The 51,791-nt window shown below is 66.6% G+C and carries 46 protein-coding genes and 1 rRNA gene (1 of these 47 running past the window's edge); 21 read left to right on the forward strand and 26 right to left on the reverse strand.

Annotated elements, in window-relative coordinates; translation table 11 throughout:
* Both ACLMAJ_RS28060 and ACLMAJ_RS28065 read left to right on the forward strand, forming a co-directional pair.
* Positions 1-1,553, forward strand: partial view of a DEAD/DEAH box helicase gene (locus ACLMAJ_RS28060; protein ID WP_412016843.1) — the 3' portion only. The gene continues 280 nt to the left of window position 1, outside the view; the window shows 1,553 of its 1,833 coding nt (coding positions 281-1,833); its start codon lies beyond the left edge, outside the window; the stop codon is at positions 1,551-1,553.
* Entirely contained in the window at positions 1,553-2,116 is a 564-nt protein-coding gene (locus ACLMAJ_RS28065) for a hypothetical protein (RefSeq protein ID WP_412016844.1), read from the forward strand. Before ACLMAJ_RS28060 ends, ACLMAJ_RS28065 begins: the two co-directional genes overlap by 1 nt.
* A 168-nt stretch (positions 2,117-2,284) precedes the next feature.
* On the opposite strand, the gene ACLMAJ_RS28070 is transcribed toward ACLMAJ_RS28065, so the two are convergent.
* Entirely contained in the window at positions 2,285-2,863 is a 579-nt protein-coding gene (locus ACLMAJ_RS28070; RefSeq protein WP_412016846.1) for a class I SAM-dependent methyltransferase, read from the reverse strand.
* A gap of 54 nt (positions 2,864-2,917) precedes the next feature.
* Here ACLMAJ_RS28070 and ACLMAJ_RS28075 point away from each other — a divergent pair, with 54 nt between their 5' ends.
* A complete protein-coding gene (locus tag ACLMAJ_RS28075) occupies positions 2,918-3,703 on the forward strand; it encodes an AraC family transcriptional regulator (RefSeq protein WP_412016847.1) in 786 nt (261 codons plus the stop codon).
* On the opposite strand, the gene ACLMAJ_RS28080 is transcribed toward ACLMAJ_RS28075, so the two are convergent.
* Positions 3,704-4,444, reverse strand: a complete 741-nt coding sequence (locus ACLMAJ_RS28080) for an SDR family NAD(P)-dependent oxidoreductase (protein ID WP_412016848.1) — start codon at positions 4,442-4,444, stop codon at positions 3,704-3,706.
* Between the two features lie 106 nt (positions 4,445-4,550).
* Between ACLMAJ_RS28080 and ACLMAJ_RS28085 the strand changes: the two genes are divergently transcribed.
* Positions 4,551-5,159, forward strand: coding sequence for a TetR/AcrR family transcriptional regulator (locus ACLMAJ_RS28085; protein ID WP_412016849.1), 609 nt, complete (start codon positions 4,551-4,553; stop codon positions 5,157-5,159).
* A gap of 18 nt (positions 5,160-5,177) precedes the next feature.
* Here the strand turns inward: ACLMAJ_RS28085 and ACLMAJ_RS28090 are convergent, their stop codons facing one another.
* Positions 5,178-5,423 (reverse strand): hypothetical protein, encoded by a 246-nt coding sequence (locus tag ACLMAJ_RS28090; RefSeq protein WP_412016850.1) that lies wholly within the window; start codon positions 5,421-5,423, stop codon positions 5,178-5,180.
* A 6-nt stretch (positions 5,424-5,429) separates the two neighbouring features.
* Positions 5,430-7,181, reverse strand: coding sequence for a DEAD/DEAH box helicase (locus tag ACLMAJ_RS28095; protein WP_412016898.1), 1,752 nt, complete (start codon positions 7,179-7,181; stop codon positions 5,430-5,432).
* Positions 7,182-7,506: 325 nt separating this feature from the next.
* Between ACLMAJ_RS28095 and ACLMAJ_RS28100 the strand changes: the two genes are divergently transcribed.
* Positions 7,507-8,586, forward strand: a complete 1,080-nt coding sequence (locus ACLMAJ_RS28100; protein ID WP_412016899.1) for a YihY/virulence factor BrkB family protein — start codon at positions 7,507-7,509, stop codon at positions 8,584-8,586.
* On the opposite strand, the gene ACLMAJ_RS28105 is transcribed toward ACLMAJ_RS28100, so the two are convergent.
* Complete coding sequence (locus tag ACLMAJ_RS28105) at positions 8,559-8,795, reverse strand: DUF3039 domain-containing protein (protein ID WP_412016851.1); 237 nt, start codon at positions 8,793-8,795, stop codon at positions 8,559-8,561. The genes ACLMAJ_RS28100 and ACLMAJ_RS28105 overlap by 28 nt on opposite strands.
* 107 nt (positions 8,796-8,902) lie before the next feature.
* Between ACLMAJ_RS28105 and ACLMAJ_RS28110 the strand changes: the two genes are divergently transcribed.
* Complete coding sequence (locus tag ACLMAJ_RS28110) at positions 8,903-9,319, forward strand: DUF3099 domain-containing protein (RefSeq protein ID WP_412016852.1); 417 nt, start codon at positions 8,903-8,905, stop codon at positions 9,317-9,319.
* Positions 9,320-9,339: 20 nt separating this feature from the next.
* Here the strand turns inward: ACLMAJ_RS28110 and ACLMAJ_RS28115 are convergent, their stop codons facing one another.
* Positions 9,340-10,641, reverse strand: a complete 1,302-nt coding sequence (locus tag ACLMAJ_RS28115) for an MFS transporter (protein ID WP_412016853.1) — start codon at positions 10,639-10,641, stop codon at positions 9,340-9,342.
* Positions 10,642-10,908: 267 nt separating this feature from the next.
* On the opposite strand from ACLMAJ_RS28115, the gene ACLMAJ_RS28120 reads away from it, so the two are divergent.
* From ACLMAJ_RS28120 to ACLMAJ_RS28130, 3 genes are all read left to right on the forward strand, one after another.
* Positions 10,909-11,649 (forward strand): VOC family protein, encoded by a 741-nt coding sequence (locus tag ACLMAJ_RS28120; RefSeq protein ID WP_412016854.1) that lies wholly within the window; start codon positions 10,909-10,911, stop codon positions 11,647-11,649.
* Positions 11,650-11,762: 113 nt separating this feature from the next.
* A complete protein-coding gene (locus tag ACLMAJ_RS28125; RefSeq protein WP_412016900.1) occupies positions 11,763-13,280 on the forward strand; it encodes a DUF7782 domain-containing protein in 1,518 nt (505 codons plus the stop codon).
* A gap of 192 nt (positions 13,281-13,472) precedes the next feature.
* A complete protein-coding gene (locus tag ACLMAJ_RS28130) occupies positions 13,473-14,438 on the forward strand; it encodes a sigma-70 family RNA polymerase sigma factor (RefSeq protein ID WP_412016855.1) in 966 nt (321 codons plus the stop codon).
* Between the two features lie 204 nt (positions 14,439-14,642).
* On the opposite strand, the gene ACLMAJ_RS28135 is transcribed toward ACLMAJ_RS28130, so the two are convergent.
* Entirely contained in the window at positions 14,643-17,408 is a 2,766-nt protein-coding gene (locus tag ACLMAJ_RS28135) for a bifunctional acetate--CoA ligase family protein/GNAT family N-acetyltransferase (RefSeq protein ID WP_412016856.1), read from the reverse strand.
* A complete protein-coding gene (locus ACLMAJ_RS28140; RefSeq protein WP_412016857.1) occupies positions 17,401-18,627 on the reverse strand; it encodes an acetoin utilization protein AcuC in 1,227 nt (408 codons plus the stop codon). The genes ACLMAJ_RS28135 and ACLMAJ_RS28140 overlap by 8 nt, the downstream gene beginning before the upstream one ends.
* A 285-nt stretch (positions 18,628-18,912) precedes the next feature.
* On the opposite strand from ACLMAJ_RS28140, the gene ACLMAJ_RS28145 reads away from it, so the two are divergent.
* Positions 18,913-19,599: an iron-dependent transcriptional repressor DtxR gene (locus ACLMAJ_RS28145; protein ID WP_412016858.1), complete on the forward strand. Its 687-nt coding sequence runs from the start codon at positions 18,913-18,915 to the stop codon at positions 19,597-19,599.
* 3 nt (positions 19,600-19,602) lie between these two features.
* Entirely contained in the window at positions 19,603-20,583 is a 981-nt protein-coding gene (galE, locus tag ACLMAJ_RS28150) for a UDP-glucose 4-epimerase GalE (protein ID WP_412016859.1), read from the forward strand.
* 56 nt (positions 20,584-20,639) lie between these two features.
* Here the strand turns inward: galE and ACLMAJ_RS28155 are convergent, their stop codons facing one another.
* Together ACLMAJ_RS28155 and ACLMAJ_RS28160 are read right to left on the reverse strand one after the other, a co-directional pair.
* Positions 20,640-21,842, reverse strand: coding sequence for a DUF4192 domain-containing protein (locus ACLMAJ_RS28155; RefSeq protein ID WP_412016860.1), 1,203 nt, complete (start codon positions 21,840-21,842; stop codon positions 20,640-20,642).
* A gap of 101 nt (positions 21,843-21,943) precedes the next feature.
* Positions 21,944-22,666: a DUF5642 family protein gene (locus ACLMAJ_RS28160; RefSeq protein WP_412016861.1), complete on the reverse strand. Its 723-nt coding sequence runs from the start codon at positions 22,664-22,666 to the stop codon at positions 21,944-21,946.
* A gap of 226 nt (positions 22,667-22,892) precedes the next feature.
* Here ACLMAJ_RS28160 and ACLMAJ_RS28165 point away from each other — a divergent pair, with 226 nt between their 5' ends.
* From ACLMAJ_RS28165 to speD, 4 genes are read left to right on the forward strand one after another with little or no spacing between them, the layout of a single operon-like run.
* The gene (locus tag ACLMAJ_RS28165; protein WP_412016862.1) at positions 22,893-23,846 is read left to right on the forward strand and encodes a PAC2 family protein; all 954 of its coding nucleotides are present in this window, start codon (positions 22,893-22,895) and stop codon (positions 23,844-23,846) included.
* A 60-nt stretch (positions 23,847-23,906) separates the two neighbouring features.
* Entirely contained in the window at positions 23,907-26,405 is a 2,499-nt protein-coding gene (locus tag ACLMAJ_RS28170) for a DEAD/DEAH box helicase (protein ID WP_412016863.1), read from the forward strand.
* A 28-nt stretch (positions 26,406-26,433) separates the two neighbouring features.
* Complete coding sequence (locus tag ACLMAJ_RS28175; RefSeq protein WP_412016864.1) at positions 26,434-27,534, forward strand: type III PLP-dependent enzyme; 1,101 nt, start codon at positions 26,434-26,436, stop codon at positions 27,532-27,534.
* Positions 27,535-27,542: 8 nt separating this feature from the next.
* Positions 27,543-28,751 carry an adenosylmethionine decarboxylase gene (gene speD, locus ACLMAJ_RS28180; protein WP_412016865.1) on the forward strand — a complete coding sequence of 403 codons (1,209 nt, stop codon included), beginning with the start codon at positions 27,543-27,545 and terminating at the stop codon, positions 28,749-28,751.
* Positions 28,752-28,785: 34 nt separating this feature from the next.
* Here the strand turns inward: speD and ACLMAJ_RS28185 are convergent, their stop codons facing one another.
* From ACLMAJ_RS28185 to ACLMAJ_RS28200, 4 genes are all read right to left on the reverse strand, one after another.
* A complete protein-coding gene (locus ACLMAJ_RS28185) occupies positions 28,786-28,989 on the reverse strand; it encodes a tautomerase family protein (RefSeq protein WP_412016866.1) in 204 nt (67 codons plus the stop codon).
* Complete coding sequence (locus tag ACLMAJ_RS28190; RefSeq protein ID WP_412016867.1) at positions 28,989-29,729, reverse strand: SDR family NAD(P)-dependent oxidoreductase; 741 nt, start codon at positions 29,727-29,729, stop codon at positions 28,989-28,991. The genes ACLMAJ_RS28185 and ACLMAJ_RS28190 overlap by 1 nt, the downstream gene beginning before the upstream one ends.
* An 83-nt stretch (positions 29,730-29,812) precedes the next feature.
* Positions 29,813-30,403 carry a TetR family transcriptional regulator C-terminal domain-containing protein gene (locus ACLMAJ_RS28195; protein WP_412016868.1) on the reverse strand — a complete coding sequence of 197 codons (591 nt, stop codon included), beginning with the start codon at positions 30,401-30,403 and terminating at the stop codon, positions 29,813-29,815.
* An 87-nt stretch (positions 30,404-30,490) separates the two neighbouring features.
* Complete coding sequence (locus tag ACLMAJ_RS28200; protein WP_412016869.1) at positions 30,491-31,399, reverse strand: hydrogen peroxide-inducible genes activator; 909 nt, start codon at positions 31,397-31,399, stop codon at positions 30,491-30,493.
* Positions 31,400-31,510: 111 nt separating this feature from the next.
* On the opposite strand from ACLMAJ_RS28200, the gene ACLMAJ_RS28205 reads away from it, so the two are divergent.
* From ACLMAJ_RS28205 to ACLMAJ_RS28215, 3 genes are all read left to right on the forward strand, one after another.
* Complete coding sequence (locus ACLMAJ_RS28205) at positions 31,511-32,098, forward strand: peroxiredoxin (RefSeq protein ID WP_412016870.1); 588 nt, start codon at positions 31,511-31,513, stop codon at positions 32,096-32,098.
* 67 nt (positions 32,099-32,165) lie between these two features.
* Positions 32,166-32,705 carry an alkylhydroperoxidase, AhpD family gene (gene ahpD, locus ACLMAJ_RS28210; RefSeq protein WP_412016871.1) on the forward strand — a complete coding sequence of 180 codons (540 nt, stop codon included), beginning with the start codon at positions 32,166-32,168 and terminating at the stop codon, positions 32,703-32,705.
* Between the two features lie 252 nt (positions 32,706-32,957).
* Complete coding sequence (locus ACLMAJ_RS28215) at positions 32,958-33,659, forward strand: PhzF family phenazine biosynthesis protein (RefSeq protein WP_412016872.1); 702 nt, start codon at positions 32,958-32,960, stop codon at positions 33,657-33,659.
* Between the two features lie 28 nt (positions 33,660-33,687).
* Here the strand turns inward: ACLMAJ_RS28215 and ACLMAJ_RS28220 are convergent, their stop codons facing one another.
* Entirely contained in the window at positions 33,688-34,383 is a 696-nt protein-coding gene (locus ACLMAJ_RS28220) for a DUF5134 domain-containing protein (RefSeq protein WP_412016873.1), read from the reverse strand.
* Positions 34,384-34,472: 89 nt separating this feature from the next.
* On the reverse strand, positions 34,473-35,510 hold the full coding sequence (locus tag ACLMAJ_RS28225; protein ID WP_412016874.1) for an AraC family transcriptional regulator: 1,038 nt from the start codon (positions 35,508-35,510) through the stop codon (positions 34,473-34,475).
* A gap of 225 nt (positions 35,511-35,735) precedes the next feature.
* On the opposite strand from ACLMAJ_RS28225, the gene ACLMAJ_RS28230 reads away from it, so the two are divergent.
* The gene (locus tag ACLMAJ_RS28230; protein WP_412016875.1) at positions 35,736-36,464 is read left to right on the forward strand and encodes an SDR family NAD(P)-dependent oxidoreductase; all 729 of its coding nucleotides are present in this window, start codon (positions 35,736-35,738) and stop codon (positions 36,462-36,464) included.
* Here ACLMAJ_RS28230 and ACLMAJ_RS28235 read toward each other — a convergent pair whose 3' ends face one another.
* The 4 genes from ACLMAJ_RS28235 to ACLMAJ_RS28250 form a co-directional block, all read right to left on the reverse strand.
* Positions 36,465-38,105 (reverse strand): acyl-CoA synthetase, encoded by a 1,641-nt coding sequence (locus ACLMAJ_RS28235; RefSeq protein WP_412016876.1) that lies wholly within the window; start codon positions 38,103-38,105, stop codon positions 36,465-36,467.
* 268 nt (positions 38,106-38,373) lie between these two features.
* The gene (locus tag ACLMAJ_RS28240) at positions 38,374-39,597 is read right to left on the reverse strand and encodes an aminotransferase family protein (RefSeq protein ID WP_412016877.1); all 1,224 of its coding nucleotides are present in this window, start codon (positions 39,595-39,597) and stop codon (positions 38,374-38,376) included.
* Positions 39,598-39,625: 28 nt separating this feature from the next.
* The gene (locus ACLMAJ_RS28245) at positions 39,626-40,255 is read right to left on the reverse strand and encodes a Pr6Pr family membrane protein (protein ID WP_412016878.1); all 630 of its coding nucleotides are present in this window, start codon (positions 40,253-40,255) and stop codon (positions 39,626-39,628) included.
* Between the two features lie 176 nt (positions 40,256-40,431).
* A complete protein-coding gene (locus tag ACLMAJ_RS28250) occupies positions 40,432-41,064 on the reverse strand; it encodes a Pr6Pr family membrane protein (protein WP_412016879.1) in 633 nt (210 codons plus the stop codon).
* Positions 41,065-41,223: 159 nt separating this feature from the next.
* On the opposite strand from ACLMAJ_RS28250, the gene hrpA reads away from it, so the two are divergent.
* Positions 41,224-45,603 carry an ATP-dependent RNA helicase HrpA gene (gene hrpA / locus ACLMAJ_RS28255; RefSeq protein WP_412016880.1) on the forward strand — a complete coding sequence of 1,460 codons (4,380 nt, stop codon included), beginning with the start codon at positions 41,224-41,226 and terminating at the stop codon, positions 45,601-45,603.
* Positions 45,604-45,652: 49 nt separating this feature from the next.
* On the opposite strand, the gene nrdR is transcribed toward hrpA, so the two are convergent.
* The 3 genes from nrdR to ACLMAJ_RS28270 form a co-directional block, all read right to left on the reverse strand.
* Positions 45,653-46,129, reverse strand: a complete 477-nt coding sequence (nrdR, locus tag ACLMAJ_RS28260) for a transcriptional regulator NrdR (protein WP_412016881.1) — start codon at positions 46,127-46,129, stop codon at positions 45,653-45,655.
* A gap of 150 nt (positions 46,130-46,279) precedes the next feature.
* On the reverse strand, positions 46,280-47,575 hold the full coding sequence (locus ACLMAJ_RS28265; protein ID WP_412016882.1) for a hypothetical protein: 1,296 nt from the start codon (positions 47,573-47,575) through the stop codon (positions 46,280-46,282).
* Positions 47,576-47,701: 126 nt separating this feature from the next.
* Entirely contained in the window at positions 47,702-48,175 is a 474-nt protein-coding gene (locus ACLMAJ_RS28270) for a hypothetical protein (protein ID WP_412016883.1), read from the reverse strand.
* 210 nt (positions 48,176-48,385) lie between these two features.
* Here ACLMAJ_RS28270 and lexA point away from each other — a divergent pair, with 210 nt between their 5' ends.
* On the forward strand, positions 48,386-49,096 hold the full coding sequence (gene lexA / locus ACLMAJ_RS28275; protein ID WP_412016885.1) for a transcriptional repressor LexA: 711 nt from the start codon (positions 48,386-48,388) through the stop codon (positions 49,094-49,096).
* A 152-nt stretch (positions 49,097-49,248) separates the two neighbouring features.
* Here lexA and ACLMAJ_RS28280 read toward each other — a convergent pair whose 3' ends face one another.
* From ACLMAJ_RS28280 to rrf, 3 genes are all read right to left on the reverse strand, one after another.
* Positions 49,249-50,832 (reverse strand): carboxylesterase/lipase family protein, encoded by a 1,584-nt coding sequence (locus ACLMAJ_RS28280; protein ID WP_412016901.1) that lies wholly within the window; start codon positions 50,830-50,832, stop codon positions 49,249-49,251.
* Positions 50,833-50,897: 65 nt separating this feature from the next.
* Complete coding sequence (locus tag ACLMAJ_RS28285; protein WP_412016886.1) at positions 50,898-51,563, reverse strand: class I SAM-dependent methyltransferase; 666 nt, start codon at positions 51,561-51,563, stop codon at positions 50,898-50,900.
* A 115-nt stretch (positions 51,564-51,678) separates the two neighbouring features.
* Positions 51,679-51,791, reverse strand: a 5S ribosomal RNA gene (rrf, locus tag ACLMAJ_RS28290); the annotation flags it as partial.

The raw sequence follows: 51,791 nt of genomic DNA on the forward strand, positions 1-51,791 counted from the left end.
CGAATACGGCTGCCGCCGAACAAGCACCGCGCACGCAACGGGTCGACCACCCGCTTCCCATTGCGGCGCATGCCGTTCCCGACGCAGTCGGTACGTCCGTCTACTCGGCCGAGCGCGCACAGCGAGTACTGCGCGAAACACGTGCCGTCGCCGCGGAATTGCGTTCCACACTGAAAGCCGATCTGCGCACGTATCAGGCACGCGGCGTCGGCTGGCTACACGAGACCGTCGCCGCGCACGGCGGCGCGGTGCTCGCCGACGAGATGGGCCTCGGCAAGACCGTGCAGACCATCGGCTTTCTGCTCGGACGCGCCGAGGCGGGACCGCAACTCGTCGTCTGCCCCACCTCTCTGGTCGGCAACTGGGCGCACGAGATCACCCGGTTCGCACCGGGGCTGCGTCCGCGCGTGTGGCGCGGTGGCGACCTCGCTGCCGAGGCGGGTGAGGTCGTCGTCACCGGATACCCGACGCTGCGGCTGCATGGCGGGGCACTGAACAACCGCTCCTGGGCGACAGCGGTTTTCGACGAGGCTCAGGCATTGAAGAATCCGCGCACGCAGATCGCCAAGGCCGCACGCGCGCTCACCGTCGACGCGCGGGTCGCGCTCACCGGTACCCCGGTGGAGAACCATCTGGAGGAATTGTTCGCGCTGCTGAACTTGGTCGCGCCGCGCCTGTTCGGGCACCGCACCCAGTTCCGACGCCGGTTCGTTCGGCCGATCCACGAGGGTTCGGCCGCCGCGGCGGCGCGGCTGCGCGATGCGATCGAGCCGGTGGTGTTGGCTCGCAAAAAGGCTCAGGTCGCGGCGTCACTGCCCGCGAAGATCCACAGTGACCTGCTGTGTGATCTCACCTCCGAACAGGAGACGCTCTACGACCAACTCCTCGATCGGGCGATAGACGACGGATTCGGCCGCGGCGTCCAGCGACAGAGCCGGGTGCTCGCCGCGCTGACCGCGCTCAAACAGCTCTGCAACCATCCAGGGCTGATCACCGGCGAGCTCGGCGAGCTGGCCGGCCGCTCCGGCAAGCTCGACCTGTGCACCGACATCGTGGCCAACAACCTCGAAACCGGTGATCCGACACTGATATTCACCCAGTACCGGCAGACCGGCGAGCTGCTCGTGCGCCATCTATCCGAGCAATTCGGGGTGAGCGCACCGTTCTTCCACGGCGGACTGAACCAGTCGGAGCGGGCCGCGATCGTGTCCGGGTTCCAGGCCGAGGACGGGCCACCCGTATTGGTGTTGAGCCTGCGTGCCGCGGGCACCGGTCTCACGCTGACCCGCGCCGCCGACGTCATCCACTTCGACCGCTGGTGGAACCCCGCGGTGGAGGCCCAGGCCTCAGACCGGGTGCACCGGATCGGCCAGACCAGGACCGTCACCATCACCACCCTGACCTCCGGCACCACCGTCGAGGAGCACATCGCGGGGATGCACGACCGCAAATCCGCGCTGTCGGACCTCGGCGATTCGGCGGGCATCGCGGCATTGGCCAAGCTCGACGACGACCAGTTGGTCGAGATCCTGCGCCGGAAGAGGGAGAACTGATGGCGGACAACGAGTTCGGCTATACCACTTGGGGCATGGACTGGGTCCGACTTGCCGAGCCGCTGCGCCGGACCCGCCCAGAGCCGCTGCTGCCCCGCGCCCGCAGCATCGCACGCAACAACGGCGTGCAAGCCACGATCGAGGGCCGCATCGTCCGCGGCGCCATCCACCGCGGCGGCCAGGCTTCGGTCACGCATGTCGAGGTGGCACCGCTGCCCCGCGCCGCAGTCACCGCGATCGCCGAGGTCATCGCCGACCCGACCGTCCTCACCGACGACATGCACCGTGCGCTCGCGATAGCGGGCATCAGCCCGGCACCCGCGCTCGCGAGCGTCGACTGCTCATGCTCGGCCCGTTCGGCACACTGCGTGCACGTTTATGCGGTGTTCTACGAAATCGCCCGCCGAGTCGACGAGGACCCTCGCCTGGCCCTCGAACTCCAGGGCTATTTCCAAGCGGCGCAGGATGATCCGGAGACCACAGTGGAGGCGCCGCGGTGGGTGCCGATCAACACCCTCGAGCCTGCCGACTATTTCGCGATCGCACCGGTGCCGATCCCCTGAATCGGGCGACCCGGCCACCACGCTCTCACCACACCGATCGCAAACTCCGCGCGCGGTATTGCCCTCGCGGCGTGTTCCGCCCATCCGGTGGTCGATGCGCCCTGCGTCAGCACCGGAAGCACTCCGGCGAACGGTCGGCCGAGAGCGCTGCCGGTCGTCGCAACCCACTCATCGGTGGGTGCCGGGCCGTTTCGCGCGGAATCGGAAACTCGCCGCGCCGGTATCGATCTCGATATCGGCGAAGCCGACGCGCGCGAGGCGCTCCGCGGCTTCTTCCGGAGGGATGGGCAGGCAGGTGTCGCCCAGGTGCATCAGTCGAAAGACACGGGTGTCCAGGCCGTCGCTGCCCGCGAACACGCCGCCCGGCCGCACTACCCGGAAGGCCTCGGCGAACAGTGCGTCCTGCTGTCGGACCGTCGGCACGTGATGCAGCATGGTGAAGCAGACGACGGTGTCGAATTCGAGGTCCGGCAGCGGCATTTCGGCGCCGTCGCCCTCGACCACGGTCATGAGGTCTCCGTGCCGATCACGCAGGCGTTCGACCAGGGCGGTATCGATCTCGACTCCCGTGAGGGCGCTGGTTCGGCCGAGCAGAGCACGCACGTTCGCGCCGTATCCGGGGCCGATCTCCAGTACGGAGGAACCGAGTTCGAGGCCGGACAGGGCCCACGAGACGATCTTCGTCGCGCTGGTTCGCTCCCACATCGCCGACCGACACAGGATCCGGTGGAAGTAATTCATCGCCATGACCTCACGTTAGGAGCGCGCAGGCGCGGCCACGACAGGCTACGGTGACAAACTGTGTCGCAGAACGGCCAACCTTCGGTCCCCGGCCGATCCGCTGTGCTCCCGGTCGTCACCGGAGACACCGCGATGGTCTTCGGTGCGGGCATACTGCCCGCGGGCCACTGGTTCGGCACCCACGAGCATCCGCAACATCAAATCGCCCGGGCCGCACGCGGAGTCATCGTGGTCGAGATCGGCGACGGCCACTGGGTGCTGCCACCGACGCGGGCGCTGTGGATTCCCGGCAACACCAGGCATCGGACCGGCAGCTCCGAGGGCGCGACGATGAGCGGCATCTTCGTGGCGCCGGACCGCTGCCCGGTCTCCTTCACCGCGCCGACCATGCTGCGGGTCACCCGGCTCCTGCACGAATTGTTCGACCACCTCACCGCGCCGGGCACTGCCCCCGCGCCGCGCCGACGCGCGGAGGCAGTGGTGTTCGATCTACTCGATCCGGTCGAGGTGATCCCGATCGGTGCGCGCCTGCCGACCGATGCTCGCGCCAGGCAGGTTGCCGAGGCGCTCGAGCGTGACCCCGCCGACGAGCGCACCCTCGGCCAGTTCGCCACCGATGTCGCGGCGGGACCGCGCACCCTGGCCAGGCTGTTCGTCGCGGAGACGGGAATGAGCTTCGGCCAGTGGCGAACTCAGATCCGGCTTGCCGCATCGCTGCCGCCGCTTGCCGCGGGGGTGCCGATCGCGCGGATTGCCGGGCGGGTCGGATACTCCACGCCCAGTGCGTATATCGCGGCGTTCCGGCGCTCGGTCGGCGTATCGCCTGGGCGATATTTCGCGCGCTGATCAGGAGTTCGTACCGCCGTCGACGGTGAAGAACGCGCCGGTGATGCTGCGGCCGGTCTCGCCGGCAAGGAAGGCCACCGTCTCGGCGATATCGTCGGCCGTGCCGAAGCGACCGAGCGCGGACAGTTCCCGCTGCTGCGCGGCATGGCCGCCGTCGGCCGGATTCATGTCGGTGTCGGTGGAGCCGGGCTGCACCAGGTTGACGGTGATATTGCGCGGACCGAGCTCGCGCGCAAGCGCTTTGGTGAAACCGTTCAGCGCGGACTTGCTGAGGTTGTACAGCGAAAGCCCGCCGAAGGGCGCGTGCTCGGACAGGTTGGTGCCGATGCTGATGATGCGGCCGCCGTCGGTCATGTGCGCCACCGCGGCCTGCGCGCCGAGGAAGGCGGCTCGGGCGTGGACAGCGAGCGCGTTGTCGACCTCGGCAACCGTGAACTCCTCGAACGGCTTGGCGGGGAAGATGCCCGCATTGTTCACCAGCACATCCAGCCCGCCGAGTTCGGCCGCGGTCCTGGCCACGGCGCCCTTCACGTCGTCGGCATCGGCACTGTCCGCTCGAATCGCGATGGCGCGACGACCGCGCGCCTCGATCTCCGCGACAACGGCCTTCGCCTTGACATCGGCGCTCTGGTAAGTCACCGCCACATCCGCGCCCGCGGCGGCCAGCCGCCGCGCGATCGCGGCACCGATCCCCCTGCTACCACCGGTCACCAGCGCCACTTTGCCCGTCAGATCCGACATCGTCGCTCCTCCATATTCTGTGTCGATCAGTACATAAATACCTAAGCGCATTCTCACCGCTGACGTCAAGGGGTATATTTAACGATCGACACAGAAAGGAGTCTCCATGGCAGAACGCGGACGTCCCCGCGCCTTCGACCGCACCGAAGCGTTGCGACGTGCCATGGAGGTGTTCTGGGAGCATGGCTACGAGGGCTCCTCGATGAGCGACCTCACCTCCGCCATGGGCATCAACTCACCGAGCCTGTACGCCGCCTTCGGCGGTAAGGAGGCGCTGTTTCGCGAGGCCATCTCGCTCTACGGGCAAACCGACGGCGGATACACCGCCCGCGCCCTACGTGAGCAACCCACGGCCAACGCCAGCATCGATGCGATGTTGCGCGACAACGCGATCGGATACACCGTCGAGGACAAGCCGCACGGCTGCATGGTCGTACTCGCGGGCTCCACCTACACCACCCGTAGCGAAAGTGTGCGTGACTTCCTTATCGAAAAACGGCGCGAGACAACCGGGGACATCCGCCGACGGCTGGATCGCGGTGTCGCAGAAGGCGATCTGTCCGCGGACACCGATACCGCCGCGCTGGCACACTTCTACACCACGGTGCTCTACGGCCTGTCCATCCAGGCCCGCGACGGCGCCACCCTCGCCGAGCTGTCACAGTCGATCGACTGCGCCATGGCGGCCTGGCCTACCGCGGTCGCGACGCCGTAGCAGGCGGGCGGGCCCGAACTAGAAGCGCGGATCGTGCATGAGCCGGAAGCTGTGCAACGCGGTCGAATCACCGACCGCGGTGAACTCCCGGCCGACCACCTCGCTCGAACCGATATCGCAGTCGTCGGCGATATCGTCGACCGACAGCCGCATCGGCCGATCGGCGCGATGCCACGGCGTCACCGCGTACGCTGCGTCCTCGACAGCAAGCATTACCCACAGCGGAATGCGGCCGTCGGGCAGAACTCGGTAGTTACGTGACACCGGTCGTTACTTTCTTCGTAGCGCCGCAATGCGCTCGACCAGCTGGTCGGCCGTCGCCAAAGCCGTTGGCGGGCCACCACATTCGCGGCGTAGCTCGCCATGAATAACGCCGTGCGGCTTGTTTGTGCGGTGATTGTGCATAGCCACGAGGCTGTTGAGCTCGCGGCGCAGCTCGCCGAGGCGGTCGGCCGTCGCGACCCGCTCGGCCGCGCTGGCGACCTGGGTGCCGGGGTCGGGATTGCTCGGCTCGCCGCGCTCGGCGATCTGGCGGGTCTGGCGATCGCGCAGCAGCGCGCGCATCTGGTCGGCGTCGAGCAGACCGGGGATGCCGAGGTAGTCGGCCTCCTCGGCGCTGCCCGCGATGGTGGACGTGCCGAACGAGGACCCCTCGTAGATCAGCTGATCGAGTTGGGCGTCGGCGGCGAGTGCGACGAAGGGGTTCTCGTCCTCGCCCGGCTCGTCCTTCTGCTTGTTCGCGTCGATCAGCAGCTCATCGTCGAGGCCGTCCTTCTCCCGATGCGCCTTGCCGATGACGTGATCGCGCTGCAACTCCAGCTGCGCGGCGAGGTCGAGCAGGACCGGCACCGAGGGCAGGAACACGCTCGCGGTCTCGCCCGGCTTACGCGCACGCACGAAACGACCGACGGCCTGGGCGAAGTACAGCGGGGTCGAGGCGCTCGTCGCGTACACCCCGACCGCGAGGCGCGGCACGTCGACGCCCTCGGACACCATCCGCACCGCGACCATCCACGGTTGGGTGTTGTTGCTGAACTCCGCGATCCGCTTGGAGGAGTCGGGATCGTCCGACAACACCACCGCGGGCTTCTCACCCGAGATGTGTTCCAGCAGTTCGGCGTAATCGCGCGCACGCTCCTGATCGGTCGCGATCACCAGCCCACCGGCGTCGGGCATGCCCTTGGCACGCTTCTGCTGCAAGCGGGTGTCGGCGGCGCGCAGTACCGCGGAGATCCAGTCGCCCGCCGGGTCGAGCGCGGTGCGCCAGGCGCGTGCGGTGTGCTCGGCGCTCAACGGCTCGCCGAGACGGGCGGAGTACTCCTCGCCCGCACTGTCGCGCCAGTGCGCCTCGCCGGAATACGCGAGGAACACCACCGGCCGCACCACGCCGTCGGCGAGCCCTTCGGCGTAACCGTAGGAATAGTCGGAGCGCGAACGCGGAAAACCACCCTCGTCGGGTTCGTAAGTGATGAAAGGGATCTGGCTGTCGTCGCTGCGGAACGGCGTTCCTGTCAACGCGAGCCTGCGGGTGGCGTCACCGTAGGCCTCCGCCGCGGCGTCACCCCAGGTCTTCGCATCGCCCGCATGGTGGATCTCATCGAGAATCACCAGGGTCTTACGGTTTTCGGTGCGCACCCGGTGCCGGGAGGGATGCGAGGCGACCTGGGCATAGGTGACGACGACGCCGTGATAGTCACCGGAAGTGCCGCCGGTCGCGTTGGAGAATCGCGAATCGAGCGCGATACCGACCCGGTTCGCGGCCTGGGACCACTGATGCTTGAGGTGCTCGGTCGGCGCGACCACGGTGATCTGGTCGACGGTGCGGTCGGCAAGCAACTCGGCGGCAACACGCAGCGCGAAGGTGGTCTTACCCGCGCCCGGTGTCGCGACGGCGAGGAAATCCCGCGGCTTCGTTGTCAGATATTTCGTCAATGCGCGACGCTGCCACGCACGTAGCGAACCCACCGGAACCGCGGCGCTCGATGCTTCCGAATCGCCCGGCGTTTGCGCTTCTCCCGCCACAGCGGCGCCCGACCCAGTCACGCAGAAGACCCTACTGGCCCGCCATGGCGTGTCGCCAAACCGACGCGGCCGAGGCGACCGGCATCACATGTCGGCCGGGAGTTTCCGCCTGGTGTTCACCCGCCGCACGCCGACGCGTCGTATGGGTGCGGCGGTGCTGAACCGAATTGTGCGCGATGCTGTAGTGACCATGACCGACGACAGTGCCCCATCGGGCGCCACCAGCGCGATCCACAGCGGCGGCGGCCCGGAGCGATCCAGGACGGCCCGCTGCGCCAGCAGCACGGCCGCCTGGGTGGCGCGCGCGGGCCATCAGAGCGGCAGGCTGGTCGCCCGCGTCGCGGTGAAGGCGTGGAACGACTCGATCTTCGCGAAGTCCGCGGCCGCGGCGTTCTGGCAGACGATGTCGCTCGCACCGCTGCTGCTCGGGGTGCTCGGCAGCCTCGGCTATGTCGGCGAGTGGTTCGGGCCGGACACCGTGGAGATCGTCCAGCAAAAGATCATCTCGTTCAGCAAGGATCTGTTCAGCACGACCGTGGTGTCGGATCTGATCGAGCCGACGGTCACCGATGTGCTCGGGCGTGGACGCGCGGCTTTCGTGTCGGTGGGATTCGTGCTGTCGCTGTGGGCGGGGTCCTCCGCGATGGCGACCTTCGTCGACTCCATCGTCGAGGCACACGGACAGCAGGATGCCCGGCATCCGGTGTGGCAGCGCATCTTCGCGTTGCTGCTGTATGTGCTGTTCCTGATCGCGGCGGTGTTCATTCTGCCGCTGATCGCGCTCGGGCCGGTCCTGATCGGACGGGCGCTACCGGACGCGTGGCGCGAACCAGGACTTCGCTTGATCGACTCGTTCTACTACCCGGGCGTCGGTCTGCTGCTGATCATCGGGCTCACCACGCTCTACAAGCTGGCACTACACCGGTCGCTGCCGTGGCACCGTCTGTTCGGCGGTGCGGTGGTCGCCGCGGTGTTCTTCATGACAGCCAGCGAGGTGTTGCGCCGATATCTGTCGTGGGTGACCCAGACCGGCGTCAGCTACGGCGCGCTCGCGACCCCGATCGCGTTCCTGCTGTTCACCTTTTTCCTCGGCTTCGCGGTGATCCTCGGCGCGGAATTCAATGCCGCGGTCCAGGAGTTCTGGCCGGCGAGCAGCACCCGCATCGATCAGGTGAAGGAGTGGCTGTCCAACCAGATCCTCGGCGATGACGAGTCCGAAGAGCACGCTCCCGATAGCGACCCGGCGTCGAGTCGATCGGCAACTACGCAACCGGTCGACCTGTCGAAGACAGCACAAAGCCCCGAGCCGGACTCGGGGCCGAAGGCACCATCGGACACCCGGACGACCGCAGCGCCGCCGGGTGGGTCGAGCTCGGCTCAATCGCCCTTGCGCAGCCCCTCGTAGACCTTCTTGCACTCCGGGCAGACCGGCGAGCCGGGCTTCGCGGAGCGGGTAACCGGGAAGACCTCGCCACATAGCGCCACTACATGGGTGCCCATGACGGCGCTCTCGGCGATCTTGTTCTTCTTCACGTAATGGAAGAACTTCGGAGTGTCGTCTTCCGTCGTCTCGTCGGTAGTCGCATCCGGGCGATCCAGAGTCTTGGTACTCACGGATTCCATGATGCCGCATCCGCGCGCGAGTGGCTGCACACGGTGCTGGCAAGAGTCGCTGACCAGGTCATGTGCGGTGGGCCGCCGACAGTGGAAGACTCAGGGGTATGCAGCAGTACGGCGATTCCTCTGACGCCGACGACATCGGCCGCGGTGATCGCCAAGACGTGACAGTGCCAACTCCCGAACGTCCTTCCGGCTACTTTCCCGGTAGCGATGACAAGCATCCGGTGTTGATCACCGAGGCCGCGCCTTCGCTGGAAGATCAGCACCGCGCCCGGGTCCGCAGGTACACGATCATCATGGCCTTCCGCATCCCATGCCTCGTGCTCGCCGCGTTCGCCTACAGCGCCTTCAGCAGCGCACTGATCTCGATCCTCATCATCGTCGCCTCGATACCGCTGCCCTGGATCGCGGTGCTGATCGCCAACGATCGCCCGCCACGCCGCAAGGACGAGCCGAGCCGCTGGGACGAACGCCGGCTGGCCATCGAAGCGAGCAAGCACAACGCCATCGACAGTTGAGACCGACCTGACGAAGGCGATTACGCGGGAACACGGCTGGTGCTTCGGCGAATTCCGGCCGAAAGCAAAGCCGCGATACCGCACAACCCACCCGCGATATACCAGGCCAGGTTGTAGCTGCCCTGCATATCGCGGATGACGCCCGCGCCGGTGGCGGCGATCGCGGACCCGATCTGGTGCGAGGCGAAGACCCAGCCGAAGGCGACGGGGCCGTCGGCGCCGAACAACTCGCGGCACAACATCACCGTCGGCGGCACGGTGGCGATCCAGTCGAGGCCGTAGAAGATGATGAACACCCACATGCTCGGCTGGGTGTGCGGCGAAAACAGCGACGGCAGGATGAGCAGCGACAAGCCGCGCAGGATGTAGTAGCCGACCAGCAGGTAGCGGGGGTCGATCCGGTCGGTGAGCCAGCCCGACGCGATGGTGCCCGCGACGTCGAAGAGGCCGACAAGCGCGAGCAGACTCGCCGCGGTGGTCGGCGGCATGCCGTGATCGTGTGCCGCACTGACGAAGTGTGTACCGACCAGACCGTTCGTCGACGCGCCGCAGATCGCGAATCCGCCTGCCAGCAGCCAGAATCCGGGCCTGCGCGCGATCGCAGCGAGCACGGTCAACGCGCGCATCGCGCCGCCGGTGGGGGGCGTACGAAGGCCGACCGTGCTGCCCTCTTCGGCGCCATAGGCGCGTACGCCCACGTCACTGGGGAAGTCGCGAATGAACAGCCACACCAGCGGCACCACGGCAAGCGCCGCGCCCGCGACGATCAGCGAAGGCACTCGCCAGCCGTGGGCATGCGCCACCGCCGACACCACCGGCAGGAAGACCAACTGCCCGGTCGCACCCGCGGCGGTGAGCACCCCGGTGACGAGTCCGCGCTGACGCACGAACCAGCGGCCGGTGATGGTCGCCACGAACGGCATCGACATGGAGCCGACCCCGATGCCGACCAGCAGACCCCAGGTCAGCACCAGATGCCATGGCTGCGTCATGAACACCGTCAGCCCACTGCCCGCCGCGACGAGCAGCAGCGCGCATGCCACCACCCTGCGAATACCGAAGCGGTCCATCAGCGCGGCGGCGAACGGCGAAATCAGGCCGTACAGAAGCATATTCAGTGAAACGGCGGCACCGATGGTGCCGTGCGACCACCCGAATTCCTCATGCAACGGATCCATCAGCACGCTCGGCACCGATCGGAAGCCCGCGGCACCGAGCAGCGCGACGAAACCCACACCCGCCACGATCCAGGCGGGATGCAGCCGCGGCCGCTTCACGGAATCGACAAGTTCCTGCGCCGGGGGCGTCTGCAGTTCGGTCACCCGCTGAGCGTGCCGGAATGTACCGAAGGGAACGAGTGGCCGGGATGCCATTAACCGTCAAGATCGTGCCAGTGCGACACGCGCCCGGCCGCCTCGACAGCGCACCGGCCCGACCCATAGTGTGTGGCGGGGGAATTCGACCGAACCCGCTTGTGGCGTGGCACACAGTCGCACGACATACCGCAGAAGGCACGCAGGAGGCACGGTGCCACACCGGTGTTCGCGCCGCCCGTCGGGGCGCACACCCCGCAGGACAGAGGAGACAACATGATTCGGTGGGCATGGGCTTTTCTCGATCGGCCCGCGCAGCGTTTCGACGACTGCGCGACGTTCTGGTCCGCCGTCACCGGCACCCAGCTCTCGCCACGCCGCGGCTCTGACGACGAATTCCTCACGCTGCTACCGGATCCCGCGCTGTTCGCGGCCGCGGGGGTCAAAATGCAGTCGGTCACCGGCCTCGGCGGTGTGCACCTGGACTTCGACGTCGACGACATCCCCGCGGCGGTCCGCATCGCACTCGATCTCGGCGCCGACCTGGTCGCCAACCACCCGGACTATGCCGTTCTGCGCTCACCGGCGGGCCAGTCTTTCTGCTTCACCCCCAGCGGCCGCGCCAAGGGCAAGCCCGCCCCCGCCTTCAGCGCACCGGACGGCACCCTGACGCGCTTGGATCAGGTATGCCTCGACATCGGCGCCGCCGATCACGAGGCCGAGTCACACTTCTGGGCCATCCTGACCGGATGGGAGCACCAGGAGGGCAGGCTGCCCGAATTCTCCCGGCTGCGAGCGAAGGAGCAGCTCCCTATTCAGCTGCTGTTGCAGCGCCTCGGCGAGGACCGCCCGACCAGCGCCCACATCGACCTGTCGGCCTCGGACATCGAAGCCACCGCCGCCTGGCACGAATCTCTCGGGGCGACCAGAACCGAAAGTCACCAACACTGGATGGTCATGGCCGATCCCGCCGACGCGGTCTACTGCATCACCTCTCGCGACCCCAACGGAGTCTGAGGGCTCGTCCGACGAACTCGGCCTCCGACGGCGAGCCGCATCTGTGACACGGCGGACACCTGGCGAGTGCTGCGCGGTTGCGGTGGCACAGTACTGCTGTGCCCAGTACCGATGTGCCTACGAACCAGACGACGACCGGATCGCTGCTCACCGCGTTGTGCCCCGATCTACGGACGGCGCTGACTCGTGTCCGCTATGACGCGGACACATTGGTCGAGGTGCTCGGGGCCGATGTACACGCGGCGCTCGGCCGGTCCGAGCCGGTGCCGGTGCGCCGCGCCGCGCGGGACGCGGGCGAACTCGGCACCCTGATCCGACTGCTGCTGCTCGGCGACGCGCTGCCGGAGCATGACGTGGCCGCGGCACTCGCGCCGGTGGGTATCGAACACGCCGTCGCGGCGGGTCTGCTGGCGCGCGACGGTGATCTGGTGCGAGCTGCGCTGGACCTGCGGCCGCTCGACGTCGGTGTCGGCACCCGCTGGATACTGTCCGACCTCGACGATTCGATGCACCGGCGCACGCTGACCGAAGAGCATGTACTCGGTGTCGGCCACGCCTCGTTGTCGCTGCTGCGCGCGACGCCGACCCGACGGGTCGGTTCGGTGCTCGATCTCGGCACCGGCTGCGGCGTGCAGGCGGTGCACGCCGCCTCCTACGCCGACCGAGTGACCGCCACCGATGTGAACCCGCGCGCACTGTGGCTCGCCGAGGCGACCGCCGCACTCAACGGCCTCGATATCGAATTGCTGGAAGGCTCCTGGTTCGAGCCGGTGGCCGGACGCCGCTTCGACCAGGTGGTGGCCAACCCACCCTTCGTGGTCGGCCCCGCCCGCATCGAGCACACCTACCGCGATTCCGGTCTCGCTCTCGATGGCGCGAGCGAATTGGTGATCTCCCGGGCACCGGGGCTGCTCGCCCCCGGTGGCACCGCGGCAATGCTCTCGGCGTGGGTGCATGTCGACGGCGAGGACTGGCGCCAGCGGGTGTCGTCCTGGCTACCAGCGCACGGCGTGGAGGCCTGGGTAGTGCAGCGCGATGTCGCCGACCCCGCCCTGTACGTGGGGACCTGGCTGCGCGACGCGGGGCTCGATCCGCGCGACCCGGCAGCGCAGGCGCGCGCCGAGCAATGGCTCGACGCCCTCACCTCGGCCGATGTCGAGGGCATCGGCTTCGGATTCGTCTATCTTCGCGCGATCGACGGCCCGACCGAGCTGCTGGCCGAGGACCTCACACACGGCTTCGATGATCCGCTCGGCGACGAGGCGACCGCGTATTTCGAGCGCTCGGCCTGGCTGCGCGCCGCGGCGCGTGATGAAAACCTGGCCTGGTCTTCACGTTTCGCGGTGGATCCCGCGACGGCGCTGGAGCGGGTCTACCTGCCCGGCGAGGACGGCTGGGCGCAGCAGGTCGCGCGACTGCACCGCGGTGATGGTCCGCGCTGGCAGCACGAGGTCGACGAATCCACCATCGCCCTGGTGGCGGGAATGCGCGCGGATGGTATGCCGTTGTACGAACTGATCGAACTGCTGGCGGTTGCCCACGGATCCGACGAGGTGACCAAGGAGTTCATGGCCGACGCGCTGTCGGTGGTAGCCGGATTGGTTCGCCACGGATTGGTGCGACCCGTCTAACCGGCGGCCGCATAAGTGGGTCGGCGGAGGCGCTCGGCAACGAGTGTTCCTATTCCGGGTGCTTCTCAGGAACTTCTCAGACGGAAGTGACGGAAACCGCAGCTCAGAACGGTTTATTCGGGCGGTGGCGGGGAACTTTCTCACTGTCGGGTCCGTTGTTCCGGATGAGACACCACCGACAGGAGGCAAGTCATGACAAGCCCCGCCACCACTCGCGTGCGCAGCGATATGGACCTCGACGCCCAGAGCCCCGCCGCCGACCTGGTACGCGTGTACCTCAACGGGATCGGTCGCACTGCATTGCTCACGGCCGCCGACGAGGTCGAGCTGGCCAAGCGCATCGAGGCGGGCCTCTTCGCCCAGCATTTGCTCGAGACCGGCAAACGGCTGTCGGCCACTCGCAAGCGCGATCTGGCCATCATCGTCCGCGAGGGCCAGACCGCCAGGTCGCATCTGCTCGAGGCCAACCTCCGCCTCGTTGTTTCGCTCGCCAAGCGCTACACCGGCCGCGGTATGCCGCTGCTGGACCTGATCCAAGAGGGCAACCTCGGCCTGATCAGGGCGATGGAGAAGTTCGACTACGCCAAGGGATTCAAGTTCTCCACTTACGCCACCTGGTGGATCCGGCAGGCCATTACCCGCGGTATGGCCGATCAGAGCCGCACCATCCGGCTGCCGGTGCATTTGGTCGAGCAGGTCAATAAGCTGGCCAGGATCAAGCGTGAGCTGCATCAGCAGCTCGGTCGCGAGGCCACCGACACCGAGCTGGCCAACGAGTCCGGCATTCCGGTCGAGAAGATCTCCGATCTGCTCGATCACAGCCGCGACCCGGTAAGCCTGGACATGCCGGTCGGCAACGACGAAGAGGCCCCGCTCGGCGATTTCATCGAGGACTCCGAGGCCACCTCGGCCGAGGCCGCCGTCATCGCCGGTCTGTTGCACACCGACGTCCGCAGTGTGCTCGCCACCCTGGACGAGCGCGAGCAGCAGGTCATCCGGCTGCGCTTCGGCCTCGACGACGGCCAGCCGCGCACCCTCGACCAGATCGGCAAGCTGTTCGGGCTCTCCCGCGAGCGGGTGCGTCAGATCGAGCGCGAGGTCATGTCGAAGCTGCGCAAGGGCGACAGGGCCGAGCGGCTGCGCGCCTACGCCAGCTGATCGCAAGATCATCCGTGCCGGTGACCCGGCACACGCCCTGGACGTCGAGCCTCGTTCGACGCTCGACTTGGTGACCGTTAGCGGTCACTTGAAACGCCGACCGGTGTCCGCGCGTCCCGCCCCCGCCGGGGTCACGCGAGCCGGTCGGCGATGCTCGTTCCCGGCCGACCTCACTCAGCCCGACCTCACTCAGCCCGAGCGGCCTCAGCCCAAGCGGCGCGGCCCCCCTTCGAAACGGCTGGGTTCCGGGCCGATTCGGGCTCGGGCGTAGAGAATCGAGGCCGAAGCCGCCGAGGCGAGGACCGGATCGAAGGACAGTTCACGCAGTTCCGGGATGTCGTCGAAAAGGGCCGAAATACGTTGGGCCAGTTCGGCCAATGCGGCCTTGTCGACACGTGGGCTGGCCGGAGTGCCCGAGAGCAATGGTGCCGCACGCGGAGCATCGATCAGTGCGACAGCCTCGTCCTCGGTCAGCGGGAGTGCGCGATAGGCGCGGTCGCCGAGGAGTTCGATGATCAGCCCGGAGAGGCCGAATTCGATCACCGAGCCGAACGAAGGGTCGTCCTGTACGCGAAGGACACAGCCGACGCCGGGGGGCGCCATCTTCTGGATATGCAGCACGGGGTCGCCACTGAGCTCAGCCAGGTGGGCGTAGGCCTGGCGGACCGCCTCGGAGCGCCACAGGTCGAGGCGAACGCCGCTGAGGTCGGGTCTGCGCCGCCAGAGTTCCCCGGTGGCCTTCGCCGCCACCGGGTAGCCGAGTTCTTCGGCCGCGGCGACCGCCTCGTCGGCATTGCGCACCTCGCGGTATTCGACGACGTGGATGCCGTAACAGTCCAGCAGCGCAACGGTTTCCTGGTCGGTGAGCCTGCGCCCGCCGGAGTCCGCCATCCACTGCGCTACCAGTCCCCTTGCCTGTTCGGTGTCGATGCCGTCCGGGCGTCGAACTACCGAGACCGGCTTGTCGCGCCACTGCGCGTAGCTGCGCACCCTGGCCAGCGCCCGTGCGGCGCGCTCGGGGTCCGGATACGAGGGGATCGAGCCGCGGACCGCCGTCCCACCCGGCCCGCGCATCGCGAGTAGGTTCGGAATCCCTTGTTCTGCGACGAAAGTGGTCAAGATCGGTTTGCCGGAGTCGGGCACGGCCATGGCTGCCTCCCGGATGGCGTCGGCGAAACCGGCCATCGGCAGCGGTACCGGTGGCGCGAAAACCACGATCACCGCGTCGATGTCAGCCGAGCGCAATGCCGCCACGATGGCGTCCAGGTAGGCCCCGGGCGTCGCCTCCGGCCCCAGATCCACCGGCTCGCCAACCGAATGCTCGTCGAGGCCGCGCTCGGTCGGACGTGAACGGCGAGTGCCCTCGAAGGTCTCGCCCGCCGGCGAGCGCACCTCCAGTCCTTCCCCGCGAGCCGCGTCGACGGCGAGCCAGTTCAACGCGGCGCTGTTGCCGACCACCGCCACCCGAGGACCGGCGGGCAGCGGCTGATAGCCGAGCAGCGCCGCGCAGTCGAACAGCTCGGAAATGGAGTCGACCTGGACGATGCCTGCCTGCGCGAACAGATCACGCACGATCGACCGGTCCATATCGCCGGTCGGCTGTGCCCGCGCGGCGAGCCTGCCGCTGCTCACCGCGACGATCGGCTTGGTCCGCGCCACCCGGCGCGCGATGCGGGAGAACTTCCGCGGATTACCGAAACTCTCCAGATACAGCAGGATGACGTCGGTGGCGGCGTCGGTGTCCCAGTATTGGAGCAGGTCGTTGCCGGACACGTCCGCGCGATTGCCCGCCGACACGAACGTCGACAATCCCAGATTGCGCGCGGCGGCCTCACCGAGAATCGCGGCGCCCAGCGGTCCGGACTGACAGAAGAACCCGATGCGCCCGCGCCCCGGCAGCAGCGGAGCGAGGGTGGCGTTGAGCCCCACCTCCGGATCGGTATTGGCGATGCCGAGCGCGCTCGGGCCGACCACGCGCATCCCGTGCCCACGCGCGGCGGCGACCAACTCACGTGCCGCGGAGACACCGCCCGGACCGGTCTCCCCGAAGCCCGCGGTCAGCACAACCAAACCCTTGACGCCCTTGGCCATACAGTCGTCGAGCACCGAGCCGATCGCGTCGGCGGGCACCGCGACCACCGCAAGATCGACCTCGTCGGGGATATCGCGCACCGTCGGATAGGCACGCACCCCGCGGACCGACTTCCGATTCGGGTTGACCGGGAACACCGGCCCCTGGAATACCCCGGAGAGCAGGTTCGCCAACACCACGCCACCGACCCGCCCGGCGGCCGGCGTCGCACCGATGACGGCGACCGAGCGCGGTGCGAGCAGATTGCCGACGCTGCGGGCCTCGGACGCCCGCTCGCGGGAATCACGGACCGAGAGCAGAGCTTCGCTGGGATCGATGGCGAACTCCAGGTGCAGCACCGAGCCGTCCCTGCTGCGCTCGACCTGATAGCCCGCGTCCCGGAACACCGTCACCATCACGGTGTTCTCGGCGAGTACCTCGGCGACGAATGTCTCGATCTTGTTCTCGGCGGCGGCGCCCGCAAGATGTTCGAGCAGGATCGAGCCGAGGCCACGGCCCTGATGCCCATCGGCGACCACGAACGCGACCTCTGCGGCGCGCGGTCCGGAGCGCGGCAGCAGCTCGTAGCGGCCGACCGCGATGATCGCCTCGCCGAGCTCGAGCACCAACCCGACCCGGTCGCGATGGTCGACGTGCGTGGAGCGGTACAGGTCCTTGGGCGAAATACGCGGGTACGGACCGAAATAGCGCAGATATCTGGTCCGATCGGACAGCGCGGCATGGAACCGCTGTAGTCGGTCGGCATCGTCGGGGGTGATGGGCCGCAGCCGCACCACACCACCGTCGGCGGCCAGCACATCGGCCAACCAGTGCTGGGGCGGCGGAGGCGGCACCGCCGGGGTATCCGGGGTATCCCCGACGGGTGTCGGCTCAGTCACGGGGGTCCTCCGGATCGAGACCGAGCAACCCGAAGGTGGCTCGGCGAGTAGCCAATACAGCGGTATCGATGGCGCGTTGCGCGCGGTCGATACGCACGTCCCCAGTCTCCCCGGTACCGCCGGGCCCATCCCACGGGCGGTAGGCGATATCGCCGCCGTCCCCCATGGTCTTCGGCGGGTCGACAGCGGGCGCTTCGACGCGGACGCGATCGATCCAGCCCTGCGGCACTGCGGTTTCCGGCGCGACCGTGCGGTCCAATGCGGTCGCCAGCAGGTGCGTCCAGGCTCGAGGCACCACCCGGACCAGGCCGTATCCGCCGCCACCGACCGCAAGCCAGCGACCTTCGGCATGCCGGTCGGCCAGCTCGCGCATGGCGAGGAAAGCCGCGCGCTGACCGTCGACGGTGAGCTCGAGATCGGCGAGCGGATCCTCGCGATGGGTGTCGACGCCGCACTGGCTGATGATGATCTGCGGCCGGAACGCTTCGATCGCGCCCGGCACCACCGCGTGGAAACCGCGCAGCCACTGGGCGTCCCGAGTGCCGGGCAGCACCGCGAGATTGATCGCGGTGCCCGCCGCCGCGCCGCTACCGGTTTCCTCCGGCCATCCGGTGTTCGGCCACAGGGTGGCCGGGTGCTGATGGATCGAAACGGTCAGCACACGCGGGTCGGAGTAGAAGGCTTGCTGCACCCCGTCGCCGTGGTGCACGTCCACATCGATGTAGGCAATACGATCGAAGCCGTTGTCGAGCAGCCAGGAGATGGCCACGGCCGCGTCGTTGTAGATGCAGAACCCGGAGGCCGAATCGGCCATCGCGTGATGCATGCCACCACCGATGCTCACCGCCCGCCGGGTGCGTCCCTCCGCGATCTCACGGGCCGCTGCCATAGTGCCGCCGACGATCACCGACGCGGCCTGATGCATCCGCGGGAATATCGGGTTGTCCTGCGAACCGAGCCCGTAATCCGGCGCCAACGGCGAGCCGACGGGCGCGATCGCATGCTCGACCGCCTCGATGTACTCGGGGGTGTGGATGCGCAGGAGATCCGCCATCCCGGCCGCTGCGGGCTCCAACCGCTCGACACCGTCGAGTAATCCGAGACTTTCCGCCAGCGCCATGGTGAACTTCAGCCGTGCCGGCTTCATCGGATGCTGCGGCGTCCAGGCGTAATCGAGGAACCGGTCGGTCCAGACAACGGTTCCGGTAGCGGTGGCCATGGTTGCCACGCTAGAGCGTTTCGAGCAACTTGTCGGTGCCTGCCGGTATACAGGGCCAGGTGTCGAACGAGTGGTCGACACGCTCCCAGGGGAAGCTAACGTCCCCGCGAGATGTTCGTATGCAGTAGAACTACAGGCAAGTGCGAACACGGCGATGACGTCGTGCGCCGACAGGATTCCCGCAGCGCAGTGCATTCGACCGTGACACCGGGGCGCGAGATGGTCCGGCACACGGTCGTGCCGCTGTGCGTGGGTAGAATTCGTGCCGACGAAGGGGTTATACAGGTGAAGGATCTGGTCGACACCACGGAGATGTACCTCCGTACCATTTACGACCTCGAGGAGGAGGGCGTTGTGCCCCTGCGCGCCCGGATTGCCGAGCGCCTCGAACAGAGTGGTCCGACGGTGAGCCAGACTGTCGCTCGCATGGAGCGCGACGGTTTGCTGCTGGTCGCCGGTGACCGCCATCTCGAACTGACCGACAAGGGCCGCGGCATGGCCGTCGCGGTGATGCGCAAGCATCGCCTCGCCGAACGCCTTCTTGTCGACATCATCGGCCTCGACTGGCAGAACGTGCACGCCGAGGCGTGCCGGTGGGAACACGTCATGAGCGAGGACGTCGAGCGGCGGCTGGTCGAGGTGCTCAACCACCCGACTACCTCGCCGTACGGCAACCCCATCCCCGGCCTCGACGAACTGGGCATCATTCCGTCCACCGGCTCCGAGGAGAGCCTGGTGCGGCTCTCGGATCTGCCACACGGGCAGGTACACGCGGTCGTCGTGCGCAGGCTCGCCGAGCACATCCAGACCGATCCCGAGGTCATCGGCCAACTGCGTGCGGGCGGCGTTGTGCCCGACGCGCGCGTGACGGTCGAGACCAAGCCGGGGTCGGTGGTCATCACTGTGCCAGGCCACGAGGGTTTCGAGCTCTCGGACGAAATGGCCCACGCCGTCCAGGTGAAGCTGGTCTGACGCGTGAAACTTCTGGTCACCGGTGGCGCCGGATATGTCGGCGGGGTGTGCGCTCAGGTATTGCTCGAAGCAGGTCACGAGGTCGTTGTCGTCGATGATATGTCGACCGGCAACGCAGATGGCGTTCCCGCCGATGCGCGTTTCGTCGAGGGTGACGTCGCCGTCGCGGCGACCGCGCTGCTCGCGGCCGAAACCTTTGACGGTGTCCTGCATTTCGCCGCGCAGTCGCTGGTCGGTGAGTCCGTGCAGCGGCCGGAGAAGTACTGGCACGGCAACGTGGTGAAAACCTTGGAACTGCTGGAGGCGATGCGCGACACGGGCACACCACGGCTGGTGTTCTCCTCGACTGCGGCCGTCTACGGCGAGCCCGAGCAGGTGCCGATCACCGAGGACGCGACGGCCCGCCCGACCAATCCGTACGGCGCTTCGAAGCTCGCTATCGACCACGCCATCACCTCCTACTCGAATGCGTACGGTCTGGCCGCGACCAGCCTGCGCTACTTCAATGTCGCGGGCGCCTATGGCGGCCTCGGTGAAAACCGGGTGGTGGAAACCCATCTCATCCCGCTGGTCTTGCAGGTCGCCCTCGGGCACCGCCCGGCGATCTCGGTCTTCGGTACCGACTGGCCGACACCGGACGGCACCGCGGTCCGCGACTACATCCATATCCGCGACCTCGCCCAGGCCCACCTGCTCGCACTGGACACCTCCGCATCGGGCACGCACCGTATCTTCAACCTCGGCAGCGGCACCGGGTTCTCGGTCCGCGAGGTGATCTCGGCCTGCGAACGTGTCACCGGCCTTCCGATCGCCGCGCAGGACGCCCCCCGCCGGGCGGGTGACCCAGCGACTTTGATCGCCTCCAGCGACCGCGCGGTCGCCGAACTCGGCTGGGTCCCCAAGCACAACGATCTCGACGAGATCGTCGCGGATGCCTGGGAATTCCTGCGCGGCTTGGGTTCCCGCGCCCACTCGGCACCGTAGCCGCGTTCGTCCGGGGTCGCCACCGCCCAGCCGTAGCTCGACAAGCGGCCCCGGCTTCAGCACAGCTCGATGCCGAGGTCGGCCGCGGTCTCCACACCGGAACGGGCCAGCCTGCGCAACTGATCCGGTCGCATACCCGCACGCAGCGCGGTGTCCAGCAGGATCGCCATCGGGTGTGACGGATCGGCCTCCAGCGCCGCGTCGAAGGCGATGCCCGCCAATGGGCCGTCGCCGCGGACATATGCGCTGTAGCCGAGCAGGGCCGCGGCGTCGGCGCGATCGGAATCCGACAGCACGCGGACAAGCTCGGCCCAGAGGCGCTCGGCCGCTACGGCGTGGTCGCTGACCGCCAATGCGAACAAGGCATCGCGTACGACTCGATCACGCAGTGCGACAGCCAGTTCCGCGAGCTCGCCCCCCGCGAGCCGGGTACCGAATTCGATATTGGCGATGTGCCACAGCACCCGCTCGAGCATTTGCCGGTGGTAACCGTCCGGGTCGCCGCGCCGGATGGCGTCGGCATACCGGAGGTGGGCGGCGGTGAGCGCGTCAACGAGCTCGGCCGCGACCTGTTCGCGCAATGCGTAGTTCGTGGCAACCATGGCCGTCAGCTCCGAGCGGGCGCGATAGATGGGTCTGCCGTCGAGTACGTGCGCCACCGTCACCATCGAGGTGGCCGGATCCGGCAGCGCCCCACGCCGTTCCGCATCGGGCAGGCTCCACCAGCGCTCGTCTTTGTCGATAGCGCGGACCGCCCACGCGCCGCCGAGCACGACATCGTGATCGTCGACAAGCAGCCGTGCGAAGGTGGCGATCAGTGTCCCGAAGGGGCCGGTGCGGGTGGCGCGGCGGACCTCGGAGCGGCGCGCTGCCGGTTCACGGATGCGGTCGTCGACGATCACCGCAAGCACCTCGCCCGCGTTCTCGCTGACACAGATTCGTCCGACATGCTCCGCGAACGCGGTGGCCAACCCGCGCCGGCTGACACCGTCCTGCTCCAGATCGACGCGTACCACCGCGTCGATGATCGGGATGCCTGCGTGATCGGGCGCACCGCGCAGCACCGCGACCACCAGCGAGCGTTCCGGTACGAATCCGACCATCGCGGGCAGCGCCGCGATCAATTCACCTGGGTCGTCGACGTGCAACTGTGCGGGTGCCGCCGACCCGAACCGCGGGCCTCGCTCGCAGCAGGTGACAGTGCGGCGGGGGTGGCGGCTGAGATCCTCGACTGCGGCGGGGTTCACGGGAGTGGTCATGCGTCGAGATTGCGCCAACGTGCCCTCGTCTCCCGCAGACCGACCAGGGCTTTCACCTGCCCTGTGGATATCGCCTTTCCTGTGGATGAACAGGGTTCCGGCTACGCCGTCTTGACCTTCTGCACCGTCGTCGTGAACAGCTCGTCCAGCGCCGCCGTATCCGCCTTCGCATCGCTGAAGGTCATGTACGTCACCGTAATTCGCACATCGTCGACCTGACCGGTCAGCGTCTGCATGGACTGGGTCAGCCCGGCTCCCCCGACCTCCGGCACGACGGTGCGGCGCAGCGCAAGGGTGTCATCGGCGTCGATCGGCGGTGGCGCTTGCAGCTGCGTGGTCACAGTCGTCGTCGCCCCTGCCCGCGTGACCTGCAGCTTGTCGCACCGCTTCAGCTGATCGCGCAACGCGGACAGCGGCTGTTGCGTCCTGGTCAGCTCTACGGTGAGGGTGGCACGGCTGTCATTGTCGGTACCGACCGCGATGACCGTCTGATCGGGCCCGAACCGCTGCTCGGGCGGCAGGCAGCCGTCCGGGCTCACGATCGAACCCCGCCCGACTCCGGTGAGATCACCCGCGGCCTGCGCCGCCGCCTCCTGCGGCAGTACCACCGCCGGATACCTGGCAGGAAACTGCGCGGAATTCGGTAGCAACGTCGAAAGTTGGGCGCCGACATGCCTCTGCACGATGGTCGGTATCGACGCGACCGGGTGCCCGGCCACCGTCGAAGCGCAACCGGCAATCAGCAACGCACTCGCGACGGCAGGCAGCCGACCCGAAATAGCGAAACCGAGTTGCCCCTTACGCATCGAATCGGGCACAGTCATCCGACCCAGTGTGCCGAACTCCCCGTGCCCGACCGCGATGCCACGCCGTGCGTGACCGATGCGGGAATGCAGCGGACGGCACGGTGGTTGGCTGTGGGTATGGGTCGGTGTCCGGCCGTGAGCGCGATCGTCTGCGCCATAGGGGACAATGGACAGTGGTTCGCCCGCTGCGACACAGCAAAGGCTTGCGGCTCGCATCGGTGGACCGCGCAGGAAGGAGTACGCGATGGACCACGAGTCGCGAATGTACGAGTTGGAGTTCCCCGCTCCACAGCTGTCATCCGACGATGGCGCGGGTCCGGTGCTGGTGCACGGACTGGAAGGCTTCACCGATGCAGGGCATGCGGTGCGGTTGGCCACCACGCACCTGCGCGAGAGTCTCGAAACCGAACTGGTTGCCTCGTTCGATATGGACGAGCTGTTGGACTACCGCTCGCGACGCCCGCTCATGACCTTCAAAACCGATCACTTCTCGGAATACGCCGAACCCGAACTCAACCTGTGGGCGCTGCGTGACACCGCTGGCACTCCGTTCCTGCTGCTCTCGGGCCTGGAGCCGGACCTGCGCTGGGAGAAGTTCACCACCGCGGTGCGCCTGCTGGCCGAACAACTCGGCGTGCGGCGGACCATCGGGCTGAGCGCGATTCCGATGGCGATTCCGCACACCCGCCCGCTCGGCGTCACCGCGCATTCCTCCGACAGCGACCTCATCGCCGAGCATCAGCGCTGGCCGGGCGAGTTGCAGGTGCCGGGAAGCGCGTCCTCGCTGCTGGAGTACCGGATGGCTCAGCACGGGCACGAATCGGTCGGTTTCTCGGTGCATGTGCCGCACTACCTCGCCCAGACCGCCTACCCAGAGGCCGCACAGACGCTGCTCGAGAACGTCGCGGGCAATGCTGGTCTCGAGATTCCACTCGCCGCACTCGGCGAGGCCGCCGCGAGAGTACGCGAACAGGTCAACGAGCACATCGCGGGCAACTCCGAGGTGGAGACCGTCGTCAACGCGCTGGAACGCCAGTACGACAGCTTCGTGACCGCCCAGGAGCGCCAATCGAGCCTGCTCGTCGGCGACGGTGAACTGCCGAGCGGTGACGAGCTCGGCGCGGAGTTCGAGCGATTCCTCGCCGAACAGGGCGGCTACGACGGCGACACCAGCGCCGAGGGCGACCAGACGGAGTAACCGATAAGCGCCGATCACCGGGCGGGCAGCCACCTGATGGCAGCCCGTAGGGTGGTCGGAGTGGATCTGACCGAACTGCTCGAGATACCCGGTACCGACGCCGACGCACTGTACGAGTCGTTCGGAGCGTGGGCGGCCGAGCAGGGCACACCGTTATATCCCGCGCAAGACGAGGCGCTGTTGGAGCTGGCGTCCGGCTCGAACGTCATTTTGGCTACCCCGACCGGCTCCGGCAAATCCCTGGTCGCCGTCGGCGCGCACATGTTCGCGCTGGCGCGCGGTCAGCGCACCTACTACACCGCTCCGATCAAGGCGCTGGTCAGCGAGAAATTCTTCGCACTGTGCGAGGTATTCGGCGCCGACAAGGTCGGCATGGTGACCGGCGACGCCGCGGTGAACCCGCAGGCGCCGATCATCTGTGCCACCGCCGAGATCCTGGCGAATATGGCGTTGCGCGAGGGCGCGGCCGCCGATGTCGGCCAGGTGGTGATGGACGAGTTCCATTTCTACGCCGACCCCGATCGCGGCTGGGCCTGGCAGGTACCGCTGCTGGAGCTGCCGCGCGTCCAATTCCTGCTCATGTCGGCCACTCTCGGTGATGTGGGCTTCTTCGCCGAAGATATAGAGCGCCGCACCGGCAACCCCACCGCCGTGGTTGCGGGCACCGAACGCCCGGTGCCACTGACCTATTCGTATGCGCGCACACCCATTACCGAGACGCTCGAAGACCTCGTTACCACCAACCAGTCGCCCGTCTATGTCGTGCACTTCACCCAAGCCTCAGCGCTGGAGCGTGCCCAGGCGTTGACGAGCGTGAACTTCGCCACGCGCGCCGAAAAAGATGCCATCGCCACCGCATTGGGTGATTTCCGCTTCTCCTCCGGCTTCGGCAAGACTCTATCGCGGCTGATTCGCCATGGCATCGGCGTGCACCATGCGGGCATGCTGCCGAAATATCGCCGCCTGGTGGAACGGCTCGCCCAAGATGGTCTGCTCAAAGTCGTCTGCGGCACAGATACTCTCGGCGTCGGCATCAATGTGCCGATCCGCACCGTGCTGCTCACCGGCCTGACCAAGTACGACGGCGTGCGCACCCGCAGGCTCAAAGCCCGTGAGTTCCATCAGATCGCGGGCCGCGCCGGCCGCGCCGGATACGACACCATGGGCACGGTGGTCGTACAGGCACCCGATCACGAGGTGGAGAACACCCGGCTGGTGGCCAAGGCCGGCGACGATCCGAAGAAGCTGCGCAGGGTGGTTCGACGCAAACCGCCCGAGGGTTTCGTGTCGTGGAGTGAGGAAACCTTCGACCGTCTTGTCGTTGCCGCGCCGGAGCCGATGGTGTCACGCTTCGCGGTGACCAACTCCATGCTGCTCAACGTGATCGCGCGACCTGGCAATTGTTTCTACGCCATGCGCCACCTGCTCGAGGACAATCACGAGCCGCGCCAAGCGCAGCGCCGCCACATCCTGCGCGCAATCGCGCTGTACCGGGCTTTGCGCGATGCCGGTGTGGTGCAGCAGCTTCCGGAGCCCGACGCGCAGGGTCGACACGCCAGGCTCACCGTCGACCTGCAGAGCAACTTCGCGCTCGACCAGCCGCTGTCACCCTTCGCACTCGCCGCCTTCGACCTGCTGGACAAGGAGTCCCCCACCTACACCCTCGATGTCGTCTCCCTCATCGAGTCGACCCTGGAGGATCCGCGCCAGCTGCTGATGGCTCAGCAGCACAAAGCTCGAGGTGTGGCGATCAACGAGATGAAGGCCGACGGCATCGAATACGACGAGCGCATGGAGCTGCTCGAAGAGGTCACCTGGCCCAAACCGCTTGCCGAGCTGATCGATCCGGCGTTCGAGACCTACCGCGGTGGGCACCCGTGGATGTCGGAATTCGCGCCGTCGCCGAAGTCGGTGGTGCGCGACATGATCGACCGTTCGATGACCTTCGCCGAGCTGATCTCGCATTACGAGCTGGCCCGCTCCGAGGGCGTCGTGCTGCGCTATCTTGCCGATGCCTACCGCGCGCTGCGGCGCACCGTGCCGGATTCGGCCCGCACCGAGGACCTCGACGACATCACCGAATGGCTCGGCGAGCTTGTACGCCAGGTGGATTCGAGCCTGCTCGACGAATGGGAGCAGCTCACCAACCCCGGCGCGGAGACCGACGCCGACCAGCTCGCCTTCGGCTCCGAGACAATCCGCCCGATCTCCGCCAACGAACGCGCCTTCCGGGTGATGATCCGCAACGCCATGTTCCGACGCGTCGAACTGGCCGCCCTTCGCCGCTGGGACCTGCTCGCCGATATGGGAACCGGGCCGGACTGGGAAGCCGACCTCGCCCCCTACTTCGCCGAATACGAGCGCATCGGCACCGGCCCCGATGCCCGAGGCCCGCAACTGTTCCAGGTGGAACTGCGTCCCGGTTTCTGGCATGTGCGCCAAGTACTCGACGACCCCGCGGGCGACCACGGCTGGGCGGTGCAGGCGGTCGTCGATCTCGACGAGTCCGATGCCGCGGGCGAGGTCGTATTCGACGAGGTCACGGTGTCCGCGGGGTGAGAGCCCCCTTGGATTGATGGGTTCGAACATGCCCGAATCACCTTTCCTGGTCATCGACCAGGAGCGCGTGCGCGACAACTACCGCGCACTCCACAACGCGCTGCCCACAACACGAATCCGGTTCGCGGTCAAGGCAAGTCCGGTACCCGAGCTCATCCGGCTGCTGGATCAGCACGGCGCGGAGTTCGACGTGGCCAGTGTCGGCGAGATCGAACTCTGCCTGGATGCCGGCATCGCCCCGGCGCGGATGTGCTACGGGAACCCGATCAAGAAGGCCGCCCACATCGCGGCCGCTTACGCCGCCGGCGTACGCCGCTATGCCTTCGACACCGAGGATGACCTGCTGCGCATCGCCGAACACGCGGCGGGTTCCGAAGTCGAGTGCCGTTTCCTATCCTCGGCACCCGAATCGAAGACGCCGTTCGGAACCAAGTTCGGCTGCACACCCACCGAGGCCTTCCGACTATTGGTGCGCGCTGTCGATCTCGGCCTGATAGTGGCGGGACCGTACTTCCACGTCGGCTCCCAGCAGCTGGACCCGCAGGCCTGGCGCATCGGCATCGAACAGGCCGGAGAGATCGTCGCGGCGCTGGCAGACAAAGACATTCGGGTCTCGTCGGTGAATATCGGCGGCGGCCTTCCCATTTCCTACGTCGACGCGGTGCCCGCGCTCGACGACATCGCGGCCGTTGTCATGGCCGCGACCACCGAATTCCTGCCCGAGACAGCCGGACTCGTCATCGAGCCGGGTCGCGCGCTCGTCGGGTCGGCGGGCACCATTCACGCCGAGGTTGTCGGCGTTCGCATCGCGCCGGACGGTCGGCGCTGGGTGTATCTCGACATCGGCCGCTACAACGGTATGGCCGAGACAGAGAACGAGTACATCGCCTACCGTTTCGTCACCGAACGTGACGGTGACCCCGTGGACGAGGCGGTGGTAGCCGGTCCGACCTGCGACGGCGACGATGTACTGTATCAACGCACGCGAGTCCTCCTTCCGACCACGTTGCGAGCCGGTGATCGCATTCGGATCCTCGACACCGGCGCCTATACCGCGAGCTATTCATCGGTGTCCTTCAATGGTTTTCCGCCCTTGACCGTTCATGTCTCGGGCGCTGAGCGAAAGTGAGTTGCCCCATGACGGCGGAATTCACCGGCTGGCACGTGCTAGCCGAGTTCGGTGGTGTCGACGCGACCCTCTGCGACGATCCGGAGCGACTCGACGCGGCATTGCGAAAATCATTGACCGCCGCGGGTGTCACCATCTGCGATGTCGTGCACAAGAAATTCGAGCCGCAGGGTGTCACCGTGCTTGCGCTGCTTGCGGAGTCGCACGCCTCCATTCACACCTACCCGGAGTCGGGCGATATCTTCGTCGACGTCTTCACCTGTGGGAGCGTCGGCGAAAGCGCCTCGAAGGCCGTAGAACTGTTGCGGGATGAGTTGTCGCCCAAGGATGTTCGCATGTCGACCATCCGGCGCGGGCGGGCGGGGCATCAGGTCGAGGAGCCGGTCGGCAAAGGCCTCACCCGTATCTGGGATGTCTGCGAGGTCATCATCGACACCCATACTCCCTTCCAGCACATGCTGATCGCGAAGACCGAACAGGGGGTCAGCCTGTTCTCCGACAACGATCGGCAGTCCACCGAGTTCTCGCAGCTCACCTACCACGAGGCGATGATGGTTCCGGCCTTCACGCTGGCACCGAAGCTGGACAATGTGCTCATCATCGGGTCCGGCGAGGGCGTAGCCAGCCAGATGTCGGTGGCGGCGGGGGCAACCCATGTCGACCATGTCGATATCGATCAGCTCGAGGTGGAGCTGTGCGCCGAGCATCTGCCCTATGGCTACTCCACCGCGGAGCTGACCGCGGCGGTCAAGGGCGAAGGCCCGATCGAGGTGCACTACGCCGACGGCTGGGACTTTTTGGCCGGTGCGGTCGAGGCGGGCACCCGCTACGACGTCATCGTGATCGATCTGCCCGACGAGCGCGTCGAGGACGCACAGCACAACCGCCTCTACGAAGCGGAATTCCTGCAGCGATGTCGGGCACTACTCGCACAGGGCGGTGTGCTGAGCGCGCAGGCCGGTTGCGCGACCATGTGGCGCAACGAAACCCTCGAGCGGTCCTGGCAGCGCTTCCACGAGCAGTTCGGCACGGTCGTGCACTACGGCAGCGACGAGCACGAGTGGTCGTTCCTGTTCGGACTCGTCGAGCCGGTCGCCGACCCGGTACAGGCCATGACCGACCGTCTGGTCACGCTGCCCTACCGTCCGCAGACGATCGACGATCGCGCCCTGGTGCGCGGCGCAATCGAGCCGCACGCACTGCGCGCGCGGAAGTAACTCCTCGACACAGACCGGTCGCCGAACCATCGGGTCACGCCTGTTGCTTGCGGTACTCCTCGACGTTCATCCCGCCGACGCCCCAGTCGGTCAGCTCTACCTCATCGATGACGACAAACGTTGTCGCAGGGTCCTTTCCGAGTACTTCTTGTAGCAGGTCGGTGACACCTTTGATCAGTTGCGACTTCTGCTCGCGCGTAACGCCCTCGTTGGTGACCTTGATGTTGACGTAGGGCATTACGCGGCCCTTCCCGAGATGAACCCGCCGTCGACGGGGACGATATGGCCGGTGGTGAACGTGGCATCCACGAGATAGAGCACGGCGGCGGTGGTCTCGTTCACCTCGCCGATGCGGTTGAGCAAAGCCAGCCTCCCCGACGAACTTTCATCGCCGTCGGCAAACATCGGCGTGCGAATTATGCCGGGCGCAACGGCATTCACGCGAATGCCGTCTGCCGCGAGTTCCGCGGCCAGGCTGGTGGTCAGCGCATGTATACCGCCCTTGCTGACCAGCGCCGCGGAAGCTGGCAGGTCCGCGAGTGCGTGATCGACCAGGACGGTGCCGATATTCACGATGCTGCCACCGCCGCGCTGCCCACGGAGCTGTCGCACCACCGCCTGCGTGGTGAAGTAGGTACCCTTCAGGTTCCCGTTGAGGTAGCTGTCCAGCTCCGCCTCGGTGACGTCGACGAACGGCTTGGCTCCGAAGATCCCCGCGTTATTCACCAGCACATCGACCCGGCCGAATCGCTCGACCGCCACCCGGACCAGCTCGGTTCCTGTTGTAGGAGAACCGATATCGCCGACGAACACCGCCACCCGCTCCGGTGTTGCCAGTTCGTCTGCCACCACGGCCAGCTTGGCGGCGTCACGTCCGTTGAGCACGACATTGTCGCCACGCTCCACGAAGGCCCTGGCGACATCGCGCCCGATCCCGCTGGAGGACCCTGTCACGATGACCGTCTTCGATGTGGACATATCTTCCTTCTTTCGTAAACCGTATTGATACGACCGGTCGTCTTGGAATGGGTAGCAGACAACACGACAGGACAACTGACATTTCATGGACGGAAATAGTCGTCCAGCAGTCGGCGCAGACACTTGTGCAGCGGTTCGAGCGAACGCTCGATCTTCATCCGGATCACCGCGCCCTCCCACGACTCCAACAGCAGATCGGCAAGGTCGGTGGCGTCGATATCGTCGCGAATCGTCCCGAGCCGCTGGGCCCGCCCCAACGCCACCGCCACCCCGTCACGCCAGGAATGCCAAGCACCCGCCAGTGATTCGCGCAGCACCTCGCTCCCCTCCAACTCTGCGCCGAGGTTCGCGATCAGACACCCACCCGTGAATTCCGACTGCACGAAGTCATCCATGAGCCGCCCGAAGAACGTACGCAACCCAGCAACCGGATCCTTCGAGGACCCGAGCGCCGCGGCCAGATTCCGCTGCACACACTGCGAATGATGGTCGATGATCGCCTGCCCGAAAAATTCCTTGCTGTCGAAGTAGTTGTAGAACGACCCCTTCGGCACACCGACCGCGTCGAGCACCTGCTTGATTCCGGTGCCGTGATAGCCGTTGGTCAAGAACCCGGCAGCACCTTCCTCAACCAGAAGCTGCCGAGTGTCGTCACTCCGTCGCGGTCGCGCCATGCGGTAAATATACGACCGGTCGTCTTGGAATTGCAAATATCGCCGCACGCCAGGGCGAGCACGCACCCGAGGCGGCACAAACGTCGCTCACTCCGGTCGCAAGTCGCGAATGATCTCGGCGAGCTGCTCGTAGTCCTCGGTGCGCGCCGTCGAAACCCGGAAGGCCAGCCCGAGGGTGCGCTGCGGCGCGGGGGCGGCGAAATGCGCGGTTTCCAGCGTGCCGCGGGCGGTTTCGGCGTCGACCGCCATGGCCGGAATAAGCGTGACGCCCAAACCTCCTGCCACGCACTGCACTACGGTTGCCAGGGAGGCCGCGCGCGTGTCGCCGACGCCACCCGGATGTACATCGAAGGTCCGGCACAGCTCCAAAGTCTGATCGCGCAGGCAATGCCCCTCATCCAGCAGTAGCAGCGGCTGGGCGTCCAGCGCCGACGGCGCGATGTCCGTGCGCCCTGCGAGGTGATGACCGCGCGGGGTGACCAGCACGAATTCCTCGGAGTACAGCGCTATCTCTACCAGCCCGGACATCTCCGTCGGCAGCGCGAGCAGCGCGACGTCCAGCACACCTGTCCGCAGGCCGTCGAGCAGTCGCGCCGTCTGGTCTTCGATCACCTGGGGCACCAACGCGGGTACGCGCGTGCGCAATTCGGGAAGCAGCGCGGGTAGCACATACGGAGCAACCGTCGGAATGATGCCGAGACGCAGTGCGCCACCGAGTCCGTCACCCACCGCGGAGGCGACGAATCGGTCGGCGGCTTCGAGGGTGGCAATCGCCTGCGGCAGCAACCGCATACCGGCGGCGGTGACGAGCACCCGCCGTGTACTTCGCTCGATCAGTTGCAGCCCGAGCCCGTGTTCCAGGGCCGCGAGCGCTTGCGATAGCGTGGGCTGGCTCACACTGAGCCTGGCTGCCGCAGTACCGAAGTGGCGATATTCCGCGACCGCTACGAACGCACGCAGCTGCGACAGGGTCGGCTGATAAGTCTGATCAGTCACGCCTATTAGTCTAGTGCGACTGATCACGTTTACCTTTCACCGGTCGTTGGGCAAGATCACATATGAGCTTTTCGCACAGCGCTAGCAAACCAACATGACGAGGAGAAAAGCATGCCCCTGCTGACCATCGGCGACCAATTCCCGGCATACAACCTCACCGCGGTAATCGGCGGTGACCTGTCGAAGGTCGACGCTCAGCAGCCTGACGATTACTTCACCCAGATCACCTCCGACGACCACGCGGGCAAGTGGCGGATCGTCTTCTTCTGGCCGAAGGACTTCACCTTCGTGTGCCCCACCGAGATTGCCGCATTCGGCAAACTCAACGAGGAGTTCGAAGACCGCGACGCACAGGTGCTCGGCGCCTCGGTCGACAACGAGTTCGTGCACTTCCAGTGGCGTGCCCAGCACGAGGAGCTCTTGACCCTCCCTTTCCCGATGCTGTCGGACCTCAAGCGTGAACTGGCTTCCGCCACCGGCGTTCTCAACGCCGACGGCGTCGCCGACCGCGCGACCTTCATCGTCGACCCGAACAACGAGATCCAGTTCGTCTCGGTGACAGCGGGTTCGGTCGGCCGCAACGTCGACGAGGTACTGCGCGTGCTCGACGCCCTGCAGTCCGACGAGCTGTGCGCCTGCAACTGGAAGAAGGGCGACCCGACCATCAACGTGGGCGAGCTGCTCTCCGCCAGCGTCTGATACCAACGCCCTGCTACACCGAGAAACGAAGTACACCGAAACCGAGCATGAGTAGAGGAATCGCCGAATGAGCATCGAGACCCTGAAGAACTCCCTCCCCGAGTACGCCAAGGACCTCAAGCTCAACCTGTCGTCCATCGCACGCAGCACCGTGCTGAACGAGCAGCAACTGTGGGGCACCCTGCTCGCGTCGGCGGCCGCAACCCGGTCGGCGACGACGCTGCGCGAGATCGCCGAGGACGCCGCTGACACCCTGTCCGCGGAGGCCTACAACGCCGCACTCGGCGCGGCCTCGATCATGGGTATGAACAATGTGTTCTACCGGGGCAAGGCGTTCCTCGGTGGCCGTTACGACGACCTGCGGGCCGGTTTGCGCATGCAGATCATCGGCACGCCGGGCGTGGACAAGGCCGATTTCGAACTGTGGTCGTTCGCGGTGTCCTCGATAAACGGCTGCGCACACTGCCTGGAGGCGCACGAGAACGTCCTGCGCGAGGCGGGCCTCTCCCGCGAGGTGATCTTCGAGTCGCTGCGCGTGGCCGCCATCGTCGCCGGTGTCGGCCAGGCGGTCCAGTCTACCGAGGCACTGGCGGCCGCCACCGTCTGACTTCTCACATCTCCGACGGCCCCGTCCACCAGGACGGGGCCGTCGCTGTCCCCACTGCGGGCAATGGTGTGACCGATACCGCATCGGGTAGCGCAATTCGGACGTATGCGACGAACGATCGCCCATGTACACGGTCTCGCCTGCGCGAGTACAAATTGGGTAGCTGACTGATTGCCCGCATCGCGTCGACCTACCGGCCGCGACCGCGTCCGCCCCTGGGAGCGAGCCCGAGGTGCCGGTAGGCTCGCGGTCATGGGCACACAGGATGAGCTGGAGGTCACGAGCACGCGGGTCGAGGTCGTGCGGGTGTTCACCGACGCGGCGGGAGGGTTCGGCAACGAGTTGGGCATCGCTCGCGCGGACGAGGTTGCCGACACGGATCGACAGGCGCTCGCGGCGCGCGCCGGGTACAGCGAAACCGTCATAGTCGAGGACCCCGTCGACGGAACGGCGCGGGTGCGGATCTTCACCCCGGCGGTGGAACTGCCGTTCGCGGGTCATCCGACGGTCGGCACCGCATGGTGGTTTGCCGAGCAGGGCGTGAAGGTGCGGGTACTCGACGTGCCCGCGGGTCCGGTGGCCGTCGAACTGACCGACGGGCTCACCTGGATCAGGGCGCGCGGTGAATGGGCGCCCGCATTCACCTTCCATCAGCTCGCCGACCTCGATGAGCTGGCGGCGTTGAACCCCGACGACTTCCCCAGCGGACACCACTACCTGTGGGTGTGGACCGATGAGCACCGCGGCGCACTGCGATCCAGGATGTTCGCACCATCGATGGGTATCGCGGAGGACGAAGCCACCGGTGCCGCCGCAGTGGCGCTGACCGCGCTGCTGCGCCGCGGCCTCGTGATCACCCAGGGCAAGGGTTCACAATTGTTCAGCGAGTGGGACTCCGACGGTTGGGTGCGCCTCGGCGGACGCGTCGTCGCGGATTCGGTCATCGATATCTGAACGACCCGTTGATATCTGAGCGACCGACTCACCCGTAGACGACCCCGATCAGCATGTAGGCCGTCCCCACGTCCATCACGACGTGGGGCACGATCGCCGAGGACAGCGCCCGACCGGTCGAGGAATCTGCCACCGCACCGACCGGATGGCCGAGCCAGTGATAGCGCCACCCCGCGCTCACGGCAACAATCGCCACGACCGCATCCGCGGCGAACAACGCGGCCAAAACCAGGGCGGGACCGGGTGCGGCCCCGCCGCTGTGCCCGCCTGCCCCATGCCCCGACATCGCGTACAGCATCGCCCCTGCCGCGAGGAGGTGATACCCCAGCGCAACCATCCGATCGATAGGCAGCGCTCGACTTTCGCTGTGCCACTCCACAATCCGGCCGAGCAGCAGTACCGCGAACACCACCGTCATGGCGATCAGCACCCCGTGCAGCGCATGCGGATTCGCCCCCGCCGGAAAAACCAGCATGGTCAACATGACCAGGCACATGATCAGATGTGCGGCGTCGGATTCGTGATAGACACCAGACAACTCCCCCGTCCTCGACGAATCATCATGCGGCCGACCATATTCCGCCTGCACTTTGCCGTCCGGCCCCAGCGCCACACCCGCTACGGCGGGCGCCGCCAGTCGCACCACCACGATGACCGACGCACAGAGAAACGCCACAACCACCGACCACCGCAACGCGGCGTACTCCTGAACGAACTCCGTCACACCCCACCACCTCTCGTCGCCGGCAGCCCATCCATGCTCGCATCCCACGCAGCTAAGGGCACCCTTTTTCGACAGAGCAGTCAGTACGATCAGCGGCGCACCGACGGTCGGTTGCGATCGGTGGCGGCACGGGCGAATCGCCCCGGCGTAATACCCCGCCACTGCTTGAAAGCGGTCGAAAAGCTCGGTGCGCCGGAGTAACCCATCCGATATGCGACGTCCTCCACGGTGAGCCCGGTGGCCAGCAGCTCCTCGGCGAGGTTGCCATAGGTCTCGACGCACAGCTGCCGATAGGAGGTGCCCTCGTCGGCGAGGCGGCGGCGCATGGTGCGCAGGCTCATGTGCAGGCCGGCCGCCACATTCTCCTGGGTGAGGCGTCCGTTCAACCGGTGCATCAGCACCTCGCGCACCGAGCCGGAAAGGCCGTGGCGCAGACCGCGTCGTTGCAGCAGGTCGGCGCATTGTTCCTCGAACAACAGGGCCGTGAGCGGGCTCGCCTGCGGCATCGGCTGGTCCATGCCGGTGGCGTCGAAAATCGCGATGTGCGGACCCGTGGTGTCGGCGCTCGGTATCTCGAACTGCTCCAGCAGCGGGAGCAACCGCTCGCGGTAGCCGCCCCCGATTTCGCCACGCCGCACCGGCGGTGCGGTGCCGAACACCATCACCCAATTCGTCAGCAGCGCCGCGACGTCACGCTCCCCGAGGAAGCCGCGCAGATCGGCGGGTATGTCCTGATCGTCTACGTAGAGCCATAATTCGTCGTCACGGTAGACATGCCAGGCCCGCGAGAACGAGGTCATCAGGCTGAAGTACCGCATCGCGAGCTCCATCGCCGAACGCATCGTCGGACTGCTCATCACGGCAAGCCCGAACACACCGTGCGTGGTGAGATGTGTGCGGGTACCCGCCTCGAAGCCGAGACCCCACGGATCGTCGAGCGCGGTGACGATATTGCGGACGAGTTCCATTTCCTGCGCCGCGGTGACCTCGGCGCCCGGCGTAATCAGGAGCTCCGGCGCGATACCCGTGCCACGCAGGCACTCAGCGAGACCGATACCACGACCTTCGGCGACTTCGACGAGGATCGCCGAATTCGTAATCGAGCGCCGCCACTCCCACGATGCCACGAACCCATCGTGGTCCGCACTGGCCGGATTGCGCAAGTCTTGACCCGATTTCGCAAGACTTTCCGCCGTCGACGAATCCGTATGGGGTCGAACGGGGTTCGGTCCGCTCGGCTGTCCCGCAAACATTCAGCTGGCCGGTATCCGCAAGGCGCTGACCCGATATCGCATTGAGTGCCGCCGGTCAACGCCATACCGTCGAACCAAACCGAAAGCGGGCGAAAATACATGTCGAAGAAGACACTTGCCGGCAAGCGCGTCGCGATTACCGGCGGCACCGACGGCATCGGCAAAGCGGCCGCGCTTGCCTTCCTTGCCGCGGGAGCCGAGATCGCGATCGGCGACAACGATTCCGGAAAGGTTCGTACAGTCACCAATCAGCTCAACCGGATCCACGGTGGCACGGTGCTCGGTCTACCGCTCGACGTCACCGACAGTGCGCGGTTCGCCGAATTCCTCTCCGCCGCCGAAGAAAAACTGGGCGGTTTGGATGTGGTGGTCAATGCCGCAGAAATACTGCCGACTAGTTCGTTTTTCACCGAGTTCGACACGGCGACCGATCTCCAGATCGAAATCAACCTGCGCGCGGTGATCACCGGGTCACGGTTGGCCGGCGCGCGATTCATCGAACAGGGCCACGGCCAGATCGTGAATATCGGCTCGGCCGTCGGGGTCACCGCCGCACTGGGGGCAGCCGTGTACAGCGCGACCAAGCACGCGGTGGTCGGACTCGGCACGGCACTGCATCGCGGACTCGCCGAACAGGGCGTTATCGTCAGTACCGTCGCACCGGGTTTCGAGCCTGACGCGGAGGCGGTGGCCGACGCCATCGTCGACTGCGTCGAGCACCAGCGGGGCGGGCTGTTGGTGGTGCCACCCTCGGGCTGGTTCCGCACGGCCATGCCCGATCCCGTGCATCTGCGCCACACGATGCGCAGAATGCTCGGCATCATGTAGTCAGGCCGACAGCTCACGCAGGACGCGCTTCAGAACCTTGCCGGTGGGGTTGCGTGGCAGTTCGTCGATGAACAGGACCTCACGCGGCACCTTGAAGCGGGCGAGGTGGGTTTTGACGTGTGCGCGGACCTCGTCCTCGGTGAGGACATGCCCTTCGCGCACGACGACGACCGCGCGCAGCCGCTGGCCGTACTTCTCGTCGGCAACACCGAACGCGCTCACCTCCTCGACGGCAGGATGTGCGGCGAGTAGTTCCTCGACCTCGCCCGGAAAAACATTCTCGCCACCGGAGACGATCATGTCGTCATCGCGGCCGTCGACGAAAAGCCTTCCTGCCCTGTCGAAGTGGCCGACGTCACCGGTCGACATCAGACCGCCGATCCGGGCCTTGTCGCCGCCGCCGGTGTAGCCCTCGAACTGGTAGTTGTTGCCGACGAAGATGCGGCCGGTGACGCCGTGCGGTACCTCGATGTCGTTGGTGTCGAGGATCTTCACGATGCTGCTCGGGACCGGGGTGCCTACGCAGCCGGGCTCGACCGCGAGATCTGCGGGAGTGGCAATGGTCGCGTAGGCGACCTCGGTGGATCCATAGACGTTGTAGACCACCGGACCGAAGGTTTCGGTCACCCGCCCGCACAGGTCCGCACCCAGCTGCGAACCGGCGACGAAGATGATGCGCAGGCTTGAGAAATTTTGTCCGGCATAGCCTTTCGCGCCGATATCGACAAGGCGTTGCAGCATGACCGGCACCGCGATCATCGCCGTGGCACGATGGCGGGTCACACTGTCGAGTACGGCCTGCGGATCGAAGTGACGCCGGATCACCAGGGTGGATCCGAACCCGACGGCCAGGACGGCATGCGCGAAGCCGAGCGTATGAAACAGCGGCGCAGGGCATTCGGTGATCTCACGGGCCCGGAAGGGCACCCTGCCGAGGACCGCGCCCAGTGGCGCGAGCGAGCTCGGTTCGCTGCGCTGCGCGCCCTTGGGGGTGCCGGTGGTCCCGCTGGTCAGCAGGATGATCTTGGCGGTGGTCAGCGCGCGCCGCGGTGGCGTGCGCGCGCCGCCCGCGATCAGATTGTCCAGGGTGTCGACGGCGGGCTTGTGGACCCAGGCGCGATAGCGACCGCGCCGTGGCGTGAGACCGCCGAGCATGCCGGAGTATTCGTCGTCGAAGACGAGCAGATCTGCGCCCTCGCGGGTGAGCACCTCGCGCAGCTGCGGACCGGCGAAATCGGTATTCAGCAACACGATTCGAGCGCCGCACTTGGCGGCGGCGAACACCGCGTAGTGAAACCCCCGGTGGTTACGGGTCAGGATCGCGACGCCCTCACCGTCACGCAGACCGCGAGCGCGCCACGCATTCGCCAGGGCGGTGCTGCGCTCATCGAGTTCACGAAAAGTGACGGTACCGATGTCGTCGATGATGGCGGCGCGGTCCCGATAGCGCAGGGCGGCCACGGTCGTGAGCCCGCCGAGCATGCCCGACCGCAGCACCGCGGCGCCCATCCTGGCCAGCCGGTCCGGGCGCTCGGGCGTCGCGAGTCCGGCGCGCACCGCGAGCGTCGCGTAGTAGGTTTCATCGGCGGCCCTGCGCGCCGCGGCAGCGGCGAGTGTCCCAACCCTGGTGGTCAACTTCATGATTCAGCTCCCGTACTGCGCGGTACCCGACCGAATGCCATCCACCGCTGTGCGCCCATGTTCGAAGTCTTGCCGATCCAGCCCCGTCGACGGAAGTGTCTCCGTGGGTCGAGACCTCCGAACCCTCGTTGCCGCGCAGCACAGCGGCCGGTGACCCCTGCCACGGTCCAGATCATCGTCGACGATCTCTCTTCGCCCGCAGATCGCCGCCCTGCTCGCCACCCACATTGCGCCGACTACACCGATGATCCGCACACCGGCCCCTGGGTCAGCCGAGCGCGCGGGTGAAGCCTTCCACCATCTCGGTGACCTGATCGTCGGTCATCACGAACGACGGCGAGATCTGCATCGCGCCCTGGCCCGCCGCGCGGCCCGAAACACCATGTGCGCGAAGCGTCTTCACCAGCGGAAGCCCTTCCGCGGGGTCGGCGAGCTGGATCGCGGCTACCGCGCCGAGGCCGCTGCGCACCTCCGCGACCCTCGGGTGATCCGCCAATGGCGCAAGCTGTTCATGCAGGCTCGACTCCAGGCGCTTCGCCTCGGCGAGCAGGCCCTCGCGCTCGACGATCTCGAGGTTGGCCACTGCGGCGGCAGCGGCGCCCGCGTGGCCGCCGTAGGTGTAGCCGTGACGCCACCACACACCACCGCTGAAGAACGGTTCGGCGATGCGCGGGGCGATGAAGACGGCGCCCATCGGCACATAACCGGAGGTCAAGCCCTTGGCGGTGGTCATGAGGTCGGGCTCGAGGTCGAATCGGGACGAGGCGAACCAGGAACCGCCGATGCGCCCGAACCCCGTGACCACCTCGTCGACGACGAACAGGATGTCGTTGTCGCGGCAGATGCGGCGGACCTCGGCAAGGTAGCCGTCAGGTGGCAGATAGACACCGCCGGCGCCGATGATGGGTTCGCAGAAGAACGCCGCGATACGCTCGGCGCCGATCTCCTCGATCAACGCGAGCAGCGATTTCGCGTCATCCCATTCGACAGTGCGCGCGTCGGCCATCAGCTCGCCGTAACCTTCCCGGTTGACCGGGATCCCCGCCAATGCCGTTCCCGCGACATGCATTCCGTGATAGGCGCGCTGGCGGCCGACCACAATCGTCTTGTCCGGCCGCCCCATCTCGCGCCAGTATCGCCGCGCGAGCTTCGCCGCGGTATCCACCGAATCCGAGCCACCGGAGGTGAAGAAGATCTTGCTGCCCGGCACCGGCGCGATAGCGGCCAGCTTCTCCGCAAGCTGCTGGGTGACGGGTTCGACGAAATCGCCGAAGTTGGAGTAGTGCGCGATCGTGCGCAGTTGCGCGGCGACAGCGTCGGCGATCTCGCCGCGACCGTGCCCGACATTGGTGAACCACAGCCCGGCCGTGGCATCCAGATACTTGGTGCCCGCGTCGTCCCAGATGTAGGCGCCCTCTCCGCGCGCGACAACGAACGCGCCGTCCCGTTCGACGGCACCCATATCGGCGAACCCATGCCATAGCGCACTCATGCCAACCACCTTTATCTCGAGAACCGCTTCATTCGTCCGCGCCCCGCCAGCGGCTGCTCAGATCGCCGAGGGCGGCGACCGCAACCGCGAGCAGCGCGAACGCCACAACAAGGACCACCAAACTGATGGCCATCGACACATATCCCTGATGCCGCGGATCGATGAACGGGTACGGATACCAGTCGGCGGACGCACCACGGAACAACGTGTAGGTGCCGTATCCGACCGGATACGCCAACCAGCCCGCGATCAGCGGACCGTTCACCGTGATCGCCACCGGCACCAATGCCCAATCCGCGATCATCGCGATCGGCATGATCCGATGCAGCACGTCATCGACCCAAGACTGTCCGGTTCCCTGGTCGATGTGCGCGAGCAGCACCGCGTACACGATCCCGGTGATGATCAGATACAGCGTGCTCGCACCGCGCGCCAACTGCCACCGCTGATTGATCGGATCGCGCAGCGCGCCGACCAGCAACACGATCACACCGAGGATGTTCGATTGGATCGTGAAATAGCTGAAATGGTTGTCCAGCGAGTAACCGAGTGATCCATGGTCGTGGATAGGACCACAGATCAGCGCCACCAGTCCCAGCGCGGCGAACGCGATACGCAGGGCACGCCCCCACCATGGAGCCATCCCGACGGCGTTCACGGTGCGATTCTCGCATAGCCCGAGATACGCCAGTCGCATGCTCAGGGGATCTCAGTGCCGACCGGTGCACCATTCGACCCGCGTCGGACCGACGATCATCGCCTGCCGATGGTTGACGCCCAGCCGGGTGTCCGCTGATCCCGCTGGCGCACAACGGCACTACCGCGCTGCCCTGCTCACTCGGAAGCGGCAGGTTCGCGCCAGCGGGTGATCAGAGCCCCGAGCGAAACAACGGATACCGCGAGCAGGGCGAAGACGCCCGACAGAATGACCAGCCCGATGATCAGGGACACATAGCCCTGTTGGCGCGGGTCCAGGAACGGGTAGGGATACCAGTCGACGATCGGGCCGCGAATGAGGGTGTACACGCCATAGACAGCCGGGTAGATCAGCCAGGTGCCGATCAGTTTCCGGGTGATGCCGAGGGCGACCGGTACCAGGATCCAGTCGAGCACCACGACGGCCGGGAGGATGCGGTGCAGTACATCGTTGATCCACTTGTCGGTGAGCATCACGTCGACCTTGGCCAGCAGGACGGCGTAGACGACTCCGGTGATCAACAGGTACAGCGTGGTTGCGCCGCGGACGGCCTGCCAGCGGCGGTCCCGCGGATCCCGCACGGCACCGATCAGCAGGACGATAACGCCGAGAACGTTGGACTGGATGGTGAAGTAACTGAAGTAATCAGCGGCGGAGAAAGCGGATTCGTCGAGGTTGCGTATTGGTATCCAGACGAGGGCCAGGATGCCGAGCGCGGCAAACCCGAAGCGCACGATACGGATCCACAACGGGGCAGCACCGGCAGTCATAGTTGGATCGTCGCACATCAGGATGCCTTTCACGGGCTACCCGATCGCGTCCTTATCGCCGTGTCACCACGCTCAAGCGTGTGTGCTCGATGGATGCCCGAGCTCGTCAGGGTTCCGGCGCGCGGACAGGAGGAAGGTTTCGCTACCCTGGTAGACGCAATGACCAGGACAGCCGACCCGACTCTGCGCGAGCTTCGTGACCGCCTGGCCGCCGTAGCCCTCCGCGACGAACACCGGTTGCGCCGACGCCTGGACCAGGCCCGCGGCGATCTCACCGCCGTCACGGCCGAGATCGCGGTGGCCGAGGCCCGCACCGAGGCCCGCCGTTCGGCTGTACCCGAAATCCGCTACCCCGAGCAACTACCGGTTTCCGCGCGCCGCGAAGACATCGCGAAGGCGATCGCCGAGAACCAGGTGGTGATCGTCGCCGGCGAGACCGGCTCCGGCAAGACCACACAGATCCCCAAGATCTGCTTGGAACTCGGCCGCGGTATTCGCGGGACGATCGGGCACACCCAGCCGCGCAGGCTGGCCGCGCGCACCGTCGCCGAGCGCATCGCCGAGGAACTGGGCACCGAACTCGGCGACATCGTCGGCTACACCGTGCGGTTCACCGATCAGGCCTCCGACCGCACACTGGTCAAGCTGATGACCGACGGCATCCTGCTCGCCGAAATCCAACGCGACCGGATGCTGCGCCGCTACGACACGATCATCATCGACGAGGCGCACGAACGCAGCCTCAACATCGACTTCCTGCTCGGGTACCTGAAGCAATTGCTACCGCGCAGGCCCGATCTCAAGATAATCATCACCTCCGCGACCATCGATCCGGAACTGTTCGCTCGGCACTTCACCGACCGATCCGGCACTCCCGCACCGATTGTCGAGGTATCCGGCCGGTCCTATCCGGTCGAGGTCCGCTACCGTCCGCTCGCGCTCGAACTACCGGGCACCTCCGAGGACGAGGACGACGAGGACACCCGGATCGTCGACCGCGACCCCGTCGACGCCATCGGTGACGCGGTCGGTGAACTGTTCGCCGAAGGCGACGGCGATATCCTGGTGTTCCTCTCCGGCGAACGCGAAATCCGTGACGCCGCAGACACGCTGCGCGATCTGAAGTTTCCGCGCACCGAGATCCTCCCGCTCTACGCGCGCCTATCGACGGCCGAGCAACACCGCGTGTTCGCCCCACATCCAGGTAGACGCGTGGTGCTCGCCACCAACGTCGCAGAGACCTCGCTCACCGTGCCGGGCATCCGCTACGTGATCGACCCCGGCACCGCGCGCATCTCCCGATACTCGATGCGAACCAAGGTGCAGCGCCTCCCCATCGAAGAGGTCTCGCAGGCCTCGGCCCGCCAGCGCGCCGGTCGCTGCGGCCGTGTCGCCGACGGCATCTGCATCCGCCTGTACTCCGAGGACGACTTCGAAACCCGGCCCGCGTTCACCGAACCAGAGATCCTGCGCACCAATCTGGCCGCAGTGATCCTGCAGATGACCGCACTCGGACTCGGCGACATCGAGAACTTCCCGTTCGTGGAGGCGCCGGACCGCAGAGCCATCCGCGACGGCATCGCGCTGCTGGAGGAACTCGGCGCGCTCGCCTCGCGAGCCACCGCGAAACCCGCACGGCGACGCCAGACCTCGGCCGAGGACGAAGACGGCGTTACCGAAACGGGTTCGACACCGGAAGGACAGCAGCGCGCCGACAGTCCGGCGCACAAGCAGGCCCTCGACGGCGACCCGACAAGCGATGCCACGCTGACGCTGACCCCGATCGGGCGCGAAATGGCACAGCTACCGGTCGATCCCCGGATGGCGCGCATGCTCGTCGAGGCGAACCGCAACGGTTGCCTTGCCGATGTCCTGATCATCGTGGCCGCGCTATCCATCCAAGATGTGCGCGAACGCCCCGCCGAGCATCAGCAGGCCGCCGACACCAAGCACGCGCGATTCATCGTGGAAGGCTCGGACTTCCTTGCCTACCTACGCCTTTGGGAGTACCTGACCGAACAGCGGAAGTCACTGTCTTCCAACCAGTTCCGCCGGATGTGCCGCGACGAGTTCCTGCACTACCTGCGCATTCGGGAATGGCAGGACCTACACGGGCAGCTACGGACCATCACGCGAGGGCTCGGTTGGTCGGTGGCGGGCCCCGCGCAGTCGACCAAAAACGCAGGCACGGGATCCATCAGCGGTGCCGCCGATTCCCCAGCAGATGTCACAACTCACGAAGGTCCTCGGCGCGGACGACGTGATCGCCGAACGGCAAACGGGAAGGGCGACAACGCATCGGGCCGAGGACGTGCTGATACCGGCACCAGCGGTGATACGACCGGCACGAACACGCGCAGCGCGGCATCGGCATCGGCATCGGCATCGGCATCGGCATCGGCATCGGCACAGCGGGCACCGTCGCGGCGTGGCCGGCAATCCGAGTCCGCGCCGCAGGCAGCACCGCTCGACGATGACGGCGTCCCATGGGATGCCACGTCGATCCACCAGGCCCTACTGGCAGGCATGCTGTCGCATATCGGTGTCCGAGAGGCGGAATCGCGCGAATTCGTCGGCGCGCGCAACGCCAAGTTCATGATCTTCCCCGGCTCCTCGCTCGCGAAGAAGCCGCCACGCTGGGTGATGGCCGCGGAGCTGGTGGAGACGTCGCGGCTGTGGGGCCGGATGGCCGCGAGAGTGGAACCGGAATGGGCCGAGCGGCTGGCCGGAGATCTGGTGAAACGTACCTACTCCGAACCACATTGGTCCTCCAAGCGCGGCGCCGTGCGCGCCTATGAACGCGTCACCCTCTACGGTGTCCCGCTGGCCACCAGCCGCCCCGTCGACTACGGCCGGATCGATCCCGAGCTGTCGCGCGAGCTATTCATCCGGCATGCCCTTGTGCAGGGCGAATGGCAGACCCACCACGAGTTCTTCCATCGCAACCGTGAATTGCTCGACGACGTGGCCGATCTGGAGCATCGCGCCCGGCGGCGCGACATCCTCGTCGATGACGAAGTGCTCTTCGAGTTCTACGACCGGCGCGTCCCGGCCGACATCGTTTCGGTGCGGCACTTCGACAGCTGGTGGCGCACGGCGAAGCGCAAAGATCCCGCGCAACTGGACTTCTCGACCGACACCGTCGTCAACGAGGGCGCGGCGAGGCTCGACCCGACCGACTTCCCCGATGCGTGGCGCCAGGGCGAGCTGAGCTTCCCGCTCACCTACCAATTCGAGCCCGGCAACGACGACGACGGTGTCACCGTCCGCATTCCGGTCGAACAGCTGGCCCACGTACGGCCCGTCGGCTTCGACTGGCTGGTGCCCGGCATGCGCGACGACCTTGCCACCGCGCTGATCAAAACGCTGCCGAAGGCTTTGCGCCGCACCGTTGTTCCGGCACCCGACTTCGCCGCCGCCGCGCTCACCGCACTCACTCCGCGCGCCGAACCGTTGCGCATCGGGCTTGCCAGGGAGCTGTCGCGGCTCGGTTCGGTGACGATCGCGCCGAAGGATCTCGACCCCGCCGCACTGCCCGATCACCTGCGCATGACCTTCGCCGCCACCGATGGCGCCGGAAATACACTGGCAAGCGGTAAGAGCTTGACCCAGCTGAAAACTCAGTTGGCCGCGCAGGTTTCCGCCTCGGTCGCGCGCGCGACCGCCGGTTCGGAGCGGGCGGCTGCCACGGTGTGGACCTCGGAGTCCCTCGGCACGGTCGAATCCACCGTGCGACGCGAGGTGGCCGGTCAGACGGTCACCGGCTATCCAGCGCTGGTACCGGAGGGCGACGGTGTCGCGGTGCGGGTGCTCAGCTCCCCCGCCGAACAGGCCGCCGCGATGCGCGCGGGCACGCGGGCGCTGGCGCTGCGCGCGATCCCCACCTCGCCGCGCGCGGTGACCGCCGGGTTGTCCGCAGCGGATCGTCTCGCGCTGAGCCAGAACCCGTACGGTTCGCTGACGGCGCTTGTCGAGGACTGCCGAGCCGCGGCCGCCGACGAACTCATCGCCGCGGTGGGCGGTCCCGTACGCAGCCCCGACCGTTTCGACTCCTTGATCGCCGCCATCAGGCCGAAGCTCGCCGACGCCGTCATCCGCTTCGTACGCCTTGTCGTCCCGGTACTCGCAGGCGCACACCAGCTTTCGGTGGCACTCGCGGCGACCATCGATCATGACATCGCCGAGGACGTCCGCCACCAGCTCGGCGAGCTGGTGTTCCCCGGCTTCGTCTCCGAATGGGGCGGCGCCCGGCTGCGCGAACTACCCCGCTATCTGCAGGCCGCGACGTTCCGGCTGGAGTCACTGCCCGGCTCGGCCGTCCGCGATCGGCAGGCCACGATCGAACTCGACCGCGCGCTGGCCGCCTACGACCGGCTGCTCGCCGCACTCCCCGACAACCGTAGGAATGCGACCGCCGTCACCGAAATCTGGTGGATGATAGAGGAATTCCGGGTCAGCCTGTTCGCCCAGAAACTCGGCACGCCGTACCCGGTATCGGCCAAGCGCATCGAGAAAGCGATCGACGCGGTGCGGCGTTAGGTCCGATCCGGCACAGCGTGTCCGATCCGGCACAGCGACGGACGACCGATCAGTCGACGGTCGCCGCGACGATCGCTTCGTCCCGATGCTTGCGCAGATCCGCGATCTCACGCTCGAAATCGTCCGCGGAGGTGAAGGAGCGATAGACCGAGGCGAAGCGAAGATAGGCGACCTCGTCGAGATCACGCAGCGGGCCGAGGATGGCCAGCCCCACCTCATGACTCGGTACTTCGGGCGAGCCGGTGGCCCGCACGGCATCTTCCACCTGTTGGGCCAGTAGGTTCAGCGCGTCCTCGGCGACCTCACGACCTTGGCAGGCACGGCGCACACCACGGATGACCTTGTCGCGGCTGAACGGTTCGGTGACGCCGCTTCGTTTGACCACCGACAGAATCGCGGTCTCGACGGTGGTGAAGCGTCTGCCACACTGCGGGCAGGAACGGCGGCGGCGGATGGCAGCGCCTTCCTCGGCCTCACGCGAGTCGACGACCCGCGAGTCAGGGTGTCGGCAGTACGGGCAATGCATCCGAGGGATCCTTCGTCGATGCGCGCGCTCGCGTCCGGGCCGGGCTCCGATCGGGGTGACCATTCCGGCGAGCACGTGTACAGGGATCTAGACCTATACGTCCATAGCACTTAGAGGATACCCGTGCCCCGTGCGGGGCTTTCCCTCGCGTCACTCGCCGATCCGCCACTGCGTGGTCATGTCCGCGATCAGCTCAGGGATTCGCTGAATCATCCGGCCGTGTGCGAGCTTGATCCAGAACGACTCACCGAGCACCGATGCGGCCAACGACGGGTTCCGTTCCATGTCGACGTGGCGCGGCACCAGATCGCCGGTGATGTAGGTCCAGCGGGAATCGCGGTCGGCCCAGTTGAAGTCCGGCAGCGGGGTACGCAGCGCCAGGGTCCGTCCTGCGACGTCGGCGCGAGCGGTGGCGGGGGCGAACACACCTGGTGCACGCACACCCGGTACAGCGGGCTTGCCGGCGACGGTACTCATGTAGGTGAGCACGCGACCGATCGTGCCACGGCCCGCGGAGGTCGCATCCCATTGGTCGGCGACGACCCGGTTCTGCTCACGATCGGTCATTCGGACCAACGAGTCCTCGTATCCGGCCTGGGTGTGCGAGTCGATCGACTGCCAGGCGGTATGGATATCCTCGTCGATCACTCCCGCGGCGTACATCTCGTCGATCCCCGCCATGCCGAGCGCGACATAGGCTTCGTGCATCGGCACCAGGTCGGTGAAGATGTGCTTCTGCATGATCATCAATCGGGTCTGGTACCAGGCGATATCTTCGGCACTCAGGCGCGAGCCCTCGGTGGCGAGCAGCTTGATGTCCTCGGGCAGCTTGCGCACCAATTCCGCTGGAGTCCCGCGCAATAGATCGGCGACGGCATCGCCGAGCTGATGGATGCCGGGCACGTCGACTACGCCACCGATATCGCCGAGATCGAAAAAGCCCGAGGCGAAGGAGCCGCCCGCGATGCCGGCCAGGCCTGCCCACCAGAACTCCGGATGCTGATCGGCCAACCGAAAGTAGTTGACGTACACCAGATTGAAGGTGTTCTGATTGGCGCGCACGCCGCGCGCCGGATCCCAGGCCGCCAGGTCGATCGCGGCGTTGCGAGCGGAGACCACCAGCCAGTACTGGTGCAGCAGGGTGGCATACCGTTGCGGAACGACCCCATCGGCTCTGGCCTGGTCCAGCGCCGCACGCAAGGTCGGTTCATCCAGCGGGACAACCGGGTTCACGCCGCCGCCCGCGGCACCGTCCCCGTTTACCGTGGGCAGATCCAGATATGCCTCGTACGCGGGGGCCGCATGTGCGGCGGGAATCATGCTGAGCCCCAGGACAAGACAGGCGAGCGGCCCGATGGTCCTGGCGAGCAGTCGGGCGGAGCGTCCGACCGTGGTGCGTGGCCGTTGGATGGTGCCGGTACTTCGAGCAGAGCTGGGGTGCGTCATCGCATGGAATCCTGTTGCCTAGGTCACGTTTTCAGGACATTAGCAACATGTTCTACTTTGCGATCAACAAATTCGGCCACCATTGATGGCGGATCGGTCGATGACCATCCGCCATAGCGGTCCGTGCTAGCGCGGCACCCCGCCCCCTTCTACGCCGGGAACCATGAGTCCATCGACACCCTGATATTCGACCACCACGGGCACTGTGGCCGGTCCACCATTGTCGAACGTGCCCGCCCGCAGATGCGCAAGGCCGATCAGTGCCGTCACAACCAAGGCACTGAGCAGCGCCGCCACCGCGAGCACCGCGAAACCGACTTGGGCCTGCTCGACCATCTCCGTCGGATGCGGGCCACGTGCCTGCCGCAGCGCGGGAACCCGGGCCGAGCGGCCCTCGTACAGCACCACCGTGCCACGCGGCCGGTTGCCGCGGGGACGCCGGTCAGCGACTGTCCGCCGCGCCGAGTCGAACGCCCGCACCGCACCGCGGCGTGGACGTTGCACACGCGGCACAGAATCGAAGCCGAGATCGACCTCCGCCTCGCGCTCGGCAGGTGCGGGAACGTCGATTGTGTTGATGTCGCTGATCGCTGTGCTCATCGGACAAACCTCCGTGGTGGGCTGCTGGCTGGAGACTCGATGGGGGTAGCTATTCGATCAAGTGTTCGAAGAACTTGTGTTCGATTTCTACCACGCGACACCGGCAATGTCAGTAGAAACGCTCGACATGCTCGAACAGATGTTTGAAACATCGACGCGACCGGACTAGATTCGTAAGACGAAATCAACGACAGGTGAAGGGCGGTTGCAGTGAGCCACACAGACGACACGGGCGACGAGAGCGTAGGAGGCACCGACCCACTCGGGCCCGGGGCGGATCTCACCGTGCGTCAGCGCAAGGTACTTGAGGTCATCCGCTCCTCGGTGAGCGAGCGCGGCTACCCGCCGAGCATTCGGGAGATCGGCGACGCCGTCGGTCTGACCTCCACCTCGTCGGTGGCCCACCAGCTCCGAACGCTGGAGCGCAAGGGCTTCCTCCGGCGCGACCCGAATCGTCCACGCGCCGTGGACGTTCGCGGCCTCGACGAGGCAGTCCGTGCGGTCACCAGCCTTTCCTCTGTCGAGGAAGCCGATCCGAACCGGCCGACACCGACCTTCGTCCCGGTGCTGGGCCGGATCGCCGCCGGTGGTCCGATCCTGGCCGAGCAGGCGGTCGAGGATGTCTTCCCGCTTCCCCGCGAATTGGTCGGCGAAGGATCGCTGTTCCTGCTCAAGGTGGTCGGTGAGTCGATGATCGATGCCGCGATCTGTGACGGCGACTGGGTGGTCGTGCGCCAGCAGAATGTCGCGGACAACGGCGATATCGTCGCCGCGATGATCGAGGGCGAAGCGACGGTGAAGACATTCAAACGCACCGGCAAGGATGTCTGGTTGATGCCACACAACCCGCTGTTCGAGCCGATCGCGGGCAACGACGCGCGGATCCTCGGCAAGGTCGTCACGGTCATCCGCAAAATCTGACAGCCCATGAAAGTCTTTGCGGTGCGCGAGCTCTCGCGGCTCGCGCACCCTCCGGTTCGCATCCATGGCGGTGAGCTCGAGCACGCGGCCCTCGAGCAGAATGGGTGCAACAGTCGCCGCGTCCACCCAACAGGTTGTCGCGACGTTCCCGGCTAGCGAACAGGCGGCATGGACGACCAGAATTCCGCCTGATGGTCCGCGGCGTAGCTATCGATGAGACGGCTCCCGTCGGGCCGGAACGAGATAATCCGCGGCCCAGCAGCATTGTAGGCGGGAATGGGCTCGAGTCCGGCGGGGTTCGAGGTGCCCTCGATCGTGAAACGACTCCAATACCTTCGCATGTCACCAGCGAGCCGCTGCTGGTCCTCGCTGGTCGCCACCCCGTAGAGCCAGCCGAGATCGCGCAGGCTGAACAGCGAGAACAGCTCGCTCGCGTGAAAAGCGCCCAGCGGGAAGGACGAGGGCGGCCCGACTGGCGCGGGGTCGTCGAACGAGTACACGTAGGTCGGGTTGGTTCGACTCAACGCCGCGTACTCCACGGTCAGCCCCGAAAGGATCCGGTCGGTCCATGCCCGGGTCAGTGCCAGTGCGGGCTGCGGGTAGGCCGACACCGGATATTGCCGTTCGACGCGCGCGACCTGCTCCGGCGTCAGATCCGGCATCGCGCCGGCCAACGCGTCCCGATAGTCCTCGGCGCTCAGCGTTCTTCCCAGCGGGACACCATATTTCAGGTACACCCACAGCGCCATCTCGTCGTGGTTCGCACCGACCAGGATGGGGATCTGCGGTATCGCACCATCTCGCACCGCCGCTCTAGCACTGGTGGGCAAAAACTCTCCGCCAGACACCATCTTGGTAACCGGGTCCTTCAGCAGCGCGTCGACTGGCAGCGCACGCAGACAGGTCGCGGCATCCGCGCCTGTGCATCCGTGCAGCGCCGCATAGTCGTCGCCATCACGATTCGCTTCCTCCACCGGCACCGCATCGCTACACGGCCCGCTCTGCATGATCGCCGCCTGGAACAGGCCGCGTGAGCTGGGCGCGGCGAGTTGCGCGCACACCGAGATCGCACCCGCCGACTCGCCGGCAAGGGTGACCCGATCCGGATCGCCGCCGAATGCGGTGATATTGCGCTGCACCCACCGCAATGCCGCCTGCTGATCGAGCAGACCGTAGTTGCCGGATCCGGAGCCGTCGTCGAGGGCACCGGCGGCGAGGAACCCGAGAGCACCGAGCCGGTAGTTCACCGTCACAACAATGGCGTCGCCATCCCCGTCGGTGATCAGGGGACCGGCGCCATAGGTGTCGCCGGACCCCCCGGTGAAGCTCCCACCGTGAATCCACACCAGCACCGGCAGTCGCCGCCCATTTTCGGGCAGCGTGAGCGGCGTCGAAACATTCAGGGACAGACAGTCTTCCGACTTGGCAAGGCCGGAACTCAGCGCCTCGATCGGACCACCGCCCTGAGAACAGCTGGGTCCCGCAACGGTGGCGTCACGCACCCCTGACCAAGAGGCGGCGGGCGCGGGCGCGCGCCATCGCAGCTCCCCGACCGGTGGCGCGGCATAGGGAATTCCCGCGAACAGCCGATAGTCGGCGGTATGCGCACCGCGCAATTGTCCGGTATCGATAGTGACCACCTCCGGCGCGGCCGCGACCGGTGCCGCGGCAGCCGGGATAGCGACCCCTGTCAGCACTATGAGTAAACCGACGATGGCCGACCAGGCGCGCTTCATCACAGACACACGTTCTACCAGCTGCGGCACTATCGCGTATGACCTATCCGCCCGAGTGCGGGCCACTACGACTTCACCGCGACGAACTGTGCGAGCGACCCGTTGCAGTGGAAATCCTCTCGGTGCAGGCCGGCCTCGGTAATCCAACCGAGGAGATTCTCCGCGGTGCTCGGCGGGCCGAACACCCTCATCGCACCTAATACTCGGATCTGAAGGTCGTAGCGCGCCGCGACGCCCGCGATGACACAACTGCCGACCAGGGTGCCGCCGGGGCGAAGAACACGGGCAAGCGACACGATCGCCGCACCGGGGTCCGGCATGCAGTGCAAGCCCGCGAAGGAGACAACGAGATCGAAAGCGCCATCGGCGAAAGGCAGTTCGACGACGTCCGCCCGCACATACTCGACGTCGGTCATGCCACTGCGCTCAGCGACGGCGCGGGCGGTAACCAGTTGATCGTCGGAGATGTCCGCGGCGACATAGCGGACCTTTCTGGACGGATCGAGACGACGCAGCGTCACACCACCCCCGACGGGGAGATCTAAAATGCTCGAGTCTTCCGGGATCTGGTTCACGACATCCATCGCCGCATACATCCGGTCGGTGTCGCACCCCCACAACGCTCGGGCCGCAGGGCTGGCGAGTCTCGGCCGGTCGAGGACCGCGTCGTAGGCTCGGGCGCCGATCGCACCGAATATCGGATTCTGCCAGACCTGCCTGACGTCAACCATTTTCACTCCCTCGGCACGGTGCGGTCAGCATAGTCGTCGAGGTTGTGGTTGCGGTCGTCCAGCCCGGAAACGACGAAAACCCCCGACCAAAGGCCAGGGGTTTCCGCGAATGATGTTCCGGCGGTGTCCTACTCTCCCACACCCTGTCGAGTGCAGTACCATCGGCGCAGACAGGCTTAGCTTCCGGGTTCGGAATGGGACCGGGCGTTTCCCTGCCGCTATAGCCGC

Source organism: Nocardia arseniciresistens (assembly GCF_046764875.1).
GTDB classification, from domain to species: domain Bacteria; phylum Actinomycetota; class Actinomycetes; order Mycobacteriales; family Mycobacteriaceae; genus Nocardia; species Nocardia arseniciresistens.

Coding starts and splice junctions, on each gene's coding strand:
- ACLMAJ_RS28065 (WP_412016844.1), top strand. CDS start 1,553: ATGGCGGACAACGAGTTCGGCTATACCACTTGGGGCATGGACTGGGTC.
- ACLMAJ_RS28070 (WP_412016846.1), bottom strand. CDS start 2,863: ATGGCGATGAATTACTTCCACCGGATCCTGTGTCGGTCGGCGATGTGG.
- ACLMAJ_RS28080 (WP_412016848.1), bottom strand. CDS start 4,444: ATGTCGGATCTGACGGGCAAAGTGGCGCTGGTGACCGGTGGTAGCAGG.
- ACLMAJ_RS28085 (WP_412016849.1), top strand. CDS start 4,551: ATGGCAGAACGCGGACGTCCCCGCGCCTTCGACCGCACCGAAGCGTTG.
- ACLMAJ_RS28110 (WP_412016852.1), top strand. CDS start 8,903: ATGCAGCAGTACGGCGATTCCTCTGACGCCGACGACATCGGCCGCGGT.
- ACLMAJ_RS28120 (WP_412016854.1), top strand. CDS start 10,909: ATGATTCGGTGGGCATGGGCTTTTCTCGATCGGCCCGCGCAGCGTTTC.
- ACLMAJ_RS28130 (WP_412016855.1), top strand. CDS start 13,473: ATGACAAGCCCCGCCACCACTCGCGTGCGCAGCGATATGGACCTCGAC.
- ACLMAJ_RS28140 (WP_412016857.1), bottom strand. CDS start 18,627: ATGGCCACCGCTACCGGAACCGTTGTCTGGACCGACCGGTTCCTCGAT.
- ACLMAJ_RS28155 (WP_412016860.1), bottom strand. CDS start 21,842: ATGACCACTCCCGTGAACCCCGCCGCAGTCGAGGATCTCAGCCGCCAC.
- ACLMAJ_RS28160 (WP_412016861.1), bottom strand. CDS start 22,666: ATGACTGTGCCCGATTCGATGCGTAAGGGGCAACTCGGTTTCGCTATT.
- ACLMAJ_RS28165 (WP_412016862.1), top strand. CDS start 22,893: ATGGACCACGAGTCGCGAATGTACGAGTTGGAGTTCCCCGCTCCACAG.
- ACLMAJ_RS28175 (WP_412016864.1), top strand. CDS start 26,434: ATGCCCGAATCACCTTTCCTGGTCATCGACCAGGAGCGCGTGCGCGAC.
- speD (WP_412016865.1), top strand. CDS start 27,543: ATGACGGCGGAATTCACCGGCTGGCACGTGCTAGCCGAGTTCGGTGGT.
- ACLMAJ_RS28185 (WP_412016866.1), bottom strand. CDS start 28,989: ATGCCCTACGTCAACATCAAGGTCACCAACGAGGGCGTTACGCGCGAG.
- ACLMAJ_RS28190 (WP_412016867.1), bottom strand. CDS start 29,729: ATGTCCACATCGAAGACGGTCATCGTGACAGGGTCCTCCAGCGGGATC.
- ACLMAJ_RS28195 (WP_412016868.1), bottom strand. CDS start 30,403: ATGGCGCGACCGCGACGGAGTGACGACACTCGGCAGCTTCTGGTTGAG.
- ACLMAJ_RS28205 (WP_412016870.1), top strand. CDS start 31,511: ATGCCCCTGCTGACCATCGGCGACCAATTCCCGGCATACAACCTCACC.
- ahpD (WP_412016871.1), top strand. CDS start 32,166: ATGAGCATCGAGACCCTGAAGAACTCCCTCCCCGAGTACGCCAAGGAC.
- ACLMAJ_RS28215 (WP_412016872.1), top strand. CDS start 32,958: ATGGGCACACAGGATGAGCTGGAGGTCACGAGCACGCGGGTCGAGGTC.
- ACLMAJ_RS28230 (WP_412016875.1), top strand. CDS start 35,736: ATGTCGAAGAAGACACTTGCCGGCAAGCGCGTCGCGATTACCGGCGGC.
- ACLMAJ_RS28235 (WP_412016876.1), bottom strand. CDS start 38,105: ATGAAGTTGACCACCAGGGTTGGGACACTCGCCGCTGCCGCGGCGCGC.
- ACLMAJ_RS28240 (WP_412016877.1), bottom strand. CDS start 39,597: ATGAGTGCGCTATGGCATGGGTTCGCCGATATGGGTGCCGTCGAACGG.
- ACLMAJ_RS28250 (WP_412016879.1), bottom strand. CDS start 41,064: ATGACTGCCGGTGCTGCCCCGTTGTGGATCCGTATCGTGCGCTTCGGG.
- hrpA (WP_412016880.1), top strand. CDS start 41,224: ATGACCAGGACAGCCGACCCGACTCTGCGCGAGCTTCGTGACCGCCTG.
- nrdR (WP_412016881.1), bottom strand. CDS start 46,129: ATGCATTGCCCGTACTGCCGACACCCTGACTCGCGGGTCGTCGACTCG.
- ACLMAJ_RS28265 (WP_412016882.1), bottom strand. CDS start 47,575: ATGACGCACCCCAGCTCTGCTCGAAGTACCGGCACCATCCAACGGCCA.
- ACLMAJ_RS28270 (WP_412016883.1), bottom strand. CDS start 48,175: ATGAGCACAGCGATCAGCGACATCAACACAATCGACGTTCCCGCACCT.
- ACLMAJ_RS28280 (WP_412016901.1), bottom strand. CDS start 50,832: ATGAAGCGCGCCTGGTCGGCCATCGTCGGTTTACTCATAGTGCTGACA.
- ACLMAJ_RS28285 (WP_412016886.1), bottom strand. CDS start 51,563: ATGGTTGACGTCAGGCAGGTCTGGCAGAATCCGATATTCGGTGCGATC.